The following is a 55,250-nucleotide window of genomic DNA, read 5'->3' on the forward strand; positions in this document are numbered from 1 at the left end:
TGGCCTTCGTGAATGGCATCGCGGCTGGCACACTGGCGTTGATTATGGCGTTGCAGCCGATTGTGGTCGCACTGGTTGCGCCGCGCTGGAGCGGCGAGCAGATCGGCTGGCGGCAATGGGGCGGGCTGGTGCTGGCGCTCTCGGGGACGGCGGTTGTGATTGTTGCGCGGCTTGATATAGGGCCGGCGCCGTTGTTGGGGTTCTTGTTTTCCGCGCTCGGGCTGGGCGGAATCGTCATGGGCAGCCTTTGGGAAAAACGCTTTGGGCGATACCATCATCCTGTCACGGCCAACCTGATCGGCTATGGCGCGGGGTTTATATGTCTGCTGCCCTTTTTTGCGGCACAGGGCGTTGGTTCTGTGGAATGGAACATGCCCTTCATCTGGGTGCTGGCCTATCTGGTGATCGGCAATTCCGTGATCGCAATCGGTTTGTTGCTGGCAATGATCCGCGCCGGCGAGGTGGCCAAAGTCTCTGCACTATTGTTTCTGGTGCCACCCCTTGCCGCACTGGTGGCTTGGCTTGCGCTTTCGGAACATATGCCACCCTTGGCTTGGGTCGGGTTGGTGCTGGCGGGCGCAGGGGTGTATATCGCAACGCGCAAGCACAAAGGAACCGTCGCATGACCACTCTATTGTTCAACAAACCCTATAACGTGCTGTCGCAGTTCACCTCGGAAGGGGGGCATCGCAGTCTGGCAGAGTTTATCGACAAGCCCGGTGTCTATGCAGCAGGGCGGCTTGATCGGGACAGTGAGGGGCTTTTGGTGCTGACAGATGACGGCAAGCTGCAAAACCGCATCGCCTCGCCCAAATTCAAAGCGGCGAAAACCTATTGGGTACAGGTGGAGCGTGAACCGGATGAGGCGGCCCTTGCGGCTTTGCGCAGGGGTGTCACCCTGAAAGACGGCGTCACCGCCCCGGCAGAGTGCAAGCGGATGGCAGAGCCTGCGGGCCTGTGGCCGCGCACGCCGCCGGTCCGTTTTCGCAAATCCGTGCCGGATTGCTGGATTTCCCTGACCATTCGGGAAGGACGCAACCGGCAGGTGCGGCGCATGACAGCAGCGGTCGGCCACCCGACGCTGCGTCTGATCCGCTATTCCGTTGGCGACTGGACGCTCGACGGGTTAGAACCGGGACAATGGCAGGAGGTTTAAATGGTTGATTATCTGGAAGCAAACGGGCGTCGGATCGCCTATCACAAGACCGCCGGGTCCGGTCCGGGGATCGTGTTTCTGGGCGGGTTCAAATCCGATATGGAAGGCACCAAGGCGGTCTATCTGGAGTCATGGGCCAAAGCGCGGGGGCGGGCGTTCCTGCGGTTCGACTATTCCGGCCACGGCAAAAGCTCCGAGGCGTTTACCGACGGCTGTATCGGGGACTGGTCGGCAGATGCGCTGGCGGTTCTGGACCAGTTGACCCACGGCCCGCAAATTCTGGTGGGCAGTTCGATGGGGGGCTGGATGTCGCTGCTGGTGGCCCGTGCCCAGCCGGAGCGGATCAAGGGGCTGGTGGGAATCGCCGCCGCACCGGATTTCACCGAAGACAGCATGTGGGCCGGTTTCGACGGGGCGCAGCGCGCCGCCCTGAACGAGCGGGGGCGGGTGGAACTGCCCAGCGACTACGACGAAGGGCCCTATGTCATCACCCGCAAACTGATCGAGGACGGACGCAACCATCTGGTGCTGCGCGAACCGCTGGATCTGCCCTTTCCGGTGCGCCTGTTGCATGGCACAGCGGATACGGATGTGGCCATGTCGGTGCCGCTGCGCATATTGGATCATGCAACCGGCGATGACATCCGTTTGACCTTTGTTAAAGGGGCGGACCACAGGTTTTCCGATATTGCCTGCCTGCAAATGATTCTGGATGCGGTGGAAGAGGTCAGTTCATGAAGGTCTCGGAGGCCATTGCGCAGCGCCGCTCCTGTCGCGCATTTCTGGACCAGCCGGTTGATCCCGCTCTTGTGCGTGACCTTCTGATAAAGGCGTCCCGTGCCGCTTCGGGCGGGAATGTGCAACCGTGGCGGCTTTATCTGTTGCACGGCGACCGGATGGCGAAGTTCAAGGCGCTTATGGCGGATCGCTCGGCAAAGGGATTGGTCGATACGCCGGAATATCCGGTCTATCCGCAGCCGATGAAGGAACCCTACCGCAGCCAGCGTTTTGGCATCGGTGAGACCATGTATGCGCAGCTTGGCATCCCACGGGACGACAAACCGGCGCGGCTGAAGTGGTTTGCCAACAACTTTCAGTTCTTTGGCGCCCCTGTTGCAGCGTTCCTGTTTGTAGACCGCGATATGGGCGCCGCCCAGTGGAGCGATCTTGGCGGCTTTCTTGCGACGTTCATGTTGTTGTTGGAAGAGGCCGGGCTCGGTTCTTGTCCGCAAGAGGCATGGTGTACCCAGCATAAGTTCGTGTCGGAATTTGTTTCGGCGCCGGCAGAAGAAATGCTCTTCGCGGGGGTGGCGATCGGACGGCCTGACACGGCGCATCCGGTGAACCGGTTCATGTCAACACGGGCCGATCCGGATGTGTGGTTGCGCGAGGCGTAACATCACCCCTTATCCGCGCTGTTTGAGCAAAAGGCTCGCACCGAAGGCGGTCAGCAGGGTGAGGATCAGACCAACCAGCAGCACGCTCAGGGACAGCAGGCTGACCGGCAGGGCTGCCAGTCCTGACAGGTTCAGGCTTGCCAGCAGTGCGGGTATCCATGCCGCTGGCGCGCCTGTGGCGATTTGCAGCCCGATGGTGGCGATCAGCAGCGCAACACTGGCAAGGCTCGCCCCCAGAAGGATGATGCGTTGGCCCCGTGCGCGGTGGCGCCCGAACCCTGCGCGGCGGTAGGATTTGAACAGCCGCCCCACGTCCTGTTGCATAACCAGCAGGGACGGAACCACCAGCAGGACCAGAAACAGCCCGACGCCCAGACCATAGCAAAGCGTGATCACTGTCGGCTTTAGAAACTCTGCCTGCCGAGAGCCTTCATACAACAGCGGCACCAGTCCCAGAACGGTTGTCAGTGTGGTCAACAGAACAGGGCGCAGGCGGTCTACGGCGGCATCAACAATCGCAGGCACCAGACCGCGATTGCGCGAATACTGATCCACGGTAGAGACCAGCACGATACTGTCGTTGATGATGATCCCCGACATGCCGATCAACCCCACGACCGAGAACATCGACAGCGACACACCCCATGCGTAATGGCCGTAAATTGTACCGATCAACCCGAAGGGGATCACTGCCATCACCACCAGAGGCCGCGTCCAGCTGGCAAATATCCATGTCAGGGTCAGATAGATCCCCAGCAGGCACAGCCCGAAGCCAAGCATCGCATCCGAGAGGAATTCCTGTTCCTGTTCGGCCAATCCACCCATGCGCCATTCCACCCCGAGATCAGCGGCAATACCGGGCATGATAACCTCCCGGATCTGGGTCTCGACAAAGGCGGCGCGGTCGGGGTTGTCCTCGGAGATGTCGCCAGTAATGCCGATCAGCCGGATGCCGTTTTCGCGCCGCACCGTGGAAAACCCGAGGCTCGTTTCCACGCTGACCACATCGGAAAGGGGCACATAGGTGCCGCTCGGGGTGCGCAGTCGTGTCCGCTCCAGGAAATCGGCCGTCAGCTCGGTTTCCGGCAGGCGCACGGTGATTTTTCCGGTGCGCACGCCCACAGGAAAACTGGCCGCTTCGATCCCGTTCAGACGGTTGCGCAGCTCTCGCCCGATGGTGTCGATGGTAAAGCCAAGCGTCTGGCCCTGCGGAGTCAGTTCCAGCACCAGTTCTTCCTTGTCATACGCAAGGTTGTCTTCCACCGCCGAGACTTCGGGGTATTGCGCCACCGCCGCTTTCAACGCTTGGGAGGCCTGTTTCAGCGTGTTGGCATCCGCCCCGTAAATCTGGATATCAAGACTGTCCCCGCCCGGTCCCGAACGCCAGCCGCGAAAGCTGACGGTTTCTGCCAGCGGGTGTTCGCGCACATTTTTCTGAATCGCGGCGAGCAGTTCAAACGAGGTATAGGGGCGGCTGTCCGCATCAATCAGTTCTATCGCGATAGAGCCAAGCTGGTCTGCGTCCTTGGTATCCGAACCGGCCAGCCCGCGCCCCGTGTTGCCCCCCACTTCGGCCAGAACGTAAGTCACAGGATTAACCCCGTATTCCGCCTCGTATTCGGCACCCGTCGCTGTCACCGCCCGTTGCAATTCGCGCACCATATCAAGGGTATCATCGCGGGTCGCACCGGAGACCATCGCCACATTGCCCGAGATCGACGCCCGTTCCGGGGCGTTAAAGAACCGCCAGCGCACGTCTCCGGTCACAAAAAGGGCGGATTGCATGGCAAGAAGCACCAACACACCCGCCAGAACAGGATAGCGCAGGATCAGCACAAGAGACACAAAACGGCGGAACACAGTGTGGCGGAACCAGTCAAAGCCCTTGTTGAACGTGGTAGAGGGCCAGTCATACCAGCGCTGCTGGTCAATGGCGGCCAGTGCGTGGGACATGTGATGGGGTAGGATCACAAAACATTCCATCAAAGAGGCCAGCAGCACGACAATCACCGTGAAGGGAATATCGGCAATCAACGTACCAAACCGCCCGCCCACTGCGGTTAGCGCAAAGAAGGCAATGACGGTCGTAACCGTTGCCGAAAAGACCGGCGCGGACATGCGGATCGCGGCGTTCTCGGCGGCTTCGACGGGGTGTTCCCGCAATTGACGCGCCCGAAAATCCGCGTGCTCCCCCACCACGATGGCGTCATCGACAACGATGCCAAGGGTGATAATCAGGCCGAACAAAGAGACCATATTAATCGTCAGACCGAAGGCATACATCAGCGCAATGGCGGCGAACATCGCCACGGGGATACCGGCCGCCACCCAAAAAGCGGTGCGCGCGTTCAAAAAGAGAAACAGCAGCAGAACCACCAGCCCCAGCCCCATCAGCCCGTTATCCACAAGGATGGTCAGCCGGTCGGTGATGGCCTGTGCGCGGGTGCGGATCAGCTCTATCGTGACGCCTTCGGGAAGGGTCAACTGCATCTCTTGCGCGATCTGTTGCACCTGACGCTGCATCTGGATCGCATCGCCCTGATCGGCGCGATCCACGCGGATCGACACCGCCGGAAGATCCCCGACATAGTAACTGCGGTCCCGCGTAACCCCCTGTACCTCTATATCGGCCACATCCCCGACCCGCAGCTTGGACCCGTCGGGATTGGAGCGCACGACGATCTCCTGCACCTGTTCGGGGCTGCGTTTTTCGATACCGGTGCGCACCCGTGCCGCGCCACCGGCCACATCGCCGGCGGGGTTGGATTCCGCTTCTTCTGCGATTGCACCGGCGATCTCGGCCAACGTGACATCATTACGGATCAAGGAAATTTCCGGTGCGTTTACTGTAATTTCCGGCGCTGAAACCCCGCGAATCGTGGTGCGGGTGATGCCTTGGCGGAACAGGCGGGCGACGAATTCATCGGCAAACCGCCCCAGTTGATCGGGCGAGACAGGACCGGAGATCACCACATCGGTCACGCGGTCGCGCCATGCGCCGCGCCGGATAGAGGGTTCCTCTGCACCTTCGGGCAGGTTGGTCACACCATCTACGGCGGCTTTCACATCATCGGCGGCCCGCGCCATATCCCAACCCGGCTCAAACTCCAGCGAAAGATTTGCCCTGCCTTGGGTGGCGGAACTTGAGGTGCTCTCGATCCCCTCAAGCGACAGAAGTGCGGGTTCCAAGACCGACACGATCGCGTTGTCCACATCCTCGGGGCCTGCGCCCTCCCACGTGACAGAAACAGAGATGCTGTCCACGATCACATCGGGAAAAAACTGCGAGCGGATTTGCGTGGTGGACCCAAGTCCGATCACCAGCATCAGCACCAGCAGCAGGTTCGCTGCGGTGCGGTGACGGGTGAAATAGCTCAGCACACCGCCAGCCGCAGGGGGGAGTTGCCGCATCGCCATGATCTAGCCACCCATCCGTTCTGTGATCCGCTCCAGCATGGCTTTGGGCACACGGGGTTGGCGCAATGTTTCAAGCATCGCGGTCTTGCGGGCTTCGGGAATGCGGGTGTTCTCGGTGATAAAAGCGATCAGTTTGGCGCGCTGTTCTTCGGTGATTGCAACGGTTTCTTCCGGTTTTGGCGCGGCAACAGGGGGGGTGCCCTGACCACCCGGACTGCGCGGCTCTACCCGGATGCCAGCACCCAGTTGCGGCGCGCGGGTCAGGACAATGCGCTGCCCATCCAGACCATTCAGACGTACAATCAAATCATCGCCCTGTTTGCGCAGAATATCTACAAAGGCCTCTTCCAGACGGTTATCCCCGTTGACCAACAGAACAGCACCATTGGTGGTGGCTGCTGTGGCGGGAATTTTTGCCACATCGCTCAGGGGCGGTTCGCGCAGCACAACGGTCACAAAATCACCCGGCTGGATGCCAAGGTTAGCCGCGTCGCGCAGTCTGGCGAACAGCTCTCGTCCGGTGGTGCCTGCGGCCACCGCTGCCGACACACGATCGATGCGGCCTTTGATGGTTTCGCCGCTCGGGGCTGTGACAAGCACCTCTGCCTGATCCAGTCCTGTATCCTGAGAGATCAGGGCGCGGTATTCCTGCGCCGAAACCCGAAACGACACTTCCAGCGCCTCCGGGTCGATCAGACTGCCCAGTTGTTCGTTTGCATTGACCAAACGGCCGAGAACCGCGCTTACCCCGGTGAGAACGCCGTCAAAATCGGCGCGGACGGTGGTTTCTTTCAGAATGCGTTCGGCCTCGTCGCGGTTGATCTCGCGCCGCCCCAGCAAGGTCTGCGTGCGGGCGATCGTGGCTTGCGCATTGGCCAGTGACAGGCGTTTGGCCAGCAGGGACTGTTCCGCGGCTGAAACCGCCAGTTCTGCGGTTTCCATCGCGGTATCAGTGCCAAGCCCCCGTGTGCTGAGCGATGTCTGCCGCTCGAACGCTTTCTTGCGCAGGTCCAATTGGGATTGCGCGGCGGACAGCTCGTCTTCGGCCAATGTCAGGTTGCGGCGTGCATCCAGCAGGTCCGCCTGTGTTTCCACCAGCTCGTTTTCCGCCAGCAGCAACTTGGAACGGGCATTTGCGGGATCGGTCTGGAACAGGATCTCCCCCTTGCTGACCCTGCCACCCTCGCGGAAGTTGTCCGAGAGTTGCACCAGCTCCCCGCTTGCCGCTGCGCGTAATTCCAGCGTGCGCCCGGAAATGACCTCTCCGAAGGTGCGGATTTCGGGCGTATGACTGCCAAGGGTCAGTTCCGCGACTTCGACCGTGAACACTCTTTCGCGGGCCTGCCGCCCTGCAAACCCGCCGCTGTTACGGTCTTTAAGCGCAGAAACAAGACTGCTCGCCGCCAGCGCCAGCAGCGCCACCGTCAGGGTCAGAAGAAACAAGCCCAGCAGGCTTCGGGTCACAAATCGCATCCATATCCCTTAAACGAGAGGCCCGCAGGCGACAGAGAGTTTCGACTATTATACGCGAGGGTTTTCACATTCCGTCGCGCAAAACCAAAAAAATCAGTCTGACGCATCACAAAGGGTAAAATAATGGGCAATGATCTGACCGGCCGCCGGCATCAGGGGCAGGGTTTCGATCTGTGCAGGGGTTAAAAACGCGAAACCTGCACCTTCGCCAAGCCGGATGTCGCGCGGGTCGACAGGCATCTTCACTGTAAACGCATAAAGCCCTGTGCCACGGGCAGAGACCGCACGGCCCAGCGGGGTCAGTTGATCCTCTGACACCGTGAGTCCGGTTTCCTCGGCAAATTCGCGTATGGCCGCACGATGCAGCGTTTCCCCCGGTTCTACCTGCCCGCCAAAGATGCTCCACAAACCGGGACCGGCAGTGCGATCATTGATGTCGCGCAACTGCATCAACAGCCGGTCGTGCTGGTCAATCAGGATAATCCCCGCAGCGGTGTCAGTTGTTTCAGACCATTCGCCAAGCGTGGTGAACCCGTCCTTCATTTTCGGCGCTGGTCTTCGGTCAGGCGGGGCATGATTTCCACGAAGTTACACGGCATGTGGCGATAGTCGAGCTGGTAACGCAGAATGCCGTCCCAGCCGTCCTTGCACGCGCCCGGGGAGCCGGGCAGCGCAAACAGATAGGTGCCGTTCGCCACCCCGCCACAGGCGCGGGACTGGATGGCGGAGGTGCCGATTTTATCAGCCGAGATCATAGTGAAATAGGTTGAAAACGCGTCGATTTCCTTTTCGTAGACATCGCGGTGCGCCTCTACCGTGACATCGCGCCCTGTCAGTCCGGTTCCGCCGGTTGAAATCACAGCGTCTACCTCGGGATCGTCACACCATATGCGCAACTGATCGGCAATCATGGCACGCTCGTCCGGCAGGATCTTGCGGTCTGCAAGGATGTGGTTGTCCGCGATCAGGCGGTCCACAAGGGTCTGGCCGGATTTGTCGCCCTCTGTCGTGCGGGTGTCCGACACGGTCAGAACGGCAATGCGGATCGGAATAAACTGGCGGTCGCTCATGGGGTGTCTCGTGTGTTGGGGCAGCTCAGATGTCAAACCAGTTGATGCTTGGCCCGAGGTTGTAAACTTCCGTATCACCGATTTTACCGGCGGTGCCCCAGCTTTCGTGAATGTGCCCGCAGAAAAAGAATTTCGGCTTCAGTCGTTCGATGGCTTCGCGCAGGGCGGCGGATCCCACATGCTGCCCCTGCGAGGTCCGGTCCCCCAGATTGATCGGGGGCGAGTGGCTGACGATAATATCTGCCTGATGACAGTTTTCCAGCATCTCGGAGGCTTGGGCATCGGTCAAATCCACCGACCAGTCAGTGAAAGGCGACAGCGGGATGCCATAGCCGATACCGAAAATATCCAGCGTGCCGATGCTGTGGGACTGGCCGTGCAGTACCGTCATACGGGGCGGTGCCGCGGCACACAGCGCATCTGCGGTTTCATGGTTGCCCGGTACGGCAATGATCGGGCAGGGGATCGGATCCAGCATAGCGACGGCCTGCTCCAGCCCCTTGTGAAAGTTGCAGAAATCCCCGGCAGCGATGACCAGATCCGCCGATGCACTGGCCGCGACCAGTGCATCCGCGTGATCCTGATTGGCATGAAGATCGGAAAACGCGAGTATTCTCATGGGGTCAGCCTTGCCTTGATTGCCAAAAGATCCGCCCAGCAATCCCGCTTTTTCAGCGGATCACGGAACAGGGCGGCGGGGTGGAACATGGGCAGCACAGGCTTGCCGAACGCCTCGGCCCAAGTACCGCGCAGACGGGTGATGCCCGTTTTCCCAAGCAGGGCCTTACAGGGAATATTGCCCAGCGGCACGATAATATCAGGATCAACCAGCGCGATATGGCGCTCCAGAAACGGTAGCATCATGGCGATTTCCTCGGCGTTCGGGTCGCGGTTTTGCGGCACGCGCCACGGCAGCAGGTTGGTCAGGTAAAGCGCATCAGACGGGTCCTCGCCTTTGCGCGACAGGCCGATGGCGGCAAACATCCGGTCCAGCAGCTTGCCCGATTCCCCGATGAAGGGCGCGCCTGAACGGTCCTCATCACGGCTCGGCGCTTCTCCAATGATCATCACCCGCGCGTTCGGGTGGCCTTCTGACAGCACCAGATTGCGCGCGCCTTTCTTGATCGCGCAATGTTCAAATACCGCCAGCGCATCGCGCAGCTCTGCAAGGCTGTTACAGCGTCCCGCCATAATACGGGCAATATCCGCACCGGTTTCCTTAACCTGCGGGATAACCGGCATCACATCGACAGGTTTGATATTGCTGTTCGGTCCGGTTTTCGGCACCGCACCTTTGGCAGGTGTCATCACCTGTTCATAGCGGTTGACGGGCGTATCCTGAATCGCCTCGTCGGCGCCAAGATCAATCTGCCAGTCAAGGGCAGTCAGGTCGGCAAAATAGCTGGCAGAGTCGGTCATGGCGCGCCTTGTGTTCAGCGGGCAGGGTATCAAAGCCGGAGTGGAGTCGTAAATCCCTTGTTTCGCATTTGCCACCCGCCTATAACGCGACGAAGTCAGCAAAGAGGTCGGCCATGACGTTCACCGCCCAGCACCTTTTGGGGATAGAGCATCTTTCCCGCGACGACATCGTTTCCATTCTCGATCTTGCGGAACAATATGTCGAACTGAACCGGCAGCCCCACAAACATGTGGATACGCTGGCGGGGATGACGCAAATCAACATGTTCTTTGAAAACTCCACCCGCACGCAATCCAGCTTTGAAATCGCCGGAAAGCGGCTTGGGGCGGATGTGATGAATATGGCGATGGGGGCCAGTTCGATCAAAAAAGGCGAAACGCTGATTGATACGGCGCTGACCCTGAATGCGATGAACCCCGATCTGCTGGTGGTGCGCCATCCCCATTCCGGCGCGGTTGATCTGCTAAGCGAGAAGGTCAATTGCGCGGTTCTGAACGCGGGTGACGGACGGCACGAACACCCGACACAGGCCTTGCTGGATGCGCTGACGATCCGCCGCGCCAAGGGGCGTCTGCACCGGCTGAGCGTGGCGATTTGCGGTGATATTGCCCACAGCCGCGTGGCACGCAGCAATATTTTCATGCTTAACAAAATGGAAAGCCGCATCCGCCTGATCGCCCCTGTGACCCTGTTGCCTGCCGGCATTGACCAATTCGGCGTCGAGGTGTTTGACGACATGGCCGAAGGTCTGGAAGGTGTCGATGTGGTAATGATGCTGCGCCTGCAACGGGAGCGTATGGACGGCGCCTTCATTCCCTCCACCCGCGAATATTATCACCGCTGGGGGCTGACCGCCGAAAAGCTGAGCCACGCGAAGGACGATGCCATTGTCATGCACCCCGGTCCGATGAACCGCGGCGTTGAAATCGACGGAGAGATCGCAGACGACCTGAACCGTTCCGTCATTCAGGAGCAGGTGGAAATGGGCGTCGCGGTGCGTATGGCCGCAATGGAACTGCTGGTGAAAGCCCGCCGTGACGCGAAACGGGATGTGGGGGTGATGGTGTGATGATCAGGTTAACACAGGCCAGCGCCCCACCTCGGGTGGGCGCGCTTTCGTTTGGGACTGCATCTGCCGCAGGTTTCACCGCTCCGGCTGTACCTGCCGCAGCCGCACAACTGCGCCCTCCCGTGGGGGAGGTCAGGCGCGGGCCGTGCGATTGCACGCCCCCTTTCTGCGGTGAGGTGCTTTGATGACCACGCTTCTGACAAACGCCCGTCTGATCGACCCTGAAACAGCCAGTGAATTTCGCGGCTCTGTTCTGATCGATGAGGGTCGGATCAGCGGGATCATTGCCGAGGGCGATACACTTTCGCAGGCTGACGAGATCATTGACTGCAACGGCAAATGTCTTGCCCCCGGTATCATTGATATTGGCGTCAAGGTTTGCGAACCGGGGGAGCGGCACAAGGAAAGCTTCCGCACCGCCGGAGAGGCCGCTGCTGCGGGCGGGGTCACGACGATGATCGTGCGCTCTGATACGGAACCTGCCGTGGACAGCCCCGAAACGCTGCAATTCGCCCTGCGCCGTGCGCGGGATGTGTCCAAGGTCAACGTCCTGCCTATGGCGGCCCTGACCAAAGATCGCGCTGGCAAGGAAATGGCCGAGATCGGCTTTTTGCTGGATGCGGGGGCTGTTGCCTTTAGTGACGGCGATGCGGTCAACCGCAACAACAAGATTTTCGGTCGGTGCCTGAGCTATGCGAAGGCGATGGGCGCTTTGGTGATCGGCCATGCGCAGGAACCTGTGATGTCGGACGGGGCCTGCGCCACTTCCGGTCCGTTTGCCAGCAAGCTGGGCCTGCCCGCCGTGTCGCCTATGGCGGAGCGTATCCAGTTGGAACGGGACATGGCCTTGGTGGAAATGACCGGCGTGCGCTATCACGTGGACCAGCTATCAACCGCCGTTTCCCTGCCGGTGCTGGAGCGTGCCAAAGCCGCCGGTCTGCGGGTCACTGCGGGGGTGTCCATCCACCATCTGACCCTGAACGAGCTGGACATTGACGGCTATCGCACCTTCTTCAAGCTCAAGCCGCCCTTGCGCCATGAAGACGACCGCATCGCTATGGCGCAGGCCGTTGCCAGCGGTCTGATCGACGTGATCTGTTCCCAGCACACGCCGCAGGACGAAGAAAGCAAACGCCTGCCCTTTGAAGAAGCCGCCAGCGGTGCGGTGGGGCTGGAAACCATCCTGCCGGCTGTAATCTCGCTGGTGCACGCGGGGCATCTGGATCTGCCGACCCTGTGGCGGGCGCTATCGCTCAACCCTGCAAAGGTTATGGGGCTGGAGAGCGGACGGCTGGCTGCGGGTGCGCCTGCGGATCTGGTGGTGTTCGATCCGGACAAACCCTTTGTGATGGACCGTTTCAAAATGCTGTCCCGTTGCAAGAATACGCCTTATGATGAACGCCGGATGCAGGGGGCCGTTCTGCGGACCTTCGTGGGTGGCACCGAAGTCTATTGCCGCGATTGACCGGCCAGCGCTGCAAATCTGTAGGAGGCCCTGATGCCCGAACTGACCTTTGATCTTGTGACGGTGCTGCTGGTGCTGGGCGGCTATCTGCTGGGGTCTGTGCCCTTTGGCATGGTGCTGGCGCGGGTTATGGGATTGGGCAATTTGCGCGACATCGGCTCCGGTAATATCGGCGCGACCAATGTTTTGCGCACAGGCAATAAAAAAGCCGCTTTCCTGACGCTGGTGTTTGACGCGGGCAAAGGGGCGGTCGCCGTGCTGATCGCCCGTGCCGTAGCGGGCGAGGGGGCGGCGCAACTGGCCGGACTCGCCGCGTTTCTGGGGCATCTGTTTCCGGTCTGGCTGGGCTTTCGGGGCGGCAAGGGCGTGGCGACTTATCTAGGTCTGTTGCTGGCGCTGTCCTTTCCTGTGGGCCTTGCCGCCTGTGCAAGCTGGCTGGTTGCGGCGGCGCTGTTGCGGATCTCTTCGGCCAGTGCGCTGGCCAGTGCGCTTGTCACCCCGATCTGGGCGCTGGTGCTGGGCTACGGGCAGGGCATCGTTCTGATCGTGCTGCTCGGCCTGCTGATCTTTTGGGGGCATCGCGCCAATATCAGCCGGATACTGGCCGGAACCGAGCCGAAGATCGGCAAGAAGTCCTGACACCGAAAGCGCTTGCTGTGTCATGCAATATTCCTAAGGTTGAACCAATTATAGCCGATAAGGGACAGTGCAATGGATTTTACAACTGCGGTGAAAACCGTATTCAACAAATATGTGGATTGGAACGGACGCGCCCTGCGCTCTGAATTCTGGTGGTGGACGTTATTCACCCTGATCGTGAGCATCATCACAACCATCATCGACAGCGTGCTGGGCATTGCGGCCCTGAACCCGCTATGGTCGCTTGCGACCCTGCTGCCAAGCATCTTTGTCGCGGTGCGCCGTCTGCATGATCACGGGCGCACAGGTTGGTGGCTGCTGCTGGCCCTGACCGGAATCGGGATGCTTGTTTTACTCTACTGGTACATCAAGGAAGGCGACCGCGAAGTAAACGCCTATGGCCCGCCGCCAGTACCTCAGGCCGCCTGATAGCGGCGTGTCAGCGCAGATTTAAGGTTCAGGGGCATCCGCGCGATTCGACCGCGCGGGGGCCACCCAAGAGTGTGACAGTGACGCCGTTGCGCTGCACCATCAAAGGCGTGCTGCCATAGGCGAACAGATTGGCGCTGGCCGTCAGGGTATTGCCCTCGATCCGGCTGTCCTTTTGTTCGATCCACACATCTCTGCCGGGAAACTCTATCACCGGGAGGGTGCCTGCGGGCAGAGGCTTGTTGCCGCGCAGCGTCGTGCTGATGCGAAACCCGCCCTTGATCGGAGTGATGTCACAGGACACCGGCGCGATACCATGGGCGTCACCACGGGCCGGTTGTTTGCGCAGGGCTGCCTTGATCGCTTTGGTGCTGCGGGCATCGCTGCCCGCCACGTCCATTGAGAACCGCGCCTTTACCGGAATGCAGACATCTTCGCAGACACCGAACAGGACTTCTCCTTTCAAGGAGACCGGAACGCCGGATTTCTGCGGCGTAATGCTGATGGGCAGGACGAGTTCATGCTCGTAGCCGATGATCTGTTCGCCGTCTTTCACAAAGACACGAGGCTCTGGCCAGTGAAAGGTGACTTCTCTGAGGTTTTTGGACCCGCCCCAGTCAAAGGCAGGCGGGATGCCGTTGCTGCCGGGCGCACGCCAGTAGGTTTTCCAGCCGGGGGCGAGCTTGATCCGCGCGGCAATCATATGGCCTGATGGTGTCTCATAACCCGGTAGAATATCCAGACGGGCCACCCCCTGAATCGTATACTCCTGCGCAAAAAGCGCGGCAGGCAGGCCCAGTGCAAGGCCAAGGGCAATAAGACATCTGCGTATCATGGGTGGGTGGGTATCCGTTCTTTTGTCCCAAGGATATGGCCGCAACGACCAAAGCGAAAGTCACAAATCAGAGAGAGCGTCGTGACAACCCTGCGGGTCAGGCTTGAATCTGGAAGGAAACGAACGCATCTTAAGGGGATAAAACAGCTTCGGATGCAGAGGGTTAGCTATGGGCCGACCTGCGCCGGAGCAGGGGGCGCGTTGTTTGGCGATGGCTGTGCCTCTGCGCAACACTGGAGATGTGGTCAAAATGGCAGAATATTCATCAGAGGCACGGCATCTGGACGGACGGTTGCTGGTGGCGATGCCGTCTATGGGCGACCCGCGGTTCGACCGTTCTGTGATCTATATCTGCGCCCATTCCGACAACGGGGCGATGGGGTTGATCGTGAACAAACCCGCAGCTGATCTGAAGTTCTCCGACCTGCTGGACCAGCTTGACATAAAGGCGGATCGCCCGATCGAAGGCATTGATGTGCATTACGGCGGGCCGGTGGAACATGGGCGCGGCTTTGTGCTGCATTCGCGGGATTACGGGTCGGAGGATTCGACGCTGACCGTGAATGAAGAGTTCGGGATGACCGCGACTCTCGATATTCTCGAAGACATCTCCCAAGGTTTCGGACCGCAAAGCTGCCTGCTGGCGCTGGGCTATGCGGGTTGGGGTCCGGGGCAGTTGGAAGGGGAAATCCGCGAGAACGGCTGGCTGATTTGCGATGCAGATAAATCGCTGGTGTTTTCCGCAGATCACGAAGGCAAATGGGCCGCAGCGATGAAACAGATCGGCATTGATCCACGGGTTTTGTCGATGGAGGGGGGACGCGCCTGAGCCCTTCTGCCGTTGCGCGGCGCTGTTCCCGAGCGATTTGGATATTTTAAGAAAATGGAGCCGTTGCAGGGGCTTGGATACCCCCCAAAAGCAAAACCCCCGAACGGATCCGGGGGTTTAGTGACTTTTCGGTCTGAAGCGTAGTGCTTAGAGCATGCCTTCGCGCTGAAGCTTTTTGCGCGCCAGCTTGCGTGCACGGCGAACTGCCTCGGCCTTTTCACGGGCTTTCTTAACGGAAGGTTTTTCGTAATGCTGCCGAAGCTTCATCTCACGGAAAACGCCTTCGCGTTGCAGTTTTTTCTTCAGAGCGCGGAGCGCCTGATCAACGTTGTTGTCGCGTACCGATACCTGCATGTGGTGTCACCACCTTTCTAGGTTTGAGTTTGCAGAAGTGCAGGAAGGCGCCTTATAGACGCGGATTCTTGATTTGTCCAGTGCGCAGCGCAGGTTTGCTATGCCCTGTCCCGCAAGTGCGCGATCTGTGTTGCCCGGTGGTGCTGCTATTGCCACCGATAACGGTTGAACGGGTGGGGCTGTGGTATTTCGCGCAGTATCAGGGGCGAAATCTGGTTAAAGGTCGATTGGAAAAAATCTGAAAATCGAAATGGAATTTTAACCTGTCAGGCTCATTCTGGCAGAAATTGGCGAAACGCGGGCAAAAATGACGCGCTGGCGATCCGGACTTTGCTTTCGGCGGCGCAAAGCCTATTTATAGGGTATGACCCAGACACACAAAACCGAAGCCGACCATATTCAGGACACCCGCGCCGCATTGCTGGAGGCTGCCATCCCCCATGTGGTGTTTGACGGTTGGTCCGATGCCACCTTTGCCGCCGCCGTTGACGAAAGCGGTGTGGATGCGGGGCTTGCAACACAGGCCTGCCCGCGCAAGGGGCTTGATCTTGCGGTGGCCTATCACCGGCAGGGGGACCGCGAAATGGTTGCTGCGATAGAGACAGCGGACCTGCAATCCATGCGCTATTCGGAGCGGGTCGCCTTTGCCTTGCGCACCCGCCTGAAGGCGGCCGACCGAGAGCTGGTGCGCCGTGGATCAACCCTATTTGCATTGCCTCATCACGCCGCTGAAGGGGCGGGCTTGATCTGGGAAACCTCCGACGCGGTTTGGGATGCGCTGGGCGATACTTCTCGGGATGTGAACTGGTACAGCAAAAGGGCGATGCTGGCTGCGGTGTATTCCAGCGCGGTATTGTTCTGGTTGGGCGATACCTCGGAGGAGTCTGCGGAAACATGGGCTTTCATCGACCGGCGTATTGAGGATGTGATGAAGATTGAGACCACCAAAGCCAAACTGCGGGACAATCCGCTGTCCAAAGCCTTTATGGCCGGACCGGGGCGGTTGCTCGATCTGATCAAGGCGCCGGATACGGCAGCGCAGGATGATCTGCCGGGGTACGTTGCGCCCAAGTCCTGACCTGCGCCGCTGCGTCGGGCGGGCCTTGCGCCATTTGCCGCTTGCATCCGCGAACCGATTGCACTTCGTTGCGGGCATATGAAAGACGTTCCCAAAAACAGGAAACCCGATGGCACTTGGCAAACGACAGCTGACCTATTTTAACGGAGACTGGCACGAAGGACACACGCCGGTGGTCGGTGCGGCCGATCACGGAGCCTGGCAGGGTACGATGGTTTTCGACGGTGCGCGGTTCTTTGACGGCGTCACCCCTGATCTGGACCATCACGCCGCCCGTGTGGTGAAATCGGCCGAAGCGATGGGCATGGATGCGCCTGTGGACGGCGATACGATTGCAGGGTTGATCCGCGACGGTATTGCTCGAATGGATACCAAAGAGGCGCTGTATCTGCGTCCGATGATGTGGAGCCGCGAGGCGTCGCCGGCATTGCTGGATGCCGATCCTGCAAGCACCGCCTTTGCCATCTGCCTTGAGACCCTGCCGATGCCCGAACCCGGCGATATGCCGATCACGGTCAGCCCCTTCCGCCGGCCCCGTCAGGATACCGCTTTGACCGAGGCCAAGGCGGCCTGTCTCTATCCCAATAACGCGCGCATCCTGACCGAAGCCCGCAAACGGGGCTTTCGCAACGCGCTCTCGCTTGATCTGGACGATCATGTGGCGGAAACCGCATCGACCAACGTATTTATGCTGCGCGACGGCGTGGTGCTGACTCCCCGTCACAACGGAACTTTCCTGAACGGCATCACGCGGCGCCGTGTGATCGCGCTGTTGCGGGCAGAAGGCTACGATGTGCGCGAAGTCTCGCTGGAGGTGGAGGACTTTCGGGAGGCAGACGAGATTTTCCTGACGGGCAATGCCTCTAAGGTGATGCCGGTCACACGGCTGGACACGCGGGAATTGACCGCCTCCCCCGTCGCACAGCGTGCCCGTGAACTCTATTGGGATTTTGCCCACTCAAACTATGAAAGTATGCCCCTATGACCCAGATGAACGTTGTTGAAATCACGCAAGCCGGTGCGCCGGAGGTTCTGAAACCGGCTACCCGCGAGGTGCCGTCGCCGCGCCATGGCGAGATCCTGATCCAAGTGGCCGCTGCTGGTGTGAACCGTCCGGATGCGCTGCAACGGGCTGGCAAATATGCGCCGCCTCCCGGCGCTTCCGATCTGCCAGGGCTGGAATGTTCCGGCACGGTTGCCGCAATCGGGGAAGGTGTCACGCGCTGGGCCGTGGGCGACAGCGTTTGCGCCCTGCTGCCCGGTGGTGGTTATGCAGAATATGTCACCACCCCTGCCGACCATGCGCTGCCGGTTCCAGCCGGACTGGACATGGTGCAGGCAGCGGCCCTGTGTGAGACCTATTTCACCGTTTACTCCAACGTTTTCATGCGCGGCGGATTGAAAGCGGGCGAGGTGTTTCTGGTCCACGGCGGTTCCAGCGGTATTGGCACGACCGCAATCCAGCTTGCTGTGAAAGCAGGCGCGCGGGTGTTTGCCACGGCCGGTTCTGCAGAGAAATGCGCAAAATGCGTGGAACTCGGCGCGGAGCGGACGATCAACTACAAGGAAGAAGATTTCGTCGAGGTGATGAAAGAGGCGACCGATGGCGCTGGCATCGACCTGATCCTTGATATGGTGGGCGGCAGCTATATTCCGCGCAACATCAAAGCCTTGGCACTTGACGGGCGGCTGGTGCAGATCGCATTTCTGGAAGCCCCCGTGGCCGAGTTGAACTTTGCGCAAGTGATGGTGAAGCGGCTGACGATCACCGGCTCTACCCTGCGTCCGCAAAACGATGGGGCAAAGGCGGAAATCGCGCGGGCGTTGGAAGAGAACATCTGGCCGATGCTGGCAGACGGGTCTATCGCGCCGGTGATGGACAGCACCTATTCGCTGGCCGAAGCCGCTGCCGCCCATGCGCGGATGGAAGGCTCCACCCATATCGGCAAGATCGTTCTAACGGTCTGAGGTCTGAAAGCCTGAAAGCCTGAAAGTGGCAAAAGCCGGAGGGAGTGCCTCCGGCTTTTGTGTTTGTGTCAACGGGGGATACGCCGGCCCTAGCGGGCGACCAACTGGATATGCGCGGGGGTGATCCCCTGAACACCGGCAAGTTTCGCGACGATCACATCGTTAATCGCAATATCCGCGTTTTGCCCGTCTTTTGAAGGGATCACCGAAAGCACCGCTGGAAGTGCCGCGCCGGTTTCCGGGTCGGTCATGGCGTCATATTCAATCCGAAGCTGGTCTTCTGCCGGATCAAAACCGGCAATTTCGATGGTTTCAGGGTCGGACAGGGCAGGGGAAAAGGGGTCTGTGTCTTCTACCTGATCCGCAGCGCCAAGCATCAGGATGTCTGCGGTGGATGTGTCAGAGACGGGCACGGTGTCACTGGACCCCCAAAGCATGTCATCGCCGCTGTTGCCATAAAACACGTCTTCTTCCAGCTTGGGATCTGCGGTTGAAAGCGCGGCGGTTTGCGTGGCCGAAGCCTCTGCAGCCGCATCTGTTTCAAACGTGTGTTCGGCCTGCGTGTCGATGATTTGCGGCGCCGCCGGAGTTGTATAATGGGGCTGGCTGTCCTGTGAGAAATCGCGCGGCAAAACCGCTCCGCTGTCTTGGGTCTTGGGGAAGGTAACTGCCGCCGGTGCCTCGGGTGCGTCCTCTGACCCGATCAGAAACGATGCGCCCATCAGGACCACAAACATCAATGCGTTTGCTACGTGTGCCAAAATAAATGCCAGCATGTCATCACCATTTCTGCATGAGTGCGTTTAAGCGTATTCATGGTAAATTATTGGTGAATGTAGGCAGCTTTGCGGCCCGTTCGTGAAGCTAGTTTGATGATTTGGTGACTGACCTGCCTTATCTGATCGGGTTCAGAACCGCCTTGCGCGCGGTGCAATCGCGCAGGGCATCCACACCGCAGCGGCGGGGGGTCAGGTCCCGTGTCAGACAGATGCGCACCTCCTGTATGTGGTTGCTTTTACAGGTCACGGTGATCTGTTCGGCCTGCAAGTCGGGGTTGGCGTCAAGGAAAGCATCTTCAATCACGCGGGCGGGCAGAGTGATCGTCCTGTCGAGTTTTCGCAGCACCTCGGGGCGGTTCACACGGGCATAAGCTTCTCTGGATAAAGCATAATAATCATCAGCACTTAGTCCCGAACAGGTGCCGTGTTTCTTCCACTGGTGCCACGCCAGCCCGCCGGTGCCCATGATGTCGGCCATAGCTGCGGTCATGGCACGGCTGGGGGCGCGTGTGTTGGCGCTGCAATAGGACGGCCAGCCGCGCTCTTGCTGGGGCCAGAGCCCGTGCAACACCCAGCCGTGATCCTTTTGCGGTGCGCATTGTGGCGAATTGCGGGCATCCCCCTCTAAAGCGCACCAGTTCGGGGACCATGACAGGGCCATGACATAGTAATCAAAGGTGCCGGGACGGGAACCTTGGGCGCGGGCCGGCGTCGCTGTGGCAGCGGCAATCACGAGAAGGGACAGGAGAATACGGATCATTTGGCCTTTTCCTTTGTGCTATCCTTGTCTATATAGGCTGGGAATTCCCCACCTGAAACGGCAATTCGCGACGGTCCCGACCCGAGCAACCGATTTCTCGGCGCGGGAGAGGTTTATTTGGAGGAAAGAGATATGGCGCTTCCGATTATGGCTAAGGCCACCGCTGTCTGGCTGGTGGACAACACTACGTTGAGCTTCAAACAGATCGCGGATTTCTGCGGGCTGCACGAACTTGAGGTGAACGGCATTGCCGACGGGGAAGTGGCCCAGGGCATCAAAGGGTTTGACCCGATTGCCAACAACCAGTTGACCCAGGCAGAAATTGACATGGCGGAAAACAATCCCCGCCACAAATTGAAGCTAAAACATAACCCAGCCGCCGATGGTGAGGAAAAACGCCGTGGTCCGCGCTATACGCCGCTGTCCAAGCGTCAGGACCGTCCTGCTGCGATCCTGTGGCTGGTGAAGTTTCACCCCGAACTGTCCGACGGGCAGATCTCCAAACTGGTTGGCACAACCAAGCCGACTATTCAGGCGCTGCGGGACCGCACACACTGGAACATCGCGAATATCTCACCGATTGATCCGGTTGCTCTGGGCCTGTGTAAACAGGGTGAACTGGATAAAGCTGTGGCAAAAGCAGCTGCCAAAGCCGCCAAAGACGGCACCGCGATTTCTGATGAGGAACGCCTGAAGCTGGTCTCTACCGAACAGTCCCTGCAAATGGAGGACGAACCGCGCCTGCCGTCCAATATGTCCGGTCTGGAAACCTTCACCCTGTCCAGCTCCGACGAAGACGAGAAAAAAGACGAGCCGGTTGTGGATGCAGACAGCCTGTTCAACCTGCCCAAAGGCGGCGGTGAGGACGAAGACGAAGACGACGCGTAAATGCGCAGCTCGTACTGATCAAATTAACCCGGCCCTGCGCCGGGTTTTTTGTGTCCGCCCGTGACTTGACGGGTTGCAACCTGAAGTGTGCATTTTTGCTCTGGTCTTACAGGTTGACGCGGCGTAGCTTGCCGTCAACCCGCATGTTGCGCGGGCGTTTTCATCAGCCGGAGGAGGGTGCCCGTGGAACCTGCACAGCGCGGTGTCGCGTTTGGAATTTCTTGCGCATTGGGCGCGGCGATTTTCTTTTCTCTGAACGATCTGTCGATTAAATTCCTGAGCGGCGGCTATCCGTTGCACCAGATCGTGTTCCTGCGCGCTGTGGTGGCACTGGCGATAACTGTTATTTTCATCGTGCCGCTGGACGGGGGCTGGTCCGCGCTGCGTGCGAAACGACCGTGGGTTCATGTGGTGCGCGGACTTTGTGTGGTGGTGGCGAACTCGGCGTTTTTTGCGGGGATCGCGGCCATGCCGCTGGCGGATGCCTCTGCGATCTTCTTTGTGGCGCCCCTGTTTATTACCGGCCTCTCGGCCCTCGTTCTCAAAGAGCCTGTGGGTCTGCGACGCTGGCTTGCGGTCGGGGTGGGGCTGGCTGGCGTTATTCTGGTGGTCAAACCAACCGGCGCGAGCTTTACCATCGTGGCGTTGCTGCCGGTTCTGGCCGCCGCCGCCTATGCGGGGTTGCAGGTGCTGACCCGTTACACCGGCATGTCAGAGCGGGCCTCGACCATGTCGGTCTATATCCAGATTACCTTTTTGATCGTGTCCGGCGGGCTTGCTGTAGGGCTTGGGGACGGGCGGTTTGCCGGAAGTGACAATGATGCGCTGGAGTTTTTTCTGCGGGCGTGGCAGTGGCCGGACCTGAAGGACGGTCTGATCATGCTGGCACTGGGGGGAATCAGCGCCTGTGCAGGCTATCTGATCGCGCTGGCCTATCGCGGGACCAACGCGGCGATTGTCGCGCCGTTTGAATATTCGGCGCTGTTGCTGGCGGTGTTCTGGGGTATCATGATCTGGCAGGAATGGCCAACCGGTACCACTTGGGTGGGGATCGTCCTGATTGCGGGATCGGGTGTGTATGTGGCTGTACGCGAGGGACGTGTAGGCAGCAAACCCTCGGCCAAACGGGTTGCGGGCCGCAGATAGCCCTGCGACAGCCCTGGGCCGTCGCAGGTGCCGGGGGAACCGCTATTTGGCAGTGATGACCGACATGACCAGTTTGTCATCTACCTTGACGGGGCCGTCCTCTTTGGCACCGAGGGTATATTCAAACACACCGGCTTTCATGCCGCCGTCTTCGGCGTGCAACATCAGCATCAGCTTGTCACCGCTGTTGACCGGCTCTGTCAGGATGGCGCTTACATCCATGTTTTCGCCTTCTTTCAGCGGTGCATGGCCCACCACGGGGCCGGGCTTGCCGCTGTCATCGGTGCGGTGCACCACCAGCCAGCCATTGGCGCCAGCGACGATTTTTTCTGCTGTGACAGTGCCGCCGGATACATCTTGATCGGATCCGGCCACCATCAGACCTCCGTGGGCTTCTGCAAAAGCTGCGCCGGACAGCAGAGTTGCCCCGAATGCCAGTGAGATAATATTACGTTTCATGCGTAAACCTCCTTGTTTGGCCGCAAATGTTTCGCGGCTCTGTAAGGGGTACGGCGGTCCGGTCGATGTGGATCAAAAAGAATTCGACGTAGGGTGAATTTAATTGCGGGTTGGCATGGGGTGCGCGTGAAGCAAAGGGTGTGCGCTGCCTAGTGAGCGGCCGTTTCCAGCGGATCAATCAGGGACCGGCCCCCGTCGACGGTGACGACCTGCCCGGTGATAAAGCCGGAGGCGTCTGTGGACAGGAACTGTGCGGTCTCCGCCACTTCGCGGGCCTCGGCAATGCGGCCCAAGGGGGTTGTCGCAAGGGTGGCGCTGCGCATTTCGGGGTCTTGTTTCAGGCGGGCTTGCAGGCTTGCGCTCATGACCGAGCCGATGGCGATGGCGTTCACGCGGATACGCTGGTCCGCAAAGGACACCGCCAGAGAGCGGGTCATCTGGTTGAGCGCGGCACAGGCCACCGAATAGCCCAAAAGCCCTGCATGGGTGCGATCCGCCGCGATGGAGCTGAGGTTGACCACAGCGCCGATAGAGTTCGCTTCAGGCTTGTCCTTGGCCTGCGTAATCATCCGTTTGGCCACGGCCTGTGTCACCCGCAGATTGGCCAGAACGTTCTGTTGAAACAGTTCTTCAAAGTGGTCTTCGCTTTCATCCAGCGGATTGGAGGGCAGCACCTGACGGCTGGCATTTACCAGAATGTCGATACTGTCGAACGCGTCGATGGTGGCAGACAGAAGGTTGGCCACGGTCAGTTTTTCCCGCAAGTCGCCGGAAAAACTGCGCACATTCGTGCCGTCCCCGTCAATGGATTCCACCTCGGCCGAGAGCTTTTCCTCATCCATATCCACCAGCATGACATTGGCACCGTGATCAGAGAAATGCCGCGCTATTTCCAGCCCGATGCCGTTGGCCGCTCCGGTGATAATGGCGGTCTTACCCTCAAGCGAAAAACTCATATTGCGGACACCTTTTGATGATTCGACCTTTGCCAGTCTAGCAAAACAGGCAGCGGGTTACTTGGGTTTTCGGGCGTGGATAATTTTGTAGCGGCTTGACTGGTTCACCACATCAACACGGCCAAAACATTCGTTCAGTGTGGCTTCGTAGGCCAGCTGCCGGTTCGCCACCAGATAGAGATGCCCCGCAGGTTTCAGCATGTCGCGGGCGGCTGCGATAAAGGCGCGTCCAAGGGCGGGCTCTGCCTTGCGCCCTGTGTGAAACGGCGGGTTGCTGATCACGGCGTCATAGCTGCGTTTGGCATGAACCTCCCGTGCGTCGTCCCAGACAAACCGCGCACGCGGATCGTTGAGGTTCAGTTTTGCACAGTTCAGGGCCAGATGCTCTGCCTCGATCAGATCGAGACTTTCGATCTCGGGGTTGCTGGAAAGCGCCTGCTGCGCAAGCCAGCCCCAACCGGCGCCAAGATCGGCTACCCGACCTTTCAGCTTGCCTGCGATCACGGGAGCAAGCTCTGCCGAGCCCTGATCAATCCCGTCGGCAGAAAACACGCCGGCGGCGGTCATGAAACCGTCCTTGTTCGGGGCAGGGGTCAGCGCCGCTGCCCAGTCGGAAAACGGATTGGCCGGCGCCGATTTCGTCAGCCAGAACACCTTGCCGTGGGCTTTGGAGAGTTGCCCGTCTACGGGGTGCAGCTTTTTCACGGTCTTCAACAGGCTCTCGATGCCTTCGGTCTTGGCACCGTCCACAACCAGCGTGCCGCCCTGCGCAACCGCGTCATAGGCCAGCGCCAGCAAAGCACGGTTTTCGTCCTTGGCCTTGGTCAGATGCACGATAGCCATGGCAGCCGTGTCGGGATATTCGGTTGTCGTTTGATACCCTGACGCCTCCAGAAACTGGTGGGTCGGGTAAAAGCCTTGCACGCAGGTCAGCCGATCTCTGGGGAAATCCCCGTAACCTTCGGTTTTTGCGCGAAGAACGACGATCTGCCCTGAGTCGGGCAGGGCGATTGCCCCTTCATCGAAGGGCAGCGTAAGGCGGTTAACGGTGCTCATGTGATCCGGCGCGGGGCGCCTGTTCCTTTTCCAAAGCGCGCAGGTCTTGCGCTGTAAACGCGGCGGCGGGCGTCTGCCTGTTCAGGCTATTCTTTTTCCATCGTGCATTGCAGCGGGTGTTCGTGCTGGCGCGCGCATTCCATCACCTGCATCACTTTGGTCTCTGCAATTTCGTGGCTGAACACGCCGACCACTGCCAGCCCCTTTTTGTGGACCGTCAGCATCAGTTCGATTGCACCTGCATGGCCGATCCCGAAAAACCGCTCCAGCACATGCACGACGAACTCCATCGGCGTGTAGTCATCGTTCAGCAGCATCACTTTATACATCGGTGGACGCGCGGTTTTGGATTTGGGTTTGGTGGCCAGTGCGGTATCGCCGTCCTGATCGCCTACATCCGAATCAGACCCGTCGTTCTGCGCCCGTATTGTCAGTCTTGAAGTCATGAGATTGGTCTGGGTTGTTTGCATTTCACCATACTATATAGCGTTTCGGGCCAAAGAAAAAAGAGCCGAATGGAGCGCGGTGATTCCGCTGTGAAGAAGGGGCGGTCAACGCCGGTTTTTCGCTGGTATTTGCAAATAATGAGACACCTGTGTCGGGGTGGTACTACACCTAGTGGTTGTAAACAGCCTGCTCCCGTCATGTAGTGGACTGTTGCGTTGTAGTCACCGCTAAACCACGGAAAAAGAAAAGGTTTCTCACTCGAACGTGTTTGTGTTAGCCTAATTTTAATCAATACGCCGAAAATGGCGACGAGGCAGGCAGCAATACAGGACGTCGGAGAACCGATGCGAATCGCAGTAGCAGTACGGGCGCTATGTGCCCTTTATTTTCTTATCGTAGTAACCCTTGGGGCGAACGTGGCACAGGCCGCGCCTTATGCAGCGATGGTCGTGGACGCCAGAACCGGAGAGGTTCTGCACGCCCGAAACGCCGATGCGCGGTTGCATCCGGCATCGCTGACCAAGATGATGACACTCTACATCGTTTTTGATGCGGTGGAGCGGGGCGTGATCAGTCTGGACAAACAGATCACCATCTCCCGTCACGCGGCCAGTGAACCGCCTAGCAAACTGGGTTTGCGGGCCGGTCAAAAGATCGCGCTGCGCTATCTGATCCGCGCCGCGGCTGTGAAATCCGCCAATGATGCGGCCACCGCCCTTGGCGAAGCGATTGCCGGTTCGGAAGCGGAATTTGCCAAGATGATGAACCACACGGCCAGAGCCATTGGGATGAAGAACTCAACGTTTAAGAACGCCCACGGTCTGACCCAATCGGGGCATTTGTCCACCGCCCGCGACATGACCCTCTTGGGACGGCGGCTGTTTTATGATTTTCCGCAGTATTACAACCTCTTCTCGCGCAAATCGACCCATGCAGGCATCCGCAATGTGCCTAACACCAACCGCAGGTTCCTGAGCGCCTATAAAGGGGCGGACGGGATCAAGACCGGTTTCACCAATGCGGCGGGCTTCAATCTGGTGGCCTCCGCCGAGCGGGGAAACAAACGGGTGATTGCGACTGTATTTGGCGGGCGCACAACCGCATGGCGGAATGCCCGCGTTGCCGAACTGCTCGATATGGGGTTCCAACGCTCCAAGAACCGTGTAGCCGTGCGCAAACCGCCCAAAGTGGATCTGGGCGTGCAGGCGAAACGGATACGCGTGGCCAATTCCGGCGCGGTGAAATCCAGCCCGCGGCCCAAGTTGCGCACAGCACCCACGACCACCACCACGACCTTGATGGCCGAAGCGCAGTTGAAAGCGATTGAAGCGGCGGTGAAGGCGGCCAACCGGGAAGCGCAGGCAACCGGCGTTGTGAAAACCAGCAGCAGCGGCAAGCTGACCTCTATCGCAGCGGCGGCACAGGCCGAACAGCCCCTGCGCGTGGTCAGCCGTGTCTCTACAGCCGGAAATCAGTATTGGGGTGTGCAGGTCGGGGCGTTTTCCTCGCGTCATCAGGCGGAAAAAGCCCTGTTGCAAACAGCGCTGCGGGAATTGCAGTCGCTGGACGGGTCCGAACGCCGGATAGATTACGCCACAGTGAACGGTTACAAGAAATACCGCGCCCGCTTTGTGGGGTTGAATCAGGCCGAAGCCAATCTCGCCTGTGCCAGACTGCGCGCCCGCAACCAGCCCTGCCTGCCGATCGCTCCGGGCTCCTGAAGCAAGGCGTTTATAGCGATGAATGATCGAACCCGTTCGGACATTGGTCCGGAGGGGTTTTCTTTTGGGTTTGGCCAGTAATATTGGCCGGCCCCTGATCGGATGCTTCAATCAGGTCAAACGGCCTCTACAGGCCCGTCAGAGCACTGCACCGCGCGTCGCTGTCATGGTGTTAAGCAGGGGGATGAGAGCCGTGCAGCAGGCGTTGACCGCGCCTGTGCGCACACAGGCAAGAGCGCTAGTTGCGGCCTTCGTCAGTCTCAATGACTTTGGTGGTGATCACACCGGGAAGTTCCGCGAAATTCCGCATCAGTTTGGCAGGAAAATAAGTTCGCCGGATCGCTTCAAAACCCTCAAGCTGCATCAGTAGACCGGAAATATTGAGCGTACATTGCGCATCAAGCGAGGGACCGGCAGCCTTGGCAAGCGCAAAGGCTTTCTCCGCCGTGGCGCTGCTGACGTAGATTTTCTGGTTCACCACGTGATGGGTCACGCGGGCGTGCCAGTTGTCGTAATTCTGTTCCAATTCCGGAAACATGCCGTAAACCACGTCATTGCGCTCCGGCCCCAGAGGATGGGACCAACGGCCTGCGGGATCATACATCACGGTTTCGCTGGCATTGATCACCAAAGAGGCATGACCACCGGACCCTGTCCGGTTGTTGATCATGGTTTTCAGCATCAAATAGGGGTCATCCGGACTGACATAACGGCGTTTTTCCACTTCGACGTCGGGCGCCCAAACGGATTTCCCGCCACAGGCGGAGACAGTGATCGACAGCAGGATGAGAAGAAGGACGCGGAAAAAAGACATTAAACCCGTTCGGCGGTCCGGCTTTTCCGGCGCCCCTTAGTATTCAGGAATTGAAAAGCGCAAGGAAGATCAGAACGCCGATGGAGAAGACCGTGATACGGATGGTCCAGCGGATGAAGCCTTCAAATGCCGCTTCTTGCGCTTCGATGTTCATTTTACCATGTTCGTGGTTGGCCATAGTGGTGCCCTTTCTAATCCCGTGGTTGGCAGAGGTTTTGACCGAATTTTTGGGACAATGCAATTGTCAGTTTGCCGCGTTTACGCTTAGAGAACCGGTTCGTCCCATTTTTGGTTCAGTTTTGCCGCCAGCCGAAAGCCGATCCGCTGCGGTTCGGCTTTTTCGTCCTCTTTCGGGGCGGAAACCAGCATGACATTCAACTGGCTGACGTGTTGTACCAGTTGGGTTTTGGACCCGTTTGGCGCCTCGCCGTAAAAGGTGATCAGATCGGGTGCAAAAAACCCCATGCCCTGAATGCGCAGGGTGCCCACATCGCCGCCGACAAAGCCCATGCCGACCTCTTGGTCGGAATCCAGCGTTTCCTCAAACTTCTGGATATACATGACGATCCGTTCATAGGCCCATTCTGCCTCGGATTTGGGGCGGGCCTGTTGTCCGCCTTCCCCGCTGGAGACAACGTGATTCTCGGTTCTGGTTTCCCCGTCCCGATCCACTTTGGCCGAATACAGCTCCCACAGGGCAGAGCTTTCCAGCGCCTCTGCGGTGGTTTTGATCTTGTTGTCCATGTGACCCCCTCAGGCAGCCTGATAAACCCATGCACCCGCGTCATTGCGGGTGCGGGTGATTTTGCCTTGCTGGTGAAGATGGTTCAAATGGGCAATAGATTCAACCAGCGCCAGCCCGTATTCGCCATCTCCGATCTTGCGTTTGAACAGGGGCAGGAAACATTGCGACGCTGTGGCAGGTGTTTCGAGATGATCCAGCAAACGGTCAAGCGCATGATGGTGGTTGTCGATCAACTGACGCATGCGGGCAGGCAGGCCGGTAAAGGGCAGCTTGTGGCCGGGCAGGACGAAATGATCCTCACGGGCGATGTCAGCGAATCTTTCGCAAGCCTCCAGCCAGCCCTGCACCGGATCGGCCTCCGGTTCTGTGGCATAGACGCCAAGGTTGGGGGAAATGCCCGGCAGGATCTGGTCGCCGGCAATGACAATATTGTCGTCGCGTGACCAGAGCGTTGCGTGCTCTGGCGCATGTCCGTTGCCGATCCGCACGTCAAAGGTGCGTGCGCCGATGGTCAGCGTGTCGCCTTCCTGTATGCGTCGGAAGCCCAGCGGCATAGGGTGGACTATATCGGCGTAATTGAACGGTTTCTGGGTGCTGCGCTCTCGCAGCAGGCGCGGCTCCATATCCGCGCTTTCGTAAAAGGCGATGGTTTCGGGGGGCGGGGTTTCCTGCGCATCGAGCAGCAGCATCCGCGCAAACAGCCAGCTGGTGCGGGTTGCGACCAGTTCCGCCTGATGATGGGTCTGTAGCCAGCCCGCCATGCCTACGTGATCGGGGTGGTGGTGGGTGATCAGCACGCGGGTCACAGGCTTGTCCCCCAGCGTCTCGGTCACGATTTTCTTCCAGGTGGCAACCATCCGTTTGGAATAAAAGCCGGTGTCGATAATGCACCAGCCGTCCCCGTCATCCAGCGCGTAGACATTGACGTGATCCAGCTTCATCGGCAGCGGCAGGCGTAGCCATTTTATGCCGGGCGCAATGTCGATTGCTTCGCCTTCAGCGGGCGGGGTCTCATGGGGGAATTTTATGTTTTCCAAGGGACTATCCTGCCAATGCGTCTGTGTCCAAAGCATAGAGCAACGCATCTCCGGCTGTGGCGGCGGCGCAAAGCGCGTCGACCTGTGGCAGCAAATGCGCGGCATAAAAATCGCTCAGGGCGCGGCGGTTTTCGGTGTCCGCACCGCGCGTCAGATAGTGACCGCCAAGGGTGATGGCAAAGGCGCGCAGGAAGGATGTTGCCCCCGCAAACCGTGCATTCATCTCTGAGGCAAGCAGCGCCTTGGTGGTTTCGCGCAGGGTGGCCTCTGCTTTGGCGAGCGCCTCGTTCCCTTTCGCAGTCGCTGCGATTTCATCCAACATGGCAAAGGCAGCATCGCCCCCGTCCATCAGCTTGCGCCCCACCAGATCCATTGCCTGAATACCGTTGGTGCCCTCATAAATACGGGTCACGCGCACATCGCGGGCGAATTGCGCTGCGCCGGTTTCTTCAACAAAGCCCATGCCGCCGTGCACCTGAATGCCAAGGTCTGCGACCTCTGATCCGGTGTCTGTGCCAAAGGCTTTGGCGATCGGGGTCAGGAAGGCGGCGCGGGCCTTGAAGCTTGCGTCTTGTGTGGCGTTGAACAGATCAGTGCTCATGGCGGTGTCAAGGATGATGGCGCGGGCCACAGCGGTTTGCGCCTTCATGGTCAGCAACATGCGGCGCACGTCTGCGTGATCCGCGATCGTGCCGGTGCCGCCGTCCACAGGGGTCTTGCCCTGTTTGCGTTCCAGTGCGAATTCCAGCGCCTTCTGATAGGCCGCTTCCGCCACGCCAAGCCCTTCGGTCCCGACACCGAGCCGCGCATTGTTCATCATGGTGAACATCGCCGCCATGCCACCGTGGGGCGGTCCGACCATCCAGCCGGTGGCGCCGTCAAATTCCATCACCGCAGTGGGGGAACCATGCAGCCCGAGCTTGTGTTCCAGCGACACAACCCGCAGGCTGTTGGCCTCGCCCAGATTGCCGTCTGCATCGGGGATGAATTTCGGAACGATAAACAGGGAAATCCCCTTGGTGCCGGGAACGCCGTCGGGCAGGCGGGCCAAAACAAGGTGGCAGACGTTGCCGCCGAAATCGTGATCGCCCCAGCTGATGTAAATCTTCTGGCCGCTGATCGCGAAGGTGCCATCGCCGTTGTCCACCGCCTTGGAGCGCAGCGCCCCCACATCCGAACCGGCCTGCGGTTCGGTCAGGTTCATGGTGCCGGTCCATTCACCGGAAATCAGCTTGGGCAGGTAAAGCGCCTTGATTGCGTCCGAGCCATGGGCCTCTAACGCTTCGATCTGGCCTTGGGTCATCAGCGGGTTCAGCGACAGCGACAGACAGGCCGAGGCCATCATTTCCCCGACCAGCGTTGTGATCGTCAGGGGCAGGCCCATGCCGCCGTGTTCGGGATCAGCGGCTGCACCGACCCAGCCGCCCTCGGCAATCGCCTTGTAACCATCGTGGAAACCGGGGGCGGTGCGCACCACGCCGTTTTCCAGATGGGCCGGTTCCAAATCGCCGGGCCGTTGCAATGGTGCCAGCACGTCCTGCGCCATTTTTGCGGCTTCGGACAGGATCGCCGCAATCATATCGTCGCCGGCATCCTCGAACTTCTCGGTGCTGCTGATGCGATCATACCCGAGCACATTGCGCAGAAGGTGAAGGTGTTCGTCTGTCGGGGCGGTGTAGGGCATCTGGTCTTGTCCTTTGCGGCGCAGGCTTGCATTACGAAGTCATTCGGGTAAACGCACGGTAACGGCGGTTTCGGGACAACCTAAACTGCCCGTTGCGTCACGACAACTGGTACACAACGTCATTGTGAAGCTTTTGAGCGGCCGGAACAGGAACAGAATGGACAAGCAGACAGAGCGTTTGGAGCGCCATCAGGTGGATCAAGCTGCCGAAATTTTGCGGCGCGGCGGCTTGCTGGCTTTCGCCACCGAGACCGTTTACGGGCTTGGCGCGGATGCGTGCAACGGAACCGCGGTTGCAGGGGTCTATGCCGCTAAGGGGCGGCCTGCGTTTAATCCGCTGATTATCCACCTTCCCGATCTCGCCGCGGCGGAACGTTTCGGCGTGTTTTCCCCCCTTGCCCGCAAGCTGGCAGAAGCGTTTTGGCCCGGCCCGCTTAGCCTTGTTGTTCCGGTGCGCGAAGGTGCTGGGCTGTCGTCTCTGGTGACGGCGGGTCTTGATACCGTGGCGATCCGTGTGCCGGCCCATGACGGGGCGCGGGCGTTACTGTCCGCTTTCGGCGGTCCGGTTGCAGCACCATCGGCCAATCCGTCCGGCGGGATCAGCCCGACACGGATGTCCCATGTGCTGGACGGTCTGGACGGAAAAATCGACGGTGTGCTGGAAGGTGGCGACTGCGATGTGGGGCTGGAATCCACTATCGTTCTGGCGGGGGAAGACGTCGCGCTGTTGCGGGCGGGCGGGGTGACGGTAGAGGATTTGGAGGCGGTGCTCGGACAGGCTGTGGCCCGTCCCGAAGACCCTGATACGCCGAAATCCCCTGGCCAGTTGGCGTCCCATTATGCGCCGGATGCGAAGGTCCGGATCAACGCGAGAGAGCGTCGGGCGGATGAGGTGCTGATCGGTTTTGGCGCTGTGGCAGGGGCTGATCTGAACCTGTCCGAAGCAGGTGATCTGGCGGAGGCGGCGGCCAATCTGTTTGATATGTTGCGTCAGGCGGATGGGTTGGCGCGACAGCAGGGGCGCAGCATCGCGGTCTCTCCGGTGCCGATGACGGGGCTGGGGCTGGCGATCAATGACCGTTTGACCCGCGCTGCGGCCGAACGGCGTTGAGGCGGGTCAATTTCCTAACAAATGCTTAATCATGAAGCTTCATTTAACACGCGTCTAATATGAAGCGTCTTGTATGACGCTTCATATTTGCAGGGTGATAATCCTGATTTTCTTTATCTATCAACAGGATACTTTTTCGAGAGGGACAGGTTGCCCGGTTCAGCGCTGGTAGATTACCGGAAACCAGTCCTCGCGCAGTTTCTGTCCAGCGGTCATATCATGCCCCGGAAATGGCGGAGACGTCGGCCCCGGACGTTCAACATACCGTGCATCATCGCCCACCAGCCGCAGGGAAAACGCGCGGCGGCGCCGGTCGGACACATTGGCCCGCGCCCCGTGCAAAATGCCGTAATTAAAGGCCACCGCATCCCCCGGTTCCATTGCCCATTCAGTAATCTCCATGCCTTCCGCATCCGGATCGGGCACCGACATATAGGCATCGCTGTCCGGGTAGAAATTATCCTCGTTCAGCCAACGGGTCGGCAGCACCTGCTTTTCCCATTTGTGGCTACCCGCCACACACCGCAGTGACGCATCTGTCACCGGATCAAGTGGCGACCAAAAGCTGATGGTCTGCTGGCCTTCGACAAAATAATAGGGCGCATCCTGATGCCATGGTGTCGGCTTGGAGGTGCCGGGCTCTTTCACCAGAACGTGGTCGTGGAACACCTGCACAGAATTCGACTGCATCAAATCCGCCGCAACCGCCGCTGCAGGAGAGTTGCGGATTACGTCCTCAAACTGGGAAATCCGCGTCCAGTTGCAGTAATCGTCAAAAAACCGGCCGGTGTCCCCGCTCTTGAGGTTTTCAGCCGCATAGGGACCGGGCTCTTGCATGTTCACCTCAACCCCGTCGCGCAGGGTTTCAACGTGATCGGCAAACAGCCCTTTGATCAGGACCACGCCGTCCCGTTGGTAGGTGTCGATATGGTCTTGGGTAATCAGCGGATGGTGCATGTTTTATCTCCTTTGTCTGATGACAGGGATGGCCGTTTCATGGCATAGTTTCAAATCATAATTAACTAACTCAAGTATAATGACATGTTATACCTTACCCTGCGCCAGTATGAATATGTGGTGGCGGTTTCCAAGTCCGGCAGCATGAGCGCAGCCGCACAGATGCTCAACATATCCCAACCGGCGCTTTCTGTGGCGGTGGCCACCGTAGAGACCCATCTCGGCCGGCCCTTGTTCATCCGGCGCAAGGGGGCGCCGATCCGTCCAACCGGTTTTGCCAAAGGGTTTCTGGCCGAGGCAGAAACCCTGCTTGCAAAGGCGGCGCAACTGGAAAACCCCCGTGCCGATTTCAGCAAACCCCCGCAAAAGCTGCGGATCGGTTGCTTTTCCGATCTTGCGCCGGTCTGGCTGGCCCCGTCGCTGAAACGATTGCGGGCCGCGTTTGCGGATATTGAACTGCTTCCTCTTGTAGCGGATTTTGAAACACTGGCCGAGGGCATGGCCGAAGGGCAGCTTGATCTTGCGATCACCTATGATCTCGGGCTTGATGCGCGTTTTACCCGTCACAAGCTCTCGGCGGTGGCGCCGGGCGCTTTTGTGGCTGCAGATGATCCGCTCGCAGAGCAAAATTCCATCCCTCTGAAACAGCTTGCCACACGGGATCTGATCCTGTTTGACGAAGGACTTTCCGTGCGCCACATGCTTGCCCTGTTCTCGCAAGAAGGCGTGCGGCCCCGTGTGGCGCACCGCGTTTCCTCGCTTGAGGTGATGCGCTCTTTCGCGGCCAACGGAGAAGGTGTCGGCATCAGCTACACAACGCCCCTGTCGGATTACAGCTATGACGGATTGCCCCTGACACGGGTGGAAATCAGCGACCCCCGCGCACGGGAAAACATCGTGGCCGCCTATCGCAGCGATATGGCCGAGGTGCTGGCGCTGCCCCGGATCTTGACCGCGCTGATGGGAGAGGCGCGCAGAGATTGCGATCCTGAGGCGCAATGTTAAAAGGGGGAAACACAGATTCAATAGGATCGCCCCGCCGGTCCCAGACGCCTAAGGAACTTACATGAGCGATACCGTCACATTCCACGACCTGAAAGACAAAAGCGTTTTCATCACCGGCGGAGGATCGGGTATCGGGGCGAGCCTGACGGAAGGGTTCTTGCAGCAGGGCGCCAGAGTCGCCTTCGTGCAGCGTTCCGACGCCAGTGATTTTGCTGCGAAAATGGGGTCGAAATACGGGATCACGCCTGTGTTCATCCAATGCGACATCAGCGATATTGCCGCGTTGAAAGAGTCTATGGCCCAAGCGGCCAGCGTGATTGGTGCCTTTGATGTGGTGGTGAACAATGCAGCCAATGACAGCCGCCACCAGCTTGGCGATATTACACCGGAAAGCTGGGACATGGGGCAGGCGGTGAACCTGCGCCCCCATGTGTTTACCGCACAGGCCGCCGCAGACGGCATGAAGGAAGCGGGCGGCGGCTCTATCATCAACTTTTCCTCGGTGTCCTACATGATGGGGAACGGCGATTATCCCGGCTATGTGGCAGCCAAGGCGGGGATTACCGGCCTGACCCGTGGTCTGGCCCGCGAACTTGGCCCCCATAACATCCGCGTCAATGCGTTGATGCCCGGATGGGTGCTGACAGACCGGCAGATGGAGCTCTGGGCCACGCCCGAAGGTCTGGCGGCGCATCTGGAAAAACAATGTCTGAAGGAGCATCTTGTGGCCGATGACATCGTAGACGCCACTTTGTTCCTCGCGTCCAAGGCCAGCCGGATGATGACCGGACAAGCCCTTGTCGTGGATGGCGGCGTGGTGGTGACGGGCTGATGTCCCTGCGTGAAAAAACCGAATGGATCGCCGTTGACTGGGGACAGACAAACCTGCGGATCTGGGTGATGGGGGCAGGGGGAAACCTGCTGGCAGAGCGGAGCGCCGATCAGGGCACAGGGGCGCTGGCCTCTGACGGGTTTGAACCCGCTTTGCTGGCGATGATCGAAGATTTCCTCAGCGATGGCAAAACCACGCCGGTGCTTTGCACGGGCAGGGCAGGCGCGGCCGGTGGCTGGGTAGAGGCCCCGTTCCAGCCGGTGCCATGTGCGCCCCTGACCCATACGTCTTTTGTCACGGCCCCGACCCGCGACCCGCGGATCGCAGTGTCGGTTGTGCCGGGGCTTAGCCAGATCAGCCCCGCGCCGGATATTATGCAGGGCGAGGAAACACAGATCGCCGGATTTTTGCAGGCGAACCCGAAATTTGACGGCGTTCTGGTACTGCCCGGCATCCATACTAAATGGGTCCACATCAGCGCCGAGGAAGTTGTCTCCTTCCAGAGCTTCCTGACCGGCGAACTTTATGCCTTGCTTGCCCGTCAATCGCTGTTACGCCCTGCCATAGCGCTAAGCGGTTGGGATGATGCCGCCTTTGAGGACGGTCTTGGCGAGTCGATTTCCCGCCCCGAATCTGTAGCGGCCAAACTCTTTGGGCTGCACGCTGCGGCGCAACTCTCCACGCTATCGCCCCAAGCCGCCCGCGCCCGTTTGTCCGGTTTGCTGATCGGGCTGGAACTGGCCGCGACGCGACCCTACTGGCTGGGACAGAACCTTGCTATTCTGGCCACGCCCGAAATCGGAGAGATTTACGCCCGCGCCTTGTCTCTGCAAGGTCTGACCGCGCCTGTGTCCGACGTCACACCCCTGATCCGCGAGGGTCTGATGGCCGCTTACGAGTCCCTGATTGCCCCGCAGGATTAGACGTCGTCGCCGCCTGACATTCCCCCGTTGACGCGGCAGCGCCTGCAGGCAACAGTAATGCAGCCAAAGACAGGAGCCTGCCCCATGACCGTCACCGTTTACGATTCCCGCCAGTGCATTCTGGGTGAGGGCCCGCTTTGGCATCCCTTGCGCAAGCAGTTGTTCTGGTTTGATATTCTGGGAAAGAAACTGTTGTGTGACACTGGGGAGGACTGGACCTTTAGCGGCCATGTCTCGGCGGCGGGTTGGGTGGATGCGGACCGCTTGCTGGTGGCGGGCGAGACCGCTTTGTTCACGTTTGATCTTAACACACAGGCGGTCACGGATATTGTCGGGCTAGAGGCTGAGAACCCGCTGACCCGCTCAAATGACGGGCGTGCCGACCCGCAGGGCGGCTTCTGGATCGGGACGATGGGCAAAGAAGCCCAAAGCTATGCCGGTGCGATCTATCGCTATTATCGCGGCGAATTGCGCCAGTTGTTCGACCGGATCACCATTAGCAATTCCATCTGCTTTGCCCCGAACGGAGATCGCGCCTATTTCACCGACACCCGCGGACGGCGGATCATGCGGGTCACGCTCGACGCCGAAGGTTGGCCGGTAGGCGAGCCGGAGCTTTACCTTGATTTGCGGGCCGATGCGCTTAATCCGGACGGGTCGGTTGTGGATGCACAGGGCTGTCTGTGGAACGCCCAATGGGGCGCCCATCGCGTGGCCCGCTATGATGCCGATGGTGCGTTTCTCGAGGCGGTCGAATTTCCGGCGGCGCAAATATCCTGTCCGGCCTTTGGCGGGGACGGATTAAAAACCCTGTTCGCCACATCTGCAGCAGACGGGCTGGAGGGCCAAAGCGAAGGCCAGACCTTCGCCATTTCGCTAGAGGTGGCAGGCCAACAGGAACACCGCGTCATCCTGTAAAATCCGTTCCTTGGTTTTTATGAGGATATTAAGCTCTTAAAACTGTTTTTCCAAACAGAGGCCGCGCCGTAGTCTTTCTGAAAACAGCCAGATCGGGACTTTTGAGATGTCACAGACCACAATTTATTCCGCACGCAAGATTATCACGATGAATCCGAACCAGCCGGAAGTCAGTCATGTAGCTGTGCGCGAAGGACGGGTGCTTGGGGCGGGCAGCCTTGAGGAACTGGCAGTTTGGGGCGATTACACTCTGGACGCGCGTTTCGCGGACAAAGTGCTGATGCCCGGCTTTGTCGAGGGTCATGCCCACACGATGGAAGGCACCATGTGGCGCAATGTGTATTGCGGTTTCTTTGACCGGATGGACCCGAACGGCAAGGTCTGGGCGGGTGTGAAGTCCATTGAGGCCATGCTGGAGCGGCTGAAAGAGGCCGAAGCCAAACTGGATGATCCGGATGCGCCGCTTCCGGGCTGGCAACTCGACCCGATCTATATGGATAATGCGCTGGTCAGCCGTGCCGATCTGGACAGGGTTTCATCTACCCGCGCGATCGGGGTGCTGCATGCCTCGGGCCACATTATGAACGTGAACACCAAGGGGCTGGAACTGGCCGGACTGATGAAAACCGGCATCAACCATCCGGGCATTCCGCTTGGGCCGGACGGCTATCCCACCGGAGAGCTGCGCGGGCCGGATGCCTATATGCCTGTGGGAGAACACGTCGGCTTTGACCGCGATGTGCTGGGCTGTGATGCAGAGGGCTTGCGCGACTTTGGCAAACTATGTGTGCGCACCGGCACTACGACCATCACCGATCTTGCGGCACGTCTGGGCGATGAGGCGGTGGAAATGATGCTGGAGGTTACGTCCGAAGCGGATTTCCCCAGTCGCATCGTGCCGTTGCGCCATTTCATGGGCCTGACACCGGAAGAGCTGATCGCCCATGCCAAGGAACTGAAGGATAAATCCACCGATCAGTTGCGCCTTGGCATGATCAAGGTTGTGGCGGACGGATCGATTCAGGGGTTTTCCGCCCGTCTGCGCTGGCCCGGCTATCACAACGGGGCGGACAATGGTTTGTGGTACATCACACCGGATCACCTGTCGCAAATCCTGAACCTCGCGCTGGAAAACGATCTGCACATCCACACCCATACCAATGGGGATCAGGCGACCGAATTGGTGCTGGAAACGATGGAAGAGGCTTTGCGCAACCACCCGACACCGGATCATCGCTATACGTTGCAACACTGCCAACTGGCGGATGCGGCGCAATTCCGCAAGATGAAACAGCTTGGCATGTGTGTGAATCTGTTTGCCAACCACCATTTCTACTGGGGCGACGAACATTACACCCTGACCGTCGGTCCGGAACGGGCGCTACGCATGAATGCCTGCCGCACCGCGCTGGAGACCGGCGTTCCGATGGCGATCCACTCGGATGCGCCGGTGACGCCGCTTGGCCCGCTGTTCACGGCCTGGTGTGCGGTAAACCGGCTGACAGCCTCGGGGCGTGTGCAGGGCGAGGGAGAGAAGATTTCTGTTGCGGATGCGCTTTATGCGATCACCATCGGCGCGGCCTATACGTTAAAGCTGGACGGGGAAGTCGGGTCCATCGAGGTCGGCAAGAAGGCGGATTTCGCGGTGCTGGAGGATGATCCAACAGCCGTCGATCCGTCAGATCTGAAAGATGTGAAGGTCTGGGGAACAGTACAGGGCGGACGCGTCTTTGCGGCGGCAGACCTTTGATGAAACCGCTTCCGGTTACGGTGATCGGCGGGTATCTGGGGGCGGGGAAAACCTCGCTCGTCAATCATCTGCTGCGCAATGCGGACGGGCTGCGGCTGGCGGTGCTGGTCAATGAATTTGGCGCGCTGCCGATCGACGAAGACCTGATCGTGGCGCAGGACGACGACATCATCTCTATCGCGGGGGGCTGTGTCTGCTGTTCCTACGGCTCTGATATGGCGGCGGCGCTGTCCGACCTGCGCAAGCTGGATCCTGCACCGGATCATGTGGTGCTGGAAGCCTCCGGCGTGGCGCTTCCCGGTGCGATTGCGGGATCTGTCGGGTTGATGCAGGGCTATAGCATGGATGGTGTCGTGATCGTGGCGGACGCAGAAACCTTGCAAGCTAATGCCAACCATAAATACATGGGCGATACCGTGACGCGGCAGCTTGCTGATGCGGATATTGTGGTTCTGAACAAGGTGGATCTGGTCAACGACAAGACCCGCGCAGAGAGCGAGGCTTTCGCGCGGTCCTACGCCAAAAACGCGCAGCTTTTAATGGCAGAGCATGGTGCCCTACCGCCGGAAGTTCTGTTGCAAAGCTTTGTCGAACGTAACCGCGACAGCGGCACAGGGCATGACACCAGCGTTTTTGACTCTGTCAGTCTGTCTTTGGATAGCCCGTGTGATCCGGCGGCGCTGGGCCAGCTTTTGGCATCAGAGGAATTGGATCTGGTGCGGGCAAAAGGCTTTGTGCGGGATGCAGACGGGGCCATCCATGCGGTGCAATCCGTTTCGCGCCGCTGGAGCAGTGAAGCTGCCCCCGAGGACTCCCCCATAGGACTGGTCTGCATCGGCTTGAAGCCTGCTTTTGATGGGGATGCTGTGGCGCGGAAAATTGCGGAATTGACCGGCTAGGTCAGGCTATTTTTCCAGCCAGATTGTCACCGGACCGTCATTAACCAGCGCCACCTGCATATCCGCACCGAACCGTCCTTTACCAACGGTGATCCCCATATCTGAAAGGGTGGAGCAAAGCAGCTCGTACAGCCGTTCGCCCTGATCGGGTGGGGCGGCAGCGGAAAAACCGGGTCGGTTGCCGCTTTTGGTGTCTGCGGCAAGCGTGAACTGGCTGACCACCAGAACGCTACCTCCGGTATCCAGCAGCGAGCGGTTCATCCGCCCCTCTTCGTCCTTAAAGATGCGCAAGGCGCCGATTTTCTTTGCCATGCCGTGCACATTGGCTTCGGTATCCCCCTGCATCGCGCAGGCGAGAATAACGAGGCCCGGTCCGGTTTCCCCGATAACCGTACCGTCTACCGAAACCGAGCCCTGCCGGACCCGTTGCAACAAACAACGCATATCAGCCGAGCTTGCCTGTCAGAACATAGGACAGGCATTTCGCCACTTGCGATGGGGTAGAGCAGACAGCCTGCGCTGCGGCGTCAACTTCCTTTAGGGCGTGCTGGTGTTCGTCCATCTGCAACACGATCAGGGATTTGCCGAGCGCATGGGCAAAGCCTGCATCAAAGGCGGCGTTCCACTGGCGGTATTTCTCACCGAAGCGTACGACGACCACATCCGCATCCTTGATCGCCTTTCGGGTGCGGATGGAATTCAGGTTCGCGCCCTTGCTGTCGTGCCAGAATTTGTCGTCTTCCGCGCCGAGGATTTCCACGCCGCAATCATCCGACGCGCCGTGGTCGGTGACGGGGGCCGTAAAGGTGATGTCCAGCTTTTGCGCTTCGCATTCGGCAATGATCTCTTCACGCCATGAGGTGTGGATTTCGCCGGCAAGATATACGTTCAGTTTCATGGGAGGGTCTTAAAATCCTTCAACTTTTTTCATCAGCTCTGCCAATTGTTGCTTCACAGCAGAGAGTTCTTCATCCGCATCGGATTTCGGGTCCGCTTCGTCAGCAGGGGTTTGTTGCGCCGCAGCAGCGCTGTTTTGCAGTTGCGGCATCCACGCAGCCATCATGGATTGCATCAGATCCGCCTGTTGTTTCTGCCAGTTGGTACCAGCGCCCATGCCCGAACTCATGCCCGGAATCCGCTCCATCATGGCGGCCTGCTGTTCGGAAAACATCTCATAGGATTTGGACAGGAAGTCCGGCAGCACCCCTTGGGCCGCCGTGCTGTAAGAGCGCACGAGTCCTGTCAACACATTGACGGGTAAGACGTTTTCGCCCTTACTTTCCTGCTCGGTGATGATCTGCAACAGAAACTGACGGGTCAGATCCTCGCCGGTTTTACGGTCCTTGATCTCGACATCGTTGCCCTGTTTGATCAGTTCCGCGATTTCGTCAAGCGTCACATATTCGCTGGTCTGCGTGTTATACAGCCGGCGGCTTGCATAGCGATTGATTAAAATCGTGTTGGTCATGGTTTCCCCGAAATGCGCGGTAATGCTGCACCGTAGCGCAGTTTTTTGCGTATTCAAAGGGGGAAACCTAAAACGCAAAAAGGGGCACCGTCGCGCGGTACCCCTTTGTGTGCAGTTTCCGTGGGAGGTCGGAACCCGCGGTAAAAGCTTAGGCAGCTTTCGCTTTTGCTGTAACGTCTTTGGTTGCAGCAGCAACTTCGGCTTGAATGTCTTTGCCAGCAGCTACGAACAGTTCAACAGCTTCCAGTTGGGCAGCTTTTGCAACTTCGGCGTAAGCAGCCAGTTTTTCGGGCAGGGATTGTGCCTGAGCAGAAGCAAAGTCGGAAACAACTGTGGAGTAAGCGGAAGGGTCTTTTTGAACCTTGTTCGCAGCTTCAACAGATTTCAGCGTTTCGGCTGTCCATGCGTTGGTCAGTTCTGCGTTTTTCTTCGCAGCGGCCAGTGCGATCTTGCCCATTTTGACGTTGAATTCAGCGGCATTTTTTGTCGCGTCGTCAAACATCTTTGTGTCCATTTTGAAAGCAGCGAAGAATTCTTCAGTTGCTTTTGCGAAATCGAAGTCTTGGTTTGCCATCGTTATGATCCTTTGATCGGAATTTCGGAGCCAGCATGATCGCTGTCTGTGAGGAAGATATAGATGCTGCGCTGCGGCATTTCAACAATTTTATGCTGCAGCGCAGAATAAATCTCCTAAACTCCTGGTTTCAGAACATAACTTCCGGGTGCAGGTTCGATTGGAGGGTTGTTTTTATTGCCAGGCTTGCGGGGGGAGGTCGATTTTTGCTCCCCCTCGGACAGCCAGTCCGACCAGCGGTGCCACCATGATTCCTTTACATATGTCGCGTTTTCCAGCCAGAATTCCGGATCGCGGGGCGGCTCTGGATTGTGCCAGTGGCCGTATTTGTCCCGTGACGCCGGATTGACGATGCCAGCGATATGGCCGCTCTCGGACAGGATAAAGGTGCGGTCGCCCCGCGTTTTGGTCAGCCCGCGGAAGGTGCTCGCCCACGGTGCGATGTGGTCCTGAATGGTAGAGACCGCGAAAATTGGCCGGTTGATCTGGGCCAGACGGATCTTTTCCCCCAGCAGTTCGAATTTGCCTTCCGCCAGTTCGTTATCCACATAAAGCTTTTGTAGATACTCCACCGCCATGCGACCGGGCAGGTTGGTGGAGTCGGCATTCCATTGCAGCAGATCAAAGGCAGGAGGCGCTTCACCCATCATGTAGGACCGCACGGCAGGGGCATAGACCAGATCCCGTGCCCGCAGGAAGCTGAAGGCGCGGGACATGAAGTAGCTTTCCAGATAGCCGGTCTCTTCCACCTGCGCTTCGATCCCTTTAAGGAAGCCCGGCTCAAGGAAGTTGCCCAGCTCTCCGGGGTTTTTGAAGTCGGTCATGGTGGTAAAGAAAGTGGCCTTGTTGATCTTGTCGTCCTCACCAATCGCGGTGAGATAGGCCATTGTACAGGCCAGCAGCGTGCCGCCGATGCAATAGCCCGCGACATTGGCAGATTTCTGTTTGGTGATCTCCAGCACCTTGTCGAGCGCGACAAGAAGGCCCTCTTCCAGATAGGTGTCAAATCCGCAATCCGCATAGCTGGCATCCGGATTGACCCAAGACACCACGAATACTGTGTGGCCCTGATCGACGGCGTATTTGATCAGGCTGTTTTCGGGGCGCAGGTCCAGAATGTAGAATTTGTTGATCCACGGCGGGGTGATCAGCAGCGGCTTTTTATAGACCTTATCCGTGCTCGGATTATACTGGATCAACTGGAACATCCGGTTCTGGAACACAACCGACCCCTGTGTGGTGGCAATATCCTTGCCCACAACAAAAGCGTCCGGATCCGCCAGACGCACGGCAATCCCCTGCTGGTTGCTCTCCAGATCGGCCACGAAATTCTGCAACCCGTCCACAAGCGATTGACCATTGGTTTCCATCGCCCGCTCCAGCGCATCCGGATTGGACGCCAGAAAGTTGGTTGGCGCAAACATATCCACCACCTGTTTGGCAAAGAAATTCACCTTCTCCCGTTCCCGCTCGGGCAGGTGGGACATATCTTTGGTAATGGTTTCAATGGTCTTGGAGGACAGTAGATACTGCTGCTTGATCATTTTGAAATAGGGGTTCTTTTCCCAGTTCTCGTTCTTGAACCGCTTGTCGGTTACAGGTTCAGGGTCTGAATTTTGGGCAGTGCCCCCCAATTGTTGCTGAATTTCCGACCAGTTTTTCAAACTCTGGGTCCAGAAGCCCACCTGCGCCTCTATTATGCGGCTCGGGTCGCTCATCATTTCGGCAAAATAGGCGGCTGCGGCTTTGGCATAGAACTGGTGATCGGGGGTTTCGAGGTTCGGACTGTGACTTTTCCGTTCCGCCAGCGCAGCCATCATTCTTTTAGTTAATTCGTTAATTTTGCTTAAATTTTTCTCTAAAATCTCGGCATCGGGTGACGTTTGGTCAGTCATAATTAAACCTCCATTAATGAGGATTGCACTAGTATTCACCTATCACTTTACGCAACATGCGGTCAAAGAGACAACAAAAGGTTCTACTGTGACCATTTATGATATGAGCGAAAGCATCCGCCAGACCAATGTCTGGGTCGGTGCGACAACGAAAGCCTTCTGGCAAAACCCTGCCTTTGCCGTGACCATGAGCCCGCTACCGGCGCTCTTCTCCGCTTGGGGTGAGGTCACGGAACGCAGTTTTGAAAAAGTAGCGACAAAACCCTCTTGGGGGATCGACAGCGTTGTGTCCGCGGATTCCGATTATCCGGTGACCAAACAGATCGAACTGGAGCTGCCCTTTTGCAACCTGATCCATTTCACCGCCGAACGGGACCGTCCGGTTCGCCGCCGCGTTCTGCTGGTGGCGCCCATGTCGGGGCATTACGCAACCCTGTGCCGCAAGACTGTGGCAAGCCTGCTGCCCAACTGTGATGTCTACGTAACAGAGTGGAAAAACGCGCGGGATGTGCCCCTGTCTGCGGGCAAATTCGATGTCGAGGATTACACCAAATATGTGGTGAAAATGCTGCGGCATCTGGGCGAGAATATCCACGTGATCGCCGTGTGCCAGCCTGTCCCTCTGGCGCTGGTGGCCACAGCCATGCTCGCCGCCGATGAAACCGCGCCGCAGCCGCGCACCCTGACGCTGATCGGTGGTCCGGTGGATCCGGATGCCAACCCGACCGAAGTGACGGATTTCGGCAACCGCGTCACAATGGGCCAGTTGGAACACAGCGTCATCACCCCTGTCGGCTTTGCCTTTGCCGGTGTCGGGCGCAAGGTCTATCCGGGTGCGGTTCAGCTGTCGTCGTTCATTGCGATGAACGCACAAACCCACGCCAAAGCCTTTGCCGACCAGATCGGTGCTGTGGCCCGTGGCGAAGCAGCGGATCTCGACCGTCACAACAAATTCTATGATGAGTATCTGGCCGTGATGGACATGCCTGCGGAGTTTTATCTCTCCACTGTGGACCGTGTCTTCAAACGCCGTGAAGTAGCGCGTAACGTGTTCAAAGTGGACGGCAAGCGGGTGGACATCAGCAAGATCACCAAAACCGCTGTCAAAATTGTCGAAGGCGGGCGGGACGATATTTCGGCGCCGGGCCAATGTCTCGCGGCGCTGGATCTGCTGCCTGATCTGCCCGAAGATATGCAGGAAACCTTTCTGGCACCGGATGCCGGTCATTATGGCATCTTCAGCGGAAGCGCATGGCGCAATGACATCCGCCCTGCTGTGCTGAACTTCATCGACAAACACAACGATGCACCGGAGACGTCGAAAAACGCCTCCGCCACCGGCAAGGCTGCAAAGGTTGTGGACAAACTGGCGCGAACTGACGCCGCGACAAAAGCGAAGAAGGCTTAACAGGCCTTCTTCCAGCGTGCAGGGTAAGGCATCCACAGGAGGAGCCTTACCCATGCCCGCAGTCACCCGTGTCCTGACCGACCAGAAAACCATTACCCGACAAAAGCTGGACCAAAGCGCAGCCGCAACGCTCGACGACGGGCAGGTGCGTCTGGCGATTGAGAGTTTTGCGCTGACCGCCAATAACGTGACCTATGCAGCGACAGGGTTTGACATCGGCTACTGGAAGTTCTTTCCGGTGGAAGAGGACGGGCAGGGGCTGGTTCCGGTCTGGGGCTTTGCCCGCGTGGTCGAGAGCCGATCGGAGGCACTGGAGGTTGGTGCGCGGTTGTACGGGTTTTACCCGATGGCCTCTGAACTGGTGATAACACCTGTTGCCCACGGACGCAGCGCAGTGCGGGACACGGCGCCCCATCGGGACGGTCTGCCGGAGGTTTACAACCTCTATTCCCGCGTTGGTCCCGCCGCATCCTCTGATCCCTATCAGGCACTGATGCAGCCGCTGATTGCCACCTCTTACCTGCTGTTTGACTGGCTGTCGGATAACGAATGGTTCGGCGCACAGCAAATCATCATCGGCTCTGCGTCCTCGAAAACGGGCCTCGGGCTTTGCGCCTTTCTGTCGGAACAGGTTGGCCGGCCATACCAAGTCGTCGGACTGACCGGCGACAAGAATGCGGAATTTGTCAGGGAACTGGGGTTTTGTGACCAAGTGCTGACCTATGGAGACGTCGGCCAACTGGATCGGGTGGAATCTGTCTATGTGGATATGGCGGGCAACGCGACGGTCAAACAGGCACTGCATGCGCGGCTCGACGGTGTGTTGAAACATTCCAGCGCTGTCGGGCTGAGCCATTGGGACCAATTCGCAAAATCCGAAGGGTTGGCCGGACCCAAACCGCAATTCTTCTTTGCTCCCGCCCAGATCGCCAAGCGCAAGGCGGATTGGGGGAAAGGTGTGATTGAGGGCAAGATTACAGAGGTCACCGCGCAAATCGTGGCAGATGCAGCGCGGTGGCTGACGCTGGAGACCCACGATGGTCTGGAGGCTGCCTTGCAGCCTTTTACCGATCTGGCCGAAGGACGGGCCGATCCAAAGACAGGGCATATTGTGCGGCTCAGTTAGGATTGCCTGCGGCGCGGATATTTTCGGAAAATGGAGGCGGGATTATGCCGGTCAGCCCCGCATTCTAAGCATTTCGGGGTCGAACAATTGGGTCGTGATCCGTTTCGCGGGGCGCATCTGGCCAAGGATTTCGATTTCCACCTGAAGGTCGTCTGTGATCCGGTTGCTCGGCACAAAACCGAAAGCGATGGATTTCTGCGCGTGGTGGGAATAGCCGCCCGACGTGCAAAAGCCGATAACCTCGCCGTTGAACCAGATAGGCTCATAGGCGTTTACGTCTGCATCCCGTGCGTCCACTTCAAAGGTGCAGAGTTTGCGGGCGGGACCGTTTTCCCGCTCCGCCAGTGCTGCTTGTTTTCCGATGAAATCTGCCGGTTTGTCATAGCTGACAAACCGGTCCATGCCGGTTTCCGCAGGGGTGTAGTCCGGCGAAAATTCTGCGTTCCACGAGCCGAAAAAGCGGTCCAGTCGCAGCGACATCATCGCCCGCATCCCAAAGGGCTTCAGCCCGAGGTCTGCGCCAGCGGTTGCCAGTGTTTGGTAAAGCGCGCGCTGGTTCTCTGCGTCCACATAAATTTCATACCCGAGGTCTCCGGTATAGCTGACCCTTTGCACCAGCGCATCGCAGAGGCCAACGGAGAGGTGTTTTGCATGCATAAAACGGAACGCCGTGTTCGAGACATCCGCGCGGGTGCAACGGGTCAGCAGGTCCCGCGCGTTCGGACCGGCAATTTGAAAACCGATCCGTTGTGTAGAGACGTTTTCGACCTGCACATCGCCCGACAGGTTCCGGAGGAACCAGCGCATATGGATCGCTTGCATCCCGAAGCTTGCCGTCAGTTGAAAGCGGGTTTCCGACAGGCAGGTTACGGTAAAATCCCCCAGCAGTTTGCCCTTGGGTGACAGCATCGGCGTCAGTGCGATACGGCCCTGTTTCGGGATGCTCCCTGCCATGATCCGGTCAAGCCAACTGCGGGCATCCCTGCCGGAGACGATGTATTTGCCGAAGTTATGGATTTCGTTGATGCCGACAGCCTCGCGCACGGCTTTTACCTCTGCGGCTGTGGCGTCCCATGCGTTGGAGCGGCGAAAGCTCGGGGTTTCAACACGCGGTTCGCCTTCGCGCGCGAAGTAATTGACGACTTCCATTCCGTATTGTGCCCCGAAAACGGCATTTTGCTGATCCCAGATGCCATAGGCCGGCGTGGTCTGGAACGGCCGCCCCGCGGGGAGTTCTTCGTTCGGGTAGGACACGGAAAAGCGTTTTTGGTAGTTTTCAACCACTTTGGGCCGTGTGTATCCCGGTGTGATCCAGTCCCCAAAGCGGGCCACATCCATCGCATAGACGTCTCTTTCGGTTTCACCCTCCACCATCCATTGCGCCAGCATCAACCCGACGCCACCGCCTTGGGAAAACCCTGCCATGACACCGCAGGCGGACCAGTAGTTGCGCAGTCCGGCGATCGGTCCGACCAGCGGATTGCCATCAGGGGCAAAGGTGAAAGGGCCGTGGATCACCGATTTGACACCTGCGGTTTCCAGCGCCGGAAAGCGCCTGTAGGCAAAGGCGATGCTGTCTTCGATCTTGTCGAAATCGTCTGGCAGCAGTTCATGGCCAAAGTCCCAGGATGTACCGTCCACGGCCCAGGGGCGGCAGGGTTGTTCGTAAAAGCCAATACACAGGCCACGGCCTTCCTGCCGCAGATAGCTTTCGCCGGAGGGGTCCATCACATGGGGGTGTTCCCCGCCGCTGTCGATTATGTCCGAGATCATCGGGATGGCATCGGTCACAAGATACTGGTGTTCCATCGGGTGCAGCGGCAGATAGACCCCTGCCATCGCGCCCACTTCCCGCGCCCAGAGACCGGCGGCATTGACGATATGTTCCGCGTGGATCGTGCCTTTGTCCGTCACCACATCCCATGTGCCATCCGCCCGCTGGTTTGTTTCGCGCACCATGCAGTGGGTCTCAACCGTTGCGCCGCCCATGCGTGCCGCTTTGGCGTAGGCGTGGGTGGTGCCAGAGGGATCGAGATGCCCGTCGAGCGGATCGTAGAGCCCGCCGATCACGCCTTTGGTATTGGTCACAGGGGCAATGCGGGCGATTTCGTCCGGTGTGACGATTTCCGTCTCCAGCCCCATGTAGCGGTGCTTTGCCCGCTCTGCGAGCAGCATGTCCATCCGCTCCGGCGTGTCGGCCAGTGTCACGCCGCCCACATGGTGCAGCCCGCAGGACATGCCGGTGAGCGCCTCCAGTTCCTTGTAGAGCCGGATGGTATAGCCTTGCAGCGCCGCCATATTGGTATCGCCATTCAGCGTGTGAAACCCGCCTGCCGCGTGCCACGTAGAACCGGATGTCAGTTCCGAACGTTCCACCAGCAGCACATCGGACCAGCCGAGTTTGGTGAGGTGGTAGAGCACCGAGCAGCCGACAACGCCGCCGCCGATGACACAGACCCGAGTGGTGGTTTTCATGGTGAAACTCCCGCGTGGTGGACGGGATCAGGCTGGACGGGTTTGTCGCAATTGGCAAACCGGTTTGCGACAGGTTTTGTCGCGAACTCCGGTGGAATGCCAGAGGGCTTGAACAGCCCTCTGGCGGCAGGGCGTGCCTGCTATTTTTCCGGGATCAACCCGCGCGGGCTGAACCGCAGGACCAGAAGCAGGATAAGCCCCATGGTCATCAGGCGCATGTGCGCTGTGGAGTTTAGCAGATGGATGCGCAGGGCGTTATCCTCTGCCATGCCCGATGTGATGGTCTGCATCAGCCATGTTCCGATCGGCTCTGCCTGAATCCAGAAGAACCAGACCACAAAGCCCCCCAGAACCGCGCCCCAGTTGTTACCGGAACCGCCAAGGATCACCATGACCCAGATCAGGAAGGTAAAGCGCAGCGGCTGGTAGGCGCCGGGTGTAAGCTGCCCGTCGAGCGTGGTCAGCATCGCTCCGGCAATGCCCACAACGATAGAGCCGAGCACGAAGACCTGAAGGTGGCGGGCCACAACATCCTTGCCCATCGCATTGGCCGAGACTTCGTTGTCACGGATCGCACGCATCATCCGCCCCCAAGGGGAGTTCAGCGCCCGTTCTGACAGCCACAGCACAATCAGCAGTACCACGGTAAACAGGATCGCATAGCAGAGTTTGACAAAGACCGATGACGACAATGCGGGATCCTGCCCCAGTCGGGTCGCCAGATCCACGAACCATTGGGACTGTTGCAGGTCGATTTCATAAGGCACGGGCCGTGGCAGGCCGGAAACGTTTTTGACGCCCCGGGTCAGCCAGTCTTCGTGCTTGATGATCGCCACGATGATTTCGGCAATACCCAGCGTCGCAATCGCCAGATAGTCCGAGCGCAGGCCAAGGGCGGTCTTGCCGATCAGCCATGCGGCCAGTCCTGCAAAGACGCCGCCAACCGGCCATGCCAGAATAATCGGCAGCCCCAGCCCGCCGAGATAGCCTTCGGAGGCGGGGTTCACGTCTTCGATGGCGTCTCTGGCCGGGCCGTAGAAGTAGCGGATCACGATCAATCCGATCACGATAATGGCAAACAGCGTCAGGCCACGGGCCATAGAGGGTGCCATATTGCGGTAAGCGTAGATCGCCGCCATGACCGTGACCACGGCAAGGATAAACGACACGAAAATCCCCAAGGCTCCGGCGGCCCAGGCATCGGCAACAGGATCGGCAGAGATCAGAACCGCAGCAACGCCGCCAAGGGCGGCAAACCCCATGATCCCTACGTTGAGAAGGCCCGCATAGCCCCACTGGATATTCACCCCGAGCGCCATGATCGAAGAGATCAAGCAAAGGTTCAGTAGCGCCAGCGCGACGTTCCAGCTTTGGATCATGCCGACAATGATGATCAACAGCGCCATGATCGCAAACAGCGATACATTCCTGATCCGGTCCGGCAGCGGTGCCAGCCCCACCAGACGGGGGGCCAGTGACACCACCAGCAGCGCAAAACAGGCGAGTCCGAGAAGTGTTACAATCATACCGATTTCCCCGCGAAAATACCTGTGGGACGGAACAGCAGCACCAGCAGAAGGATCATAAAGCTGACCGCGAATTTATAGTCTGTGGACAAAAGCTGCACCAGCGTATCAGGCTCCCAGCTTTCGGGGACCAGATAGGCGATGAATTTCTTATAGGCATAAGTGACCATGATTTCCGAAAAGGCGATCACAAAGCCCCCCGCAATCGCCCCGAGCGGCGAGCCGAGGCCGCCGACAATCGCCGCCGCAAAGATCGGCAGCAGCAGTTGCAGATAGGTGAACGGCTTGAAGGATTTATCCAGCCCGTAAAGCGTACCGGCGATGGTGGCCAGTGTTGCGGCGATGATCCACGCAACCATGACCACTTTGTCAGGGTTGATGCCTGACAGCAGGGCCAGATCTTCGTTATCGGAATAGGCGCGCATGGATTTGCCGGTGCGGGTGCGGTTCAGGAACCAGAACAGCGCGATCACCACCAGAATGGCAGTCACAACCGTGATCCCCTGAGAGACCTTGAAGGACAGGCCTTCTTCCAATCCGGTCATCTGCTTGAAGGTCCGGGCCTTGATGATAAATCGCTCGCCATCAGCAAATTTCTGGTCGTTCGGTCCAATGATAAAACGGACAACACCGTTGGTAACAAACATCACACCCATCGAGGCGATCAGAAAAATAACCGGCGCGGCCTTCTGGCGGCGGTAAAAGCGATAGACGATCCGGTCCGTTGCCAGCACGAAGCCGATGCAGAACAGGATGCCAAAGGGCAGGGCCAGCAGGGCGGTGGGCAGCGGATCAATGCTGATCCCCATAGACTGGAACCACCATGTAAACAGGATCGTGACCATGGCACCAAAGGCCATTGTGTCGCCGTGGGCGAAGTTGGAGAAGCGCAGGATACCGTAAATCAGCGTGACCCCGAGCGCCCCCAGCGCAAGTTGGGAGCCATAGGCGATTGCGGGCACCAGCACGAAATTTGACAATAGGATAAAGGCGTTCAGGAGTTCCATGACAAGGCTTTCTGATGGCTGGCGGAACGGACGGGCGTCACCGTTGTTCCGGAAAAGAGAGGGCGGGCCGCAGAGCGGGGCGGGACAGTGCTGCGCATCATCCCCCCAAAAAGCTCTTGCGGACTTCGGGGTCGTTCATCAGCGCTTCGCCGGTGTCGGTAAAGCGGTTGCGACCCTGCACCAGAACATACCCTTTGTCCGCGATGTTCAGCGCCTGACGGGCGTTCTGTTCCACCATCAGGATGGAAATGCCGGTACGGGCCACCTCGATGATGCGGTCGAACAACTCGTCCATCACAATCGGAGAAACCCCCGCAGTGGGTTCATCCAGCATCAGCAGTTTGGGCTGGGTCATCAGGGCACGGCCCACGGCGACCTGCTGGCGCTGCCCGCCGGACAGTTCGCCGGCATTCTGGCGGCGCTTTTCCTTCAGGATGGGAAACAGTTCGTAGACCTGCTCCATCGTGCCGTTAATATTGTCACGGCGCAGGAAAGCCCCCATTTCGAGGTTCTCTTCCACGCTCATGGACGGAAACACATTGGAGGTCTGGGGCACAAATGCCATGCCCTTGGCCACGCGGTCTTGCGGTGTCAGATGGGTAATATCCTCACCATCCAGTGTTACGCTGCCTTCACGCAGGTTCAGCATTCCGAAGACGGCTTTCATCGCGGTGGATTTGCCCGCACCGTTGGGTCCGACGATAACAGCGATTTCGCCCTCGGCGGCCTCAATTGTGCAATCGTGCAGGATGTCCGCACCACGGCCATAGCCGCCGGTCATGTTGCTGGCTGAAAGATAGCTCATGCGCTCACCTGCGGCTTGTTCTTCAGGCCGGTGCCGAGATAGGCTTCGATCACCTGCTCGTTGGCCTTGATTTCGTCGATGGAGCCTTCGGCCAGCACGGTGCCCTCAGCCATGACAATCACCGGATCACACAGACGTCCGATGAAATCCATATCGTGCTCGATCATGCAAAAAGTATAGCCCCGTTCCTGATTGAGACGCAGGATGGCATCCCCGATGGTGTTCAGCAGGGTGCGGTTCACACCGGCGCCCACTTCGTCCAGAAACACGATCTTGGCATCGACCATCATGGTGCGGCCCAGTTCCAGCAGCTTTTTCTGACCGCCAGACAGATTGCCCGCCAGTTCGTCGGCTACATGGGAAATTTCCAGAAATTCGATCACCTCATCCGCTTTCTTGCGGATTTCGGCCTCTTGACTGCGCACAAGGCCCGGTTTGAACCAAGCGTCCCACAGACGTTCGCCCGCCTGATCGGGGGGAACCATCATCAGGTTCTCGCGCACGGTCATGGTGGAAAACTCATGGGCGATCTGGAAGGTGCGCAGCAGACCGCGGTCAAACAGGGAATGGGGGGGAAGGCCGGTGATGTCCTCTCCGTCCAGCAGCACCCGTCCACCGCTGGGTTTGTGAACCCCTGCAATCACGTTAAAGAGTGTAGTTTTGCCCGCGCCATTCGGGCCGATCAGCCCCGTGATGGAGCCTTTGGCGATTTCAAGCGAAGCGTCGTTCACAGCATAAAAGCCGCCGAACCGCTTCACCAGATTTTCAACTTTGATCATGGTGTGTCAGCCGATCTAAAAAAAGCAGCCCGCAAGGTGATTGCGGGCTGCTTAGATGCGTCAATGAGCGATTATCGGAAACCGACCGTGGACAGCGCACCGTCCTTGATCTCGATCTCGCGGTAGCTACCGGCACTTTCACCTGCGCCGATCAGTTCCACGTTGGACGCGCCAACATAGTCCACGTCACCGCCACCTGCGATGATTTCCAGCGCCTTGCCCAGTTCACCCGGCATGATTTTTTCGCCCGGTGCGTTGGCCACATCCATGATCTTCTCTTTGTAAACAGAAGGATCGGTGGAGTCTGCGGCCTGCATCGCCAGTGCGATCAGCGCTGCGGCGTCATAGGATTCCGCAACATAAGGTGCAGATGCGTCCACATCAGCCATCTGGTCGTTCAGCATGCCAGCGCCTTCGCTGTCTGTGCCCGGGGCCTGACCGAAAGAACCATCAAGGTCCGAACCGATCGCTTCGGGCAGGCTGTCACCAACCATACCGTCGGACAGTACGAATGTGTCAAAAGCACCGGAATCAAGCGAACCTTCAATCACGCCTTTACCACCTTGGTCGAGGTAGCCGACAACAACCAGAACATCACCACCGGCAGCGGCCAGTGCGCCAACCTCGGCAGAGTAATCCGCCTTGCCGTCTTCGTGTGCAGCAGAGATGGTCACAGTGCCACCGGCAGCTTCAAAGGAAGACTGGAACGCATCGGCAAGACCTTTGCCGTAGTCGTTGTTGGTGTAGGTGATCGCAACGGATTTGATGTCGCGGTCCATAATCACTTCGGTCATCACCTCACCCTGACGGGCATCGGAAGGGGATGTACGGAAGAACAGGCCGTTGTCTTCAACATCGGACAGCGCCGGCGACGTCGCGGATGGAGAGATCATCACCATGCCGTTGGCAACAGCAACGTTGGTCAGGATCGCAGTTGTCACACCGGAGCAGTCAGCGCCTACAATGCCGGACACACCGTCGGATGTGATCAGACGTTCGGCAGCGGCGCTGGCCGCAGCAGAGTCAACACAGGTGCTGTCTGCACGGACCGGCGTGATGGACTTGCCGCCCATGAACTTGCCGGATTCAGAAACTTCGGACATTGCTTTTTCCGCACCGGCAGCCATTGCGGGTGTGAGCGATTCAATCGGACCTGTAAAGCCGAGGATCACGCCCAGTTTGACGTCTCCGTGGGCTTCGCCAAAGGCGGTTCCGGCCAGCGCAACAGTGGCGGCGGACGCGAGCAGTAGTTTTTTCATGTGTTCTCTCCCTGCATGAATAGTAGGCAGGGACACTAGAGAATACGGTGCCAATTGCAAGGGTATCCTTGCTGTACCAAGGGTCAAATGGCATCCTTGTCCAGAGCCAGTTTTGCCGCAGGTAATATAGTGAAAGCCGGAAAGGGATTTTTGTAATGAAAATGATATTAATGGCCGTAATGCTTTGCTTTTCTTCCGCTGGCGTGCTGGCGCAAACCGTAAAAACCTCGCTTGGAACCTTGCAGGTGACACAGCTTGCCAAAGGGCTGGACGAGCCTTGGGCCGTTGCGATTCTTCCCGATGGACAGTTTCTGGTGACAGAGCGCAAGGGACGGCTCTGGCTGTTTGACGGCAAAGGCGGCAAGACCCGCGTATCCGGCGTGCCAAAGGTCTATGCCAAGGGGCAGGGCGGCTTGCTTGATGTGGTGCTTGCACGGGATTTCGCCCAAAGCGGAGAGCTGTTTTTGACCTATGCGAAATCTCAATCGGGCGGGGCGGGCACAGCGCTTGCCGTGGCGCGGCTTGATGGGCAAGCTGCCGCCCTAAGGGATGTTCGCCTGTTGTTTGAGATGAAACCGGGCAATCGCGGCGGGCGGCATTTTGGGTCGCGCGTGGTCGAGGCTGAGGATGGTACGTTGTTTGTAACCCTGGGGGAGCGGGGTAATCGCCCGCTGGCGCAGGATCTGTCCACCCATAATGGAACGGTCATTCGGGTGGCCCGTACCGGTGGTGTGCCCAAGTCGAACCCTTTCATTGACACCAAAGGGGCGCTGCCTGAAATCTGGTCCTACGGTCATCGCAACGCACAGGGCGCGGCGCTGGATAAATCGGGGCAGTTGTGGCTGGTGGAACATGGCGCAAAAGGCGGGGATGAGGTGAACCGCGTAGAAAGAGGGGCGAACTACGGCTGGCCCGTGATTTCCTACGGCGAGCATTATTCAGGCGGCAAGATCGGGGAAGGCACGTCCAAGGCAGGGATGGAGCAGCCGGACTTCTACTGGGACCCCTCTATCGCGCCATCGGGCATGATGATCTATTCGGGACAGATGTTTTCAGAATGGAAGGGCGATATTTTTGTCGGATCACTGAAATTCGACCATATCGCACGGCTGGACCGCTCCGGCACGAAACTCTCTGCCGGAGAGCAGTTGAAGTCCCGCGAAACCGGACGGGTCCGCGACATCCGGCAGGCACCGGACGGGTCGATCTGGTTTCTCAGCGTGGATCGGGGTGGCTTGTTCCGGATCAGTCGTTAGGTTTCAGGTCCGGATTGCGCGACGCCTGCGAGCCCCGTTCGCGGTAGGGGGTGGTGTCGTACTGTGCGCGGTAGCATTTTGAAAAATGTGATGGCGAGGCAAAGCCGCAGGCCAGCGCCACATTGATCACTGACATCTCTGTCTGCATCAGCAGGTTGCGCGCCTTTTGCAGCCGCAATTCCATAT

At 58.9% G+C, this 55,250-nt stretch carries 57 protein-coding genes (2 of these 57 only partly in view); 25 read left to right on the plus strand and 32 right to left on the minus strand.

Annotated elements, in window-relative coordinates; genetic code table 11:
• The 4 genes in view from BFV97_RS03500 to BFV97_RS03515 are tightly spaced (each overlapping or abutting the next) and all read left to right on the plus strand, a layout consistent with a single transcriptional unit that may run on beyond the window.
• Positions 1 to 626: the 3' portion of a DMT family transporter gene (locus BFV97_RS03500; RefSeq protein WP_069299068.1), read on the plus strand. It extends 265 nt beyond the left edge of the window; the window shows 626 of its 891 coding nt (coding positions 266-891); its start codon lies off the left edge, out of view; its stop codon occupies positions 624 to 626.
• On the plus strand, positions 623 to 1,156 hold the full coding sequence (locus tag BFV97_RS03505) for a pseudouridine synthase (RefSeq protein ID WP_069298898.1): 534 nt from the start codon (positions 623 to 625) through the stop codon (positions 1,154 to 1,156). The genes BFV97_RS03500 and BFV97_RS03505 overlap by 4 nt, the downstream gene beginning before the upstream one ends.
• On the plus strand, positions 1,157 to 1,894 hold the full coding sequence (locus tag BFV97_RS03510) for an alpha/beta fold hydrolase (protein WP_069298899.1): 738 nt from the start codon (positions 1,157 to 1,159) through the stop codon (positions 1,892 to 1,894).
• Positions 1,891 to 2,553, plus strand: coding sequence for a nitroreductase (locus BFV97_RS03515; protein WP_069298900.1), 663 nt, complete (start codon positions 1,891 to 1,893; stop codon positions 2,551 to 2,553). Before BFV97_RS03510 ends, BFV97_RS03515 begins: the two co-directional genes overlap by 4 nt.
• A gap of 9 nt (positions 2,554 to 2,562) precedes the next feature.
• Here the strand turns inward: BFV97_RS03515 and BFV97_RS03520 are convergent, their stop codons facing one another.
• The 6 genes from BFV97_RS03520 to BFV97_RS03545 form a co-directional block, all read right to left on the minus strand.
• Positions 2,563 to 5,970, minus strand: a complete 3,408-nt coding sequence (locus tag BFV97_RS03520) for an efflux RND transporter permease subunit (RefSeq protein ID WP_069298901.1) — start codon at positions 5,968 to 5,970, stop codon at positions 2,563 to 2,565.
• A 3-nt stretch (positions 5,971 to 5,973) separates the two neighbouring features.
• Positions 5,974 to 7,443, minus strand: a complete 1,470-nt coding sequence (locus BFV97_RS03525) for an efflux RND transporter periplasmic adaptor subunit (RefSeq protein WP_069298902.1) — start codon at positions 7,441 to 7,443, stop codon at positions 5,974 to 5,976.
• 93 nt (positions 7,444 to 7,536) lie between these two features.
• Entirely contained in the window at positions 7,537 to 7,986 is a 450-nt protein-coding gene (locus tag BFV97_RS03530; protein WP_069298903.1) for an NUDIX domain-containing protein, read from the minus strand.
• Entirely contained in the window at positions 7,983 to 8,513 is a 531-nt protein-coding gene (gene moaB / locus BFV97_RS03535; protein ID WP_069298904.1) for a molybdenum cofactor biosynthesis protein B, read from the minus strand. Before moaB ends, BFV97_RS03530 begins: the two co-directional genes overlap by 4 nt.
• 25 nt (positions 8,514 to 8,538) lie before the next feature.
• Positions 8,539 to 9,132, minus strand: coding sequence for a metallophosphoesterase family protein (locus tag BFV97_RS03540; protein ID WP_069298905.1), 594 nt, complete (start codon positions 9,130 to 9,132; stop codon positions 8,539 to 8,541).
• Complete coding sequence (locus BFV97_RS03545; RefSeq protein ID WP_069298906.1) at positions 9,129 to 9,932, minus strand: uracil-DNA glycosylase; 804 nt, start codon at positions 9,930 to 9,932, stop codon at positions 9,129 to 9,131. Before BFV97_RS03545 ends, BFV97_RS03540 begins: the two co-directional genes overlap by 4 nt.
• Positions 9,933 to 10,045: 113 nt before the next feature.
• Between BFV97_RS03545 and BFV97_RS03550 the strand changes: the two genes are divergently transcribed.
• The 4 genes from BFV97_RS03550 to BFV97_RS03565 all read left to right on the plus strand — a co-directional run bounded on the left by BFV97_RS03550 (position 10,046) and on the right by BFV97_RS03565 (position 13,535).
• Positions 10,046 to 11,002, plus strand: a complete 957-nt coding sequence (locus BFV97_RS03550; protein ID WP_069298907.1) for an aspartate carbamoyltransferase catalytic subunit — start codon at positions 10,046 to 10,048, stop codon at positions 11,000 to 11,002.
• 184 nt (positions 11,003 to 11,186) lie between these two features.
• Positions 11,187 to 12,467, plus strand: coding sequence for a dihydroorotase (gene pyrC, locus BFV97_RS03555; protein WP_069298908.1), 1,281 nt, complete (start codon positions 11,187 to 11,189; stop codon positions 12,465 to 12,467).
• 33 nt (positions 12,468 to 12,500) lie between these two features.
• Positions 12,501 to 13,106 (plus strand): glycerol-3-phosphate 1-O-acyltransferase PlsY, encoded by a 606-nt coding sequence (plsY, locus tag BFV97_RS03560; protein WP_069298909.1) that lies wholly within the window; start codon positions 12,501 to 12,503, stop codon positions 13,104 to 13,106.
• Between the two features lie 72 nt (positions 13,107 to 13,178).
• Positions 13,179 to 13,535, plus strand: a complete 357-nt coding sequence (locus BFV97_RS03565) for a DUF805 domain-containing protein (protein ID WP_069298910.1) — start codon at positions 13,179 to 13,181, stop codon at positions 13,533 to 13,535.
• 28 nt (positions 13,536 to 13,563) lie between these two features.
• Here BFV97_RS03565 and BFV97_RS03570 read toward each other — a convergent pair whose 3' ends face one another.
• Complete coding sequence (locus BFV97_RS03570; RefSeq protein ID WP_069298911.1) at positions 13,564 to 14,370, minus strand: protein-disulfide reductase DsbD domain-containing protein; 807 nt, start codon at positions 14,368 to 14,370, stop codon at positions 13,564 to 13,566.
• Positions 14,371 to 14,620: 250 nt separating this feature from the next.
• Here BFV97_RS03570 and BFV97_RS03575 point away from each other — a divergent pair, with 250 nt between their 5' ends.
• Positions 14,621 to 15,199, plus strand: coding sequence for a YqgE/AlgH family protein (locus BFV97_RS03575; protein WP_069299069.1), 579 nt, complete (start codon positions 14,621 to 14,623; stop codon positions 15,197 to 15,199).
• Between the two features lie 147 nt (positions 15,200 to 15,346).
• On the opposite strand, the gene rpsU is transcribed toward BFV97_RS03575, so the two are convergent.
• Complete coding sequence (gene rpsU, locus BFV97_RS03580) at positions 15,347 to 15,553, minus strand: 30S ribosomal protein S21 (protein WP_069298912.1); 207 nt, start codon at positions 15,551 to 15,553, stop codon at positions 15,347 to 15,349.
• 364 nt (positions 15,554 to 15,917) lie between these two features.
• Here rpsU and BFV97_RS03585 point away from each other — a divergent pair, with 364 nt between their 5' ends.
• The 3 genes from BFV97_RS03585 to BFV97_RS03595 all read left to right on the plus strand — a co-directional run bounded on the left by BFV97_RS03585 (position 15,918) and on the right by BFV97_RS03595 (position 18,599).
• A complete protein-coding gene (locus BFV97_RS03585; RefSeq protein ID WP_069298913.1) occupies positions 15,918 to 16,631 on the plus strand; it encodes a COQ9 family protein in 714 nt (237 codons plus the stop codon).
• 109 nt (positions 16,632 to 16,740) lie between these two features.
• Positions 16,741 to 17,616 carry a branched-chain amino acid aminotransferase gene (locus tag BFV97_RS03590; RefSeq protein ID WP_069298914.1) on the plus strand — a complete coding sequence of 292 codons (876 nt, stop codon included), beginning with the start codon at positions 16,741 to 16,743 and terminating at the stop codon, positions 17,614 to 17,616.
• Positions 17,613 to 18,599 carry an NAD(P)H-quinone oxidoreductase gene (locus BFV97_RS03595; RefSeq protein ID WP_069298915.1) on the plus strand — a complete coding sequence of 329 codons (987 nt, stop codon included), beginning with the start codon at positions 17,613 to 17,615 and terminating at the stop codon, positions 18,597 to 18,599. The genes BFV97_RS03590 and BFV97_RS03595 overlap by 4 nt, the downstream gene beginning before the upstream one ends.
• An 89-nt stretch (positions 18,600 to 18,688) precedes the next feature.
• Here the strand turns inward: BFV97_RS03595 and BFV97_RS03600 are convergent, their stop codons facing one another.
• Both BFV97_RS03600 and BFV97_RS03605 read right to left on the minus strand, forming a co-directional pair.
• A complete protein-coding gene (locus BFV97_RS03600; protein ID WP_069298916.1) occupies positions 18,689 to 19,375 on the minus strand; it encodes a hypothetical protein in 687 nt (228 codons plus the stop codon).
• 118 nt (positions 19,376 to 19,493) lie between these two features.
• Positions 19,494 to 20,138 (minus strand): ribonuclease T2 family protein, encoded by a 645-nt coding sequence (locus BFV97_RS03605; protein WP_069298917.1) that lies wholly within the window; start codon positions 20,136 to 20,138, stop codon positions 19,494 to 19,496.
• 132 nt (positions 20,139 to 20,270) lie between these two features.
• On the opposite strand from BFV97_RS03605, the gene BFV97_RS03610 reads away from it, so the two are divergent.
• Together BFV97_RS03610 and BFV97_RS03615 are read left to right on the plus strand one after the other, a co-directional pair.
• A complete protein-coding gene (locus BFV97_RS03610; protein WP_069298918.1) occupies positions 20,271 to 21,026 on the plus strand; it encodes a DUF1013 domain-containing protein in 756 nt (251 codons plus the stop codon).
• A 183-nt stretch (positions 21,027 to 21,209) separates the two neighbouring features.
• On the plus strand, positions 21,210 to 22,172 hold the full coding sequence (locus tag BFV97_RS03615) for a DMT family transporter (RefSeq protein WP_069298919.1): 963 nt from the start codon (positions 21,210 to 21,212) through the stop codon (positions 22,170 to 22,172).
• Positions 22,173 to 22,214: 42 nt separating this feature from the next.
• On the opposite strand, the gene BFV97_RS03620 is transcribed toward BFV97_RS03615, so the two are convergent.
• The 4 genes from BFV97_RS03620 to clpS form a co-directional block, all read right to left on the minus strand.
• On the minus strand, positions 22,215 to 22,631 hold the full coding sequence (locus tag BFV97_RS03620) for a DUF7282 domain-containing protein (protein WP_069298920.1): 417 nt from the start codon (positions 22,629 to 22,631) through the stop codon (positions 22,215 to 22,217).
• 149 nt (positions 22,632 to 22,780) lie between these two features.
• The gene (locus BFV97_RS03625) at positions 22,781 to 23,587 is read right to left on the minus strand and encodes an SDR family NAD(P)-dependent oxidoreductase (RefSeq protein WP_069298921.1); all 807 of its coding nucleotides are present in this window, start codon (positions 23,585 to 23,587) and stop codon (positions 22,781 to 22,783) included.
• Positions 23,588 to 23,644: 57 nt separating this feature from the next.
• Positions 23,645 to 24,643, minus strand: a complete 999-nt coding sequence (locus BFV97_RS03630; protein WP_069298922.1) for a class I SAM-dependent methyltransferase — start codon at positions 24,641 to 24,643, stop codon at positions 23,645 to 23,647.
• 86 nt (positions 24,644 to 24,729) lie between these two features.
• Positions 24,730 to 25,089, minus strand: a complete 360-nt coding sequence (gene clpS / locus BFV97_RS03635) for an ATP-dependent Clp protease adapter ClpS (protein WP_083225503.1) — start codon at positions 25,087 to 25,089, stop codon at positions 24,730 to 24,732.
• Positions 25,090 to 25,434: 345 nt separating this feature from the next.
• Here clpS and BFV97_RS03640 point away from each other — a divergent pair, with 345 nt between their 5' ends.
• A complete protein-coding gene (locus tag BFV97_RS03640; protein ID WP_069298923.1) occupies positions 25,435 to 26,811 on the plus strand; it encodes a D-alanyl-D-alanine carboxypeptidase family protein in 1,377 nt (458 codons plus the stop codon).
• A gap of 238 nt (positions 26,812 to 27,049) precedes the next feature.
• Here the strand turns inward: BFV97_RS03640 and BFV97_RS03645 are convergent, their stop codons facing one another.
• The 5 genes from BFV97_RS03645 to BFV97_RS03665 all read right to left on the minus strand — a co-directional run bounded on the left by BFV97_RS03645 (position 27,050) and on the right by BFV97_RS03665 (position 31,091).
• Positions 27,050 to 27,625, minus strand: a complete 576-nt coding sequence (locus tag BFV97_RS03645; RefSeq protein WP_069298924.1) for a hypothetical protein — start codon at positions 27,623 to 27,625, stop codon at positions 27,050 to 27,052.
• Positions 27,626 to 27,668: 43 nt separating this feature from the next.
• On the minus strand, positions 27,669 to 27,803 hold the full coding sequence (locus BFV97_RS03650; protein WP_069298925.1) for an aa3-type cytochrome c oxidase subunit IV: 135 nt from the start codon (positions 27,801 to 27,803) through the stop codon (positions 27,669 to 27,671).
• Positions 27,804 to 27,889: 86 nt separating this feature from the next.
• Positions 27,890 to 28,369 (minus strand): DUF6173 family protein, encoded by a 480-nt coding sequence (locus BFV97_RS03655; protein WP_069298926.1) that lies wholly within the window; start codon positions 28,367 to 28,369, stop codon positions 27,890 to 27,892.
• A 9-nt stretch (positions 28,370 to 28,378) separates the two neighbouring features.
• Positions 28,379 to 29,443 carry an MBL fold metallo-hydrolase gene (locus tag BFV97_RS03660; RefSeq protein WP_069298927.1) on the minus strand — a complete coding sequence of 355 codons (1,065 nt, stop codon included), beginning with the start codon at positions 29,441 to 29,443 and terminating at the stop codon, positions 28,379 to 28,381.
• Positions 29,412 to 31,091, minus strand: a complete 1,680-nt coding sequence (locus BFV97_RS03665) for an acyl-CoA dehydrogenase family protein (protein ID WP_069298928.1) — start codon at positions 31,089 to 31,091, stop codon at positions 29,412 to 29,414. Before BFV97_RS03665 ends, BFV97_RS03660 begins: the two co-directional genes overlap by 32 nt.
• Positions 31,092 to 31,248: 157 nt before the next feature.
• Here BFV97_RS03665 and BFV97_RS03670 point away from each other — a divergent pair, with 157 nt between their 5' ends.
• Positions 31,249 to 32,202, plus strand: coding sequence for an L-threonylcarbamoyladenylate synthase (locus BFV97_RS03670; RefSeq protein WP_069298929.1), 954 nt, complete (start codon positions 31,249 to 31,251; stop codon positions 32,200 to 32,202).
• Between the two features lie 159 nt (positions 32,203 to 32,361).
• Here BFV97_RS03670 and BFV97_RS03675 read toward each other — a convergent pair whose 3' ends face one another.
• On the minus strand, positions 32,362 to 33,159 hold the full coding sequence (locus BFV97_RS03675) for a phytanoyl-CoA dioxygenase family protein (protein WP_069298930.1): 798 nt from the start codon (positions 33,157 to 33,159) through the stop codon (positions 32,362 to 32,364).
• 84 nt (positions 33,160 to 33,243) lie between these two features.
• Here BFV97_RS03675 and BFV97_RS03680 point away from each other — a divergent pair, with 84 nt between their 5' ends.
• The 6 genes from BFV97_RS03680 (at position 33,244) to BFV97_RS03705 (ending at position 39,486) form a co-directional block, all read left to right on the plus strand.
• Entirely contained in the window at positions 33,244 to 34,164 is a 921-nt protein-coding gene (locus tag BFV97_RS03680) for a LysR family transcriptional regulator (RefSeq protein WP_069298931.1), read from the plus strand.
• 61 nt (positions 34,165 to 34,225) lie between these two features.
• Positions 34,226 to 34,996, plus strand: coding sequence for an SDR family NAD(P)-dependent oxidoreductase (locus BFV97_RS03685; RefSeq protein WP_069298932.1), 771 nt, complete (start codon positions 34,226 to 34,228; stop codon positions 34,994 to 34,996).
• Complete coding sequence (locus BFV97_RS03690) at positions 34,996 to 35,919, plus strand: 2-dehydro-3-deoxygalactonokinase (protein ID WP_108721620.1); 924 nt, start codon at positions 34,996 to 34,998, stop codon at positions 35,917 to 35,919. The genes BFV97_RS03685 and BFV97_RS03690 overlap by 1 nt, the downstream gene beginning before the upstream one ends.
• A gap of 84 nt (positions 35,920 to 36,003) precedes the next feature.
• Positions 36,004 to 36,837 (plus strand): SMP-30/gluconolactonase/LRE family protein, encoded by an 834-nt coding sequence (locus BFV97_RS03695; RefSeq protein WP_069298933.1) that lies wholly within the window; start codon positions 36,004 to 36,006, stop codon positions 36,835 to 36,837.
• Between the two features lie 106 nt (positions 36,838 to 36,943).
• Positions 36,944 to 38,587, plus strand: coding sequence for an amidohydrolase (locus BFV97_RS03700; protein ID WP_069298934.1), 1,644 nt, complete (start codon positions 36,944 to 36,946; stop codon positions 38,585 to 38,587).
• Complete coding sequence (locus BFV97_RS03705; RefSeq protein WP_069298935.1) at positions 38,587 to 39,486, plus strand: CobW family GTP-binding protein; 900 nt, start codon at positions 38,587 to 38,589, stop codon at positions 39,484 to 39,486. The genes BFV97_RS03700 and BFV97_RS03705 overlap by 1 nt, the downstream gene beginning before the upstream one ends.
• Positions 39,487 to 39,492: 6 nt before the next feature.
• Here the strand turns inward: BFV97_RS03705 and dtd are convergent, their stop codons facing one another.
• From dtd to BFV97_RS03730, 5 genes are all read right to left on the minus strand, one after another.
• Positions 39,493 to 39,930 carry a D-aminoacyl-tRNA deacylase gene (gene dtd / locus BFV97_RS03710; protein WP_069298936.1) on the minus strand — a complete coding sequence of 146 codons (438 nt, stop codon included), beginning with the start codon at positions 39,928 to 39,930 and terminating at the stop codon, positions 39,493 to 39,495.
• Position 39,931: 1 nt separating this feature from the next.
• Entirely contained in the window at positions 39,932 to 40,384 is a 453-nt protein-coding gene (locus BFV97_RS03715; protein WP_069298937.1) for a YtoQ family protein, read from the minus strand.
• A gap of 9 nt (positions 40,385 to 40,393) precedes the next feature.
• Entirely contained in the window at positions 40,394 to 40,954 is a 561-nt protein-coding gene (gene phaR / locus BFV97_RS03720) for a polyhydroxyalkanoate synthesis repressor PhaR (RefSeq protein ID WP_069298938.1), read from the minus strand.
• Between the two features lie 148 nt (positions 40,955 to 41,102).
• Positions 41,103 to 41,528, minus strand: coding sequence for a hypothetical protein (locus BFV97_RS03725; RefSeq protein WP_069298939.1), 426 nt, complete (start codon positions 41,526 to 41,528; stop codon positions 41,103 to 41,105).
• Positions 41,529 to 41,644: 116 nt separating this feature from the next.
• Positions 41,645 to 43,348: a PHA/PHB synthase family protein gene (locus BFV97_RS03730; protein WP_245667553.1), complete on the minus strand. Its 1,704-nt coding sequence runs from the start codon at positions 43,346 to 43,348 to the stop codon at positions 41,645 to 41,647.
• 178 nt (positions 43,349 to 43,526) lie between these two features.
• Between BFV97_RS03730 and phaZ the strand changes: the two genes are divergently transcribed.
• Positions 43,527 to 44,831: a polyhydroxyalkanoate depolymerase gene (phaZ, locus tag BFV97_RS03735; protein ID WP_069299073.1), complete on the plus strand. Its 1,305-nt coding sequence runs from the start codon at positions 43,527 to 43,529 to the stop codon at positions 44,829 to 44,831.
• Between the two features lie 52 nt (positions 44,832 to 44,883).
• Complete coding sequence (locus BFV97_RS03740; RefSeq protein WP_069298940.1) at positions 44,884 to 45,957, plus strand: DUF2855 family protein; 1,074 nt, start codon at positions 44,884 to 44,886, stop codon at positions 45,955 to 45,957.
• A gap of 51 nt (positions 45,958 to 46,008) precedes the next feature.
• Here the strand turns inward: BFV97_RS03740 and BFV97_RS03745 are convergent, their stop codons facing one another.
• The 6 genes from BFV97_RS03745 to BFV97_RS03770 form a co-directional block, all read right to left on the minus strand.
• Positions 46,009 to 48,432: a GcvT family protein gene (locus BFV97_RS03745; RefSeq protein ID WP_069298941.1), complete on the minus strand. Its 2,424-nt coding sequence runs from the start codon at positions 48,430 to 48,432 to the stop codon at positions 46,009 to 46,011.
• A 140-nt stretch (positions 48,433 to 48,572) separates the two neighbouring features.
• Complete coding sequence (locus BFV97_RS03750) at positions 48,573 to 49,877, minus strand: branched-chain amino acid ABC transporter permease (RefSeq protein WP_069299074.1); 1,305 nt, start codon at positions 49,875 to 49,877, stop codon at positions 48,573 to 48,575.
• A gap of 77 nt (positions 49,878 to 49,954) precedes the next feature.
• Entirely contained in the window at positions 49,955 to 50,965 is a 1,011-nt protein-coding gene (locus BFV97_RS03755; RefSeq protein WP_069298942.1) for a branched-chain amino acid ABC transporter permease, read from the minus strand.
• Between the two features lie 97 nt (positions 50,966 to 51,062).
• Complete coding sequence (locus tag BFV97_RS03760) at positions 51,063 to 51,770, minus strand: ABC transporter ATP-binding protein (RefSeq protein ID WP_069298943.1); 708 nt, start codon at positions 51,768 to 51,770, stop codon at positions 51,063 to 51,065.
• Complete coding sequence (locus BFV97_RS03765; protein ID WP_069298944.1) at positions 51,767 to 52,549, minus strand: ABC transporter ATP-binding protein; 783 nt, start codon at positions 52,547 to 52,549, stop codon at positions 51,767 to 51,769. Before BFV97_RS03765 ends, BFV97_RS03760 begins: the two co-directional genes overlap by 4 nt.
• A gap of 71 nt (positions 52,550 to 52,620) precedes the next feature.
• Positions 52,621 to 53,808: an ABC transporter substrate-binding protein gene (locus tag BFV97_RS03770; protein WP_069298945.1), complete on the minus strand. Its 1,188-nt coding sequence runs from the start codon at positions 53,806 to 53,808 to the stop codon at positions 52,621 to 52,623.
• A gap of 155 nt (positions 53,809 to 53,963) precedes the next feature.
• Here BFV97_RS03770 and BFV97_RS03775 point away from each other — a divergent pair, with 155 nt between their 5' ends.
• Positions 53,964 to 55,064: a PQQ-dependent sugar dehydrogenase gene (locus BFV97_RS03775; RefSeq protein WP_069298946.1), complete on the plus strand. Its 1,101-nt coding sequence runs from the start codon at positions 53,964 to 53,966 to the stop codon at positions 55,062 to 55,064.
• Here the strand turns inward: BFV97_RS03775 and BFV97_RS03780 are convergent.
• Positions 55,054 to 55,250 carry the final stretch of a GlxA family transcriptional regulator gene (locus tag BFV97_RS03780; RefSeq protein ID WP_069298947.1) on the minus strand. 811 nt of this gene lie beyond the right edge of the window, so only the last 197 of its 1,008 coding nucleotides appear in the window; the start codon falls outside the window, past its right edge — the gene reads right to left on this strand; its stop codon occupies positions 55,054 to 55,056. The two genes, BFV97_RS03775 and BFV97_RS03780, sit on opposite strands and share 11 nt — an antisense overlap.

Source organism: Neptunicoccus sediminis (assembly GCF_001719615.1).
In the GTDB taxonomy this organism is placed as follows: Bacteria; Pseudomonadota; Alphaproteobacteria; order Rhodobacterales; family Rhodobacteraceae; genus Amylibacter; species Amylibacter sediminis.

Excerpts from the sequence above, each read along its gene's own strand:
- BFV97_RS03505 (WP_069298898.1), top strand. The coding sequence starts at position 623 with ATGACCACTCTATTGTTCAACAAACCCTATAACGTGCTGTCGCAGTTC.
- BFV97_RS03510 (WP_069298899.1), top strand. The coding sequence starts at position 1,157 with ATGGTTGATTATCTGGAAGCAAACGGGCGTCGGATCGCCTATCACAAG.
- BFV97_RS03515 (WP_069298900.1), top strand. The coding sequence starts at position 1,891 with ATGAAGGTCTCGGAGGCCATTGCGCAGCGCCGCTCCTGTCGCGCATTT.
- BFV97_RS03520 (WP_069298901.1), bottom strand. The coding sequence starts at position 5,970 with ATGGCGATGCGGCAACTCCCCCCTGCGGCTGGCGGTGTGCTGAGCTAT.
- BFV97_RS03525 (WP_069298902.1), bottom strand. The coding sequence starts at position 7,443 with ATGCGATTTGTGACCCGAAGCCTGCTGGGCTTGTTTCTTCTGACCCTG.
- BFV97_RS03530 (WP_069298903.1), bottom strand. The coding sequence starts at position 7,986 with ATGAAGGACGGGTTCACCACGCTTGGCGAATGGTCTGAAACAACTGAC.
- moaB (WP_069298904.1), bottom strand. The coding sequence starts at position 8,513 with ATGAGCGACCGCCAGTTTATTCCGATCCGCATTGCCGTTCTGACCGTG.
- BFV97_RS03540 (WP_069298905.1), bottom strand. The coding sequence starts at position 9,132 with ATGAGAATACTCGCGTTTTCCGATCTTCATGCCAATCAGGATCACGCG.
- BFV97_RS03545 (WP_069298906.1), bottom strand. The coding sequence starts at position 9,932 with ATGACCGACTCTGCCAGCTATTTTGCCGACCTGACTGCCCTTGACTGG.
- BFV97_RS03550 (WP_069298907.1), top strand. The coding sequence starts at position 10,046 with ATGACGTTCACCGCCCAGCACCTTTTGGGGATAGAGCATCTTTCCCGC.
- pyrC (WP_069298908.1), top strand. The coding sequence starts at position 11,187 with ATGACCACGCTTCTGACAAACGCCCGTCTGATCGACCCTGAAACAGCC.
- plsY (WP_069298909.1), top strand. The coding sequence starts at position 12,501 with ATGCCCGAACTGACCTTTGATCTTGTGACGGTGCTGCTGGTGCTGGGC.
- BFV97_RS03565 (WP_069298910.1), top strand. The coding sequence starts at position 13,179 with ATGGATTTTACAACTGCGGTGAAAACCGTATTCAACAAATATGTGGAT.
- BFV97_RS03570 (WP_069298911.1), bottom strand. The coding sequence starts at position 14,370 with ATGATACGCAGATGTCTTATTGCCCTTGGCCTTGCACTGGGCCTGCCT.
- BFV97_RS03575 (WP_069299069.1), top strand. The coding sequence starts at position 14,621 with ATGGCAGAATATTCATCAGAGGCACGGCATCTGGACGGACGGTTGCTG.
- rpsU (WP_069298912.1), bottom strand. The coding sequence starts at position 15,553 with ATGCAGGTATCGGTACGCGACAACAACGTTGATCAGGCGCTCCGCGCT.
- BFV97_RS03585 (WP_069298913.1), top strand. The coding sequence starts at position 15,918 with ATGACCCAGACACACAAAACCGAAGCCGACCATATTCAGGACACCCGC.
- BFV97_RS03590 (WP_069298914.1), top strand. The coding sequence starts at position 16,741 with ATGGCACTTGGCAAACGACAGCTGACCTATTTTAACGGAGACTGGCAC.
- BFV97_RS03595 (WP_069298915.1), top strand. The coding sequence starts at position 17,613 with ATGACCCAGATGAACGTTGTTGAAATCACGCAAGCCGGTGCGCCGGAG.
- BFV97_RS03600 (WP_069298916.1), bottom strand. The coding sequence starts at position 19,375 with ATGCTGGCATTTATTTTGGCACACGTAGCAAACGCATTGATGTTTGTG.
- BFV97_RS03605 (WP_069298917.1), bottom strand. The coding sequence starts at position 20,138 with ATGATCCGTATTCTCCTGTCCCTTCTCGTGATTGCCGCTGCCACAGCG.
- BFV97_RS03610 (WP_069298918.1), top strand. The coding sequence starts at position 20,271 with ATGGCGCTTCCGATTATGGCTAAGGCCACCGCTGTCTGGCTGGTGGAC.
- BFV97_RS03620 (WP_069298920.1), bottom strand. The coding sequence starts at position 22,631 with ATGAAACGTAATATTATCTCACTGGCATTCGGGGCAACTCTGCTGTCC.
- BFV97_RS03625 (WP_069298921.1), bottom strand. The coding sequence starts at position 23,587 with ATGAGTTTTTCGCTTGAGGGTAAGACCGCCATTATCACCGGAGCGGCC.
- BFV97_RS03630 (WP_069298922.1), bottom strand. The coding sequence starts at position 24,643 with ATGAGCACCGTTAACCGCCTTACGCTGCCCTTCGATGAAGGGGCAATC.
- clpS (WP_083225503.1), bottom strand. The coding sequence starts at position 25,089 with ATGACTTCAAGACTGACAATACGGGCGCAGAACGACGGGTCTGATTCG.
- BFV97_RS03640 (WP_069298923.1), top strand. The coding sequence starts at position 25,435 with ATGCGAATCGCAGTAGCAGTACGGGCGCTATGTGCCCTTTATTTTCTT.
- BFV97_RS03645 (WP_069298924.1), bottom strand. The coding sequence starts at position 27,625 with ATGTCTTTTTTCCGCGTCCTTCTTCTCATCCTGCTGTCGATCACTGTC.
- BFV97_RS03650 (WP_069298925.1), bottom strand. The coding sequence starts at position 27,803 with ATGGCCAACCACGAACATGGTAAAATGAACATCGAAGCGCAAGAAGCG.
- BFV97_RS03655 (WP_069298926.1), bottom strand. The coding sequence starts at position 28,369 with ATGGACAACAAGATCAAAACCACCGCAGAGGCGCTGGAAAGCTCTGCC.
- BFV97_RS03660 (WP_069298927.1), bottom strand. The coding sequence starts at position 29,443 with ATGCTTTGGACACAGACGCATTGGCAGGATAGTCCCTTGGAAAACATA.
- BFV97_RS03665 (WP_069298928.1), bottom strand. The coding sequence starts at position 31,091 with ATGCCCTACACCGCCCCGACAGACGAACACCTTCACCTTCTGCGCAAT.
- BFV97_RS03670 (WP_069298929.1), top strand. The coding sequence starts at position 31,249 with ATGGACAAGCAGACAGAGCGTTTGGAGCGCCATCAGGTGGATCAAGCT.
- BFV97_RS03675 (WP_069298930.1), bottom strand. The coding sequence starts at position 33,159 with ATGCACCATCCGCTGATTACCCAAGACCATATCGACACCTACCAACGG.
- BFV97_RS03680 (WP_069298931.1), top strand. The coding sequence starts at position 33,244 with ATGTTATACCTTACCCTGCGCCAGTATGAATATGTGGTGGCGGTTTCC.
- BFV97_RS03685 (WP_069298932.1), top strand. The coding sequence starts at position 34,226 with ATGAGCGATACCGTCACATTCCACGACCTGAAAGACAAAAGCGTTTTC.
- BFV97_RS03690 (WP_108721620.1), top strand. The coding sequence starts at position 34,996 with ATGTCCCTGCGTGAAAAAACCGAATGGATCGCCGTTGACTGGGGACAG.
- BFV97_RS03695 (WP_069298933.1), top strand. The coding sequence starts at position 36,004 with ATGACCGTCACCGTTTACGATTCCCGCCAGTGCATTCTGGGTGAGGGC.
- BFV97_RS03700 (WP_069298934.1), top strand. The coding sequence starts at position 36,944 with ATGTCACAGACCACAATTTATTCCGCACGCAAGATTATCACGATGAAT.
- BFV97_RS03705 (WP_069298935.1), top strand. The coding sequence starts at position 38,587 with ATGAAACCGCTTCCGGTTACGGTGATCGGCGGGTATCTGGGGGCGGGG.
- dtd (WP_069298936.1), bottom strand. The coding sequence starts at position 39,930 with ATGCGTTGTTTGTTGCAACGGGTCCGGCAGGGCTCGGTTTCGGTAGAC.
- BFV97_RS03715 (WP_069298937.1), bottom strand. The coding sequence starts at position 40,384 with ATGAAACTGAACGTATATCTTGCCGGCGAAATCCACACCTCATGGCGT.
- phaR (WP_069298938.1), bottom strand. The coding sequence starts at position 40,954 with ATGACCAACACGATTTTAATCAATCGCTATGCAAGCCGCCGGCTGTAT.
- BFV97_RS03725 (WP_069298939.1), bottom strand. The coding sequence starts at position 41,528 with ATGGCAAACCAAGACTTCGATTTCGCAAAAGCAACTGAAGAATTCTTC.
- BFV97_RS03730 (WP_245667553.1), bottom strand. The coding sequence starts at position 43,348 with ATGATGGCTGCGCTGGCGGAACGGAAAAGTCACAGTCCGAACCTCGAA.
- phaZ (WP_069299073.1), top strand. The coding sequence starts at position 43,527 with ATGAGCGAAAGCATCCGCCAGACCAATGTCTGGGTCGGTGCGACAACG.
- BFV97_RS03740 (WP_069298940.1), top strand. The coding sequence starts at position 44,884 with ATGCCCGCAGTCACCCGTGTCCTGACCGACCAGAAAACCATTACCCGA.
- BFV97_RS03745 (WP_069298941.1), bottom strand. The coding sequence starts at position 48,432 with ATGAAAACCACCACTCGGGTCTGTGTCATCGGCGGCGGCGTTGTCGGC.
- BFV97_RS03755 (WP_069298942.1), bottom strand. The coding sequence starts at position 50,965 with ATGGAACTCCTGAACGCCTTTATCCTATTGTCAAATTTCGTGCTGGTG.
- BFV97_RS03760 (WP_069298943.1), bottom strand. The coding sequence starts at position 51,770 with ATGAGCTATCTTTCAGCCAGCAACATGACCGGCGGCTATGGCCGTGGT.
- BFV97_RS03765 (WP_069298944.1), bottom strand. The coding sequence starts at position 52,549 with ATGATCAAAGTTGAAAATCTGGTGAAGCGGTTCGGCGGCTTTTATGCT.
- BFV97_RS03770 (WP_069298945.1), bottom strand. The coding sequence starts at position 53,808 with ATGAAAAAACTACTGCTCGCGTCCGCCGCCACTGTTGCGCTGGCCGGA.
- BFV97_RS03775 (WP_069298946.1), top strand. The coding sequence starts at position 53,964 with ATGAAAATGATATTAATGGCCGTAATGCTTTGCTTTTCTTCCGCTGGC.